General features: G+C 66.1%; 46 protein-coding genes, 1 tRNA gene and 1 other RNA gene (1 of these 48 running past the window's edge). 20 read left to right on the top strand and 28 right to left on the bottom strand.

Features of this window, described 5'->3' with window-relative positions; translation table 11 throughout:
• The 7 genes from LC092_RS21290 to LC092_RS15130 all read right to left on the bottom strand — a co-directional run.
• Positions 1 to 1,001, bottom strand: the 5' end (the start) of a protein-coding gene (locus tag LC092_RS21290; RefSeq protein WP_318245930.1) for a UDP-N-acetylmuramoylalanyl-D-glutamyl-2,6-diaminopimelate--D-alanyl-D-alanine ligase. 2,647 nt of this gene lie to the left of the window's left edge; the window shows 1,001 of its 3,648 coding nt (coding positions 1–1,001); it begins with the start codon at positions 999 to 1,001; its stop codon lies off the left edge, out of view.
• 82 nt (positions 1,002 to 1,083) lie between these two features.
• Entirely contained in the window at positions 1,084 to 2,799 is a 1,716-nt protein-coding gene (locus LC092_RS15155) for a peptidoglycan D,D-transpeptidase FtsI family protein (RefSeq protein WP_224807953.1), read from the bottom strand.
• 10 nt (positions 2,800 to 2,809) lie between these two features.
• Positions 2,810 to 3,166: a hypothetical protein gene (locus LC092_RS15150; protein ID WP_224807952.1), complete on the bottom strand. Its 357-nt coding sequence runs from the start codon at positions 3,164 to 3,166 to the stop codon at positions 2,810 to 2,812.
• 4 nt (positions 3,167 to 3,170) lie between these two features.
• Positions 3,171 to 4,211 carry a 16S rRNA (cytosine(1402)-N(4))-methyltransferase RsmH gene (rsmH, locus tag LC092_RS15145; RefSeq protein ID WP_224807951.1) on the bottom strand — a complete coding sequence of 347 codons (1,041 nt, stop codon included), beginning with the start codon at positions 4,209 to 4,211 and terminating at the stop codon, positions 3,171 to 3,173.
• Positions 4,208 to 4,669, bottom strand: a complete 462-nt coding sequence (locus LC092_RS15140; RefSeq protein ID WP_224807950.1) for a division/cell wall cluster transcriptional repressor MraZ — start codon at positions 4,667 to 4,669, stop codon at positions 4,208 to 4,210. The genes rsmH and LC092_RS15140 overlap by 4 nt, the downstream gene beginning before the upstream one ends.
• 545 nt (positions 4,670 to 5,214) lie before the next feature.
• An RNA gene (gene rnpB / locus LC092_RS15135) (RNase P RNA component class A) lies at positions 5,215 to 5,610 on the bottom strand.
• Between the two features lie 62 nt (positions 5,611 to 5,672).
• Entirely contained in the window at positions 5,673 to 7,127 is a 1,455-nt protein-coding gene (locus LC092_RS15130) for a PLP-dependent aminotransferase family protein (RefSeq protein ID WP_224807949.1), read from the bottom strand.
• 107 nt (positions 7,128 to 7,234) lie between these two features.
• On the opposite strand from LC092_RS15130, the gene LC092_RS15125 reads away from it, so the two are divergent.
• Together LC092_RS15125 and LC092_RS15120 are read left to right on the top strand one after the other, a co-directional pair.
• Positions 7,235 to 7,939, top strand: a complete 705-nt coding sequence (locus tag LC092_RS15125) for a pyridoxamine 5'-phosphate oxidase family protein (protein ID WP_224807947.1) — start codon at positions 7,235 to 7,237, stop codon at positions 7,937 to 7,939.
• Positions 7,939 to 8,577 carry an FMN-binding negative transcriptional regulator gene (locus tag LC092_RS15120; RefSeq protein ID WP_224807945.1) on the top strand — a complete coding sequence of 213 codons (639 nt, stop codon included), beginning with the start codon at positions 7,939 to 7,941 and terminating at the stop codon, positions 8,575 to 8,577. The genes LC092_RS15125 and LC092_RS15120 overlap by 1 nt, the downstream gene beginning before the upstream one ends.
• Before the next feature lie 5 nt (positions 8,578 to 8,582).
• Here the strand turns inward: LC092_RS15120 and LC092_RS15115 are convergent, their stop codons facing one another.
• The 4 genes from LC092_RS15115 to LC092_RS15100 all read right to left on the bottom strand — a co-directional run bounded on the left by LC092_RS15115 (position 8,583) and on the right by LC092_RS15100 (position 12,452).
• Entirely contained in the window at positions 8,583 to 9,080 is a 498-nt protein-coding gene (locus LC092_RS15115) for a lytic transglycosylase domain-containing protein (protein ID WP_224807943.1), read from the bottom strand.
• Between the two features lie 214 nt (positions 9,081 to 9,294).
• Positions 9,295 to 10,056, bottom strand: coding sequence for an N-acetylmuramoyl-L-alanine amidase (locus LC092_RS15110; RefSeq protein ID WP_224807941.1), 762 nt, complete (start codon positions 10,054 to 10,056; stop codon positions 9,295 to 9,297).
• A 76-nt stretch (positions 10,057 to 10,132) separates the two neighbouring features.
• Positions 10,133 to 10,831 (bottom strand): TerB family tellurite resistance protein, encoded by a 699-nt coding sequence (locus LC092_RS15105; RefSeq protein WP_224807939.1) that lies wholly within the window; start codon positions 10,829 to 10,831, stop codon positions 10,133 to 10,135.
• A gap of 205 nt (positions 10,832 to 11,036) precedes the next feature.
• Positions 11,037 to 12,452, bottom strand: coding sequence for a class II fumarate hydratase (locus LC092_RS15100; protein WP_224807937.1), 1,416 nt, complete (start codon positions 12,450 to 12,452; stop codon positions 11,037 to 11,039).
• A gap of 153 nt (positions 12,453 to 12,605) precedes the next feature.
• Between LC092_RS15100 and LC092_RS15095 the strand changes: the two genes are divergently transcribed.
• A complete protein-coding gene (locus tag LC092_RS15095) occupies positions 12,606 to 14,774 on the top strand; it encodes a putative bifunctional diguanylate cyclase/phosphodiesterase (protein ID WP_224807935.1) in 2,169 nt (722 codons plus the stop codon).
• 50 nt (positions 14,775 to 14,824) lie between these two features.
• On the opposite strand, the gene LC092_RS15090 is transcribed toward LC092_RS15095, so the two are convergent.
• Together LC092_RS15090 and LC092_RS15085 are read right to left on the bottom strand one after the other, a co-directional pair.
• Complete coding sequence (locus tag LC092_RS15090; protein ID WP_224807933.1) at positions 14,825 to 15,367, bottom strand: winged helix DNA-binding protein; 543 nt, start codon at positions 15,365 to 15,367, stop codon at positions 14,825 to 14,827.
• 70 nt (positions 15,368 to 15,437) lie between these two features.
• Positions 15,438 to 16,160, bottom strand: coding sequence for an aspartate/glutamate racemase family protein (locus tag LC092_RS15085; protein ID WP_224807931.1), 723 nt, complete (start codon positions 16,158 to 16,160; stop codon positions 15,438 to 15,440).
• 251 nt (positions 16,161 to 16,411) lie between these two features.
• On the opposite strand from LC092_RS15085, the gene LC092_RS15080 reads away from it, so the two are divergent.
• The 6 genes from LC092_RS15080 to LC092_RS15055 all read left to right on the top strand — a co-directional run bounded on the left by LC092_RS15080 (position 16,412) and on the right by LC092_RS15055 (position 26,700).
• On the top strand, positions 16,412 to 17,665 hold the full coding sequence (locus LC092_RS15080) for an NAD(P)/FAD-dependent oxidoreductase (protein WP_224807929.1): 1,254 nt from the start codon (positions 16,412 to 16,414) through the stop codon (positions 17,663 to 17,665).
• Positions 17,666 to 17,788: 123 nt separating this feature from the next.
• Complete coding sequence (locus LC092_RS15075) at positions 17,789 to 18,775, top strand: TRAP transporter substrate-binding protein (protein WP_224807926.1); 987 nt, start codon at positions 17,789 to 17,791, stop codon at positions 18,773 to 18,775.
• Positions 18,776 to 18,883: 108 nt separating this feature from the next.
• Positions 18,884 to 19,417, top strand: a complete 534-nt coding sequence (locus tag LC092_RS15070; protein ID WP_224807924.1) for a TRAP transporter small permease — start codon at positions 18,884 to 18,886, stop codon at positions 19,415 to 19,417.
• Between the two features lie 5 nt (positions 19,418 to 19,422).
• Complete coding sequence (locus LC092_RS15065; protein WP_224807923.1) at positions 19,423 to 20,730, top strand: TRAP transporter large permease; 1,308 nt, start codon at positions 19,423 to 19,425, stop codon at positions 20,728 to 20,730.
• A 227-nt stretch (positions 20,731 to 20,957) separates the two neighbouring features.
• The gene (locus LC092_RS15060) at positions 20,958 to 24,560 is read left to right on the top strand and encodes a hydantoinase B/oxoprolinase family protein (RefSeq protein WP_224807922.1); all 3,603 of its coding nucleotides are present in this window, start codon (positions 20,958 to 20,960) and stop codon (positions 24,558 to 24,560) included.
• Between the two features lie 376 nt (positions 24,561 to 24,936).
• Positions 24,937 to 26,700: a methyl-accepting chemotaxis protein gene (locus LC092_RS15055; RefSeq protein ID WP_224807921.1), complete on the top strand. Its 1,764-nt coding sequence runs from the start codon at positions 24,937 to 24,939 to the stop codon at positions 26,698 to 26,700.
• A gap of 4 nt (positions 26,701 to 26,704) precedes the next feature.
• Here LC092_RS15055 and LC092_RS15050 read toward each other — a convergent pair whose 3' ends face one another.
• From LC092_RS15050 to LC092_RS15040, 3 genes are all read right to left on the bottom strand, one after another.
• Entirely contained in the window at positions 26,705 to 27,832 is a 1,128-nt protein-coding gene (locus tag LC092_RS15050; protein WP_224807920.1) for an endonuclease/exonuclease/phosphatase family protein, read from the bottom strand.
• Between the two features lie 110 nt (positions 27,833 to 27,942).
• Positions 27,943 to 28,875, bottom strand: a complete 933-nt coding sequence (locus tag LC092_RS15045) for an alpha/beta hydrolase (RefSeq protein WP_224807919.1) — start codon at positions 28,873 to 28,875, stop codon at positions 27,943 to 27,945.
• 53 nt (positions 28,876 to 28,928) lie between these two features.
• The gene (locus LC092_RS15040) at positions 28,929 to 29,723 is read right to left on the bottom strand and encodes a HugZ family protein (RefSeq protein WP_224807918.1); all 795 of its coding nucleotides are present in this window, start codon (positions 29,721 to 29,723) and stop codon (positions 28,929 to 28,931) included.
• A 198-nt stretch (positions 29,724 to 29,921) separates the two neighbouring features.
• Between LC092_RS15040 and LC092_RS15035 the strand changes: the two genes are divergently transcribed.
• The 4 genes from LC092_RS15035 (at position 29,922) to LC092_RS15020 (ending at position 33,800) form a co-directional block, all read left to right on the top strand.
• Positions 29,922 to 30,500 (top strand): BA14K family protein, encoded by a 579-nt coding sequence (locus tag LC092_RS15035; RefSeq protein ID WP_224807917.1) that lies wholly within the window; start codon positions 29,922 to 29,924, stop codon positions 30,498 to 30,500.
• Between the two features lie 112 nt (positions 30,501 to 30,612).
• Positions 30,613 to 31,167 (top strand): BA14K family protein, encoded by a 555-nt coding sequence (locus LC092_RS15030; protein WP_224807916.1) that lies wholly within the window; start codon positions 30,613 to 30,615, stop codon positions 31,165 to 31,167.
• A gap of 194 nt (positions 31,168 to 31,361) precedes the next feature.
• Entirely contained in the window at positions 31,362 to 32,459 is a 1,098-nt protein-coding gene (ppk2, locus tag LC092_RS15025; RefSeq protein ID WP_224807915.1) for a polyphosphate kinase 2, read from the top strand.
• 66 nt (positions 32,460 to 32,525) lie between these two features.
• Complete coding sequence (locus LC092_RS15020) at positions 32,526 to 33,800, top strand: amidase (protein ID WP_224807913.1); 1,275 nt, start codon at positions 32,526 to 32,528, stop codon at positions 33,798 to 33,800.
• A 40-nt stretch (positions 33,801 to 33,840) separates the two neighbouring features.
• Here the strand turns inward: LC092_RS15020 and LC092_RS15015 are convergent, their stop codons facing one another.
• Positions 33,841 to 34,917 (bottom strand): DUF2336 domain-containing protein, encoded by a 1,077-nt coding sequence (locus tag LC092_RS15015; RefSeq protein ID WP_224807912.1) that lies wholly within the window; start codon positions 34,915 to 34,917, stop codon positions 33,841 to 33,843.
• 80 nt (positions 34,918 to 34,997) lie between these two features.
• Here LC092_RS15015 and LC092_RS15010 point away from each other — a divergent pair, with 80 nt between their 5' ends.
• Positions 34,998 to 35,213, top strand: coding sequence for a hypothetical protein (locus LC092_RS15010; RefSeq protein ID WP_224807911.1), 216 nt, complete (start codon positions 34,998 to 35,000; stop codon positions 35,211 to 35,213).
• Between the two features lie 337 nt (positions 35,214 to 35,550).
• On the opposite strand, the gene LC092_RS15005 is transcribed toward LC092_RS15010, so the two are convergent.
• The 6 genes from LC092_RS15005 to LC092_RS14980 all read right to left on the bottom strand — a co-directional run bounded on the left by LC092_RS15005 (position 35,551) and on the right by LC092_RS14980 (position 46,008).
• Positions 35,551 to 36,165, bottom strand: coding sequence for an FMN-dependent NADH-azoreductase (locus tag LC092_RS15005; protein WP_224807910.1), 615 nt, complete (start codon positions 36,163 to 36,165; stop codon positions 35,551 to 35,553).
• A 196-nt stretch (positions 36,166 to 36,361) separates the two neighbouring features.
• Positions 36,362 to 40,093, bottom strand: coding sequence for a methionine synthase (gene metH, locus LC092_RS15000; protein ID WP_224807909.1), 3,732 nt, complete (start codon positions 40,091 to 40,093; stop codon positions 36,362 to 36,364).
• Between the two features lie 8 nt (positions 40,094 to 40,101).
• Positions 40,102 to 41,016, bottom strand: coding sequence for a methylenetetrahydrofolate reductase [NAD(P)H] (gene metF, locus LC092_RS14995; protein WP_224807908.1), 915 nt, complete (start codon positions 41,014 to 41,016; stop codon positions 40,102 to 40,104).
• A 1-nt stretch (position 41,017) separates the two neighbouring features.
• Positions 41,018 to 42,043, bottom strand: coding sequence for an ArsR/SmtB family transcription factor (locus LC092_RS14990; RefSeq protein ID WP_224807907.1), 1,026 nt, complete (start codon positions 42,041 to 42,043; stop codon positions 41,018 to 41,020).
• A gap of 416 nt (positions 42,044 to 42,459) precedes the next feature.
• Positions 42,460 to 44,724 (bottom strand): mechanosensitive ion channel domain-containing protein, encoded by a 2,265-nt coding sequence (locus LC092_RS21285; RefSeq protein WP_224807906.1) that lies wholly within the window; start codon positions 44,722 to 44,724, stop codon positions 42,460 to 42,462.
• Positions 44,725 to 44,934: 210 nt separating this feature from the next.
• Positions 44,935 to 46,008: a DUF2336 domain-containing protein gene (locus tag LC092_RS14980; protein WP_224807904.1), complete on the bottom strand. Its 1,074-nt coding sequence runs from the start codon at positions 46,006 to 46,008 to the stop codon at positions 44,935 to 44,937.
• A gap of 240 nt (positions 46,009 to 46,248) precedes the next feature.
• Here LC092_RS14980 and tsaA point away from each other — a divergent pair, with 240 nt between their 5' ends.
• A complete protein-coding gene (gene tsaA / locus LC092_RS14975; RefSeq protein WP_224807902.1) occupies positions 46,249 to 46,761 on the top strand; it encodes a tRNA (N6-threonylcarbamoyladenosine(37)-N6)-methyltransferase TrmO in 513 nt (170 codons plus the stop codon).
• Here the strand turns inward: tsaA and LC092_RS14970 are convergent.
• Positions 46,758 to 47,825, bottom strand: coding sequence for an acyltransferase family protein (locus LC092_RS14970; protein WP_224807899.1), 1,068 nt, complete (start codon positions 47,823 to 47,825; stop codon positions 46,758 to 46,760). The genes tsaA and LC092_RS14970 overlap by 4 nt on opposite strands.
• A 153-nt stretch (positions 47,826 to 47,978) precedes the next feature.
• On the opposite strand from LC092_RS14970, the gene LC092_RS14965 reads away from it, so the two are divergent.
• The 3 genes from LC092_RS14965 to LC092_RS14955 are packed head-to-tail and all read left to right on the top strand — an operon-like array spanning position 47,979 to position 49,910.
• A complete protein-coding gene (locus LC092_RS14965; protein WP_224807898.1) occupies positions 47,979 to 48,923 on the top strand; it encodes a hydrogen peroxide-inducible genes activator in 945 nt (314 codons plus the stop codon).
• A gap of 24 nt (positions 48,924 to 48,947) precedes the next feature.
• The gene (locus LC092_RS14960; RefSeq protein ID WP_224807897.1) at positions 48,948 to 49,577 is read left to right on the top strand and encodes a helix-turn-helix transcriptional regulator; all 630 of its coding nucleotides are present in this window, start codon (positions 48,948 to 48,950) and stop codon (positions 49,575 to 49,577) included.
• A 45-nt stretch (positions 49,578 to 49,622) separates the two neighbouring features.
• Positions 49,623 to 49,910 (top strand): DUF2293 domain-containing protein, encoded by a 288-nt coding sequence (locus LC092_RS14955; RefSeq protein WP_224807896.1) that lies wholly within the window; start codon positions 49,623 to 49,625, stop codon positions 49,908 to 49,910.
• A gap of 4 nt (positions 49,911 to 49,914) precedes the next feature.
• Here the strand turns inward: LC092_RS14955 and LC092_RS14950 are convergent, their stop codons facing one another.
• Together LC092_RS14950 and ettA are read right to left on the bottom strand one after the other, a co-directional pair.
• Positions 49,915 to 50,532: an MOSC domain-containing protein gene (locus tag LC092_RS14950; RefSeq protein ID WP_224807895.1), complete on the bottom strand. Its 618-nt coding sequence runs from the start codon at positions 50,530 to 50,532 to the stop codon at positions 49,915 to 49,917.
• A gap of 169 nt (positions 50,533 to 50,701) precedes the next feature.
• Complete coding sequence (gene ettA / locus LC092_RS14945) at positions 50,702 to 52,357, bottom strand: energy-dependent translational throttle protein EttA (protein WP_224807894.1); 1,656 nt, start codon at positions 52,355 to 52,357, stop codon at positions 50,702 to 50,704.
• A gap of 205 nt (positions 52,358 to 52,562) precedes the next feature.
• Here ettA and LC092_RS14940 point away from each other — a divergent pair, with 205 nt between their 5' ends.
• Positions 52,563 to 52,820 (top strand): hypothetical protein, encoded by a 258-nt coding sequence (locus LC092_RS14940; RefSeq protein ID WP_224807893.1) that lies wholly within the window; start codon positions 52,563 to 52,565, stop codon positions 52,818 to 52,820.
• Positions 52,821 to 53,276: 456 nt separating this feature from the next.
• Here the strand turns inward: LC092_RS14940 and LC092_RS14935 are convergent.
• Positions 53,277 to 53,353, bottom strand: a tRNA-Arg gene (locus LC092_RS14935).
• Between the two features lie 354 nt (positions 53,354 to 53,707).
• Between LC092_RS14935 and LC092_RS14930 the strand changes: the two genes are divergently transcribed.
• Positions 53,708 to 56,932, top strand: coding sequence for an EAL domain-containing protein (locus LC092_RS14930; RefSeq protein ID WP_224807892.1), 3,225 nt, complete (start codon positions 53,708 to 53,710; stop codon positions 56,930 to 56,932).
• A gap of 39 nt (positions 56,933 to 56,971) precedes the next feature.
• On the opposite strand, the gene LC092_RS14925 is transcribed toward LC092_RS14930, so the two are convergent.
• A partial coding sequence (locus LC092_RS14925; RefSeq protein WP_224807891.1) for an IS3 family transposase occupies positions 56,972 to 57,671 on the bottom strand: 700 nt, incomplete at its 5' end.

Raw genomic sequence — 57,671 nt, 5'->3', positions numbered from 1 at the left:
GGCGCGCCTTCAAGGCTTTCCAGCGCCTCAAGCGCCACGTCGGTGGTCACACCGCCAGCAATCGCAAGTCCCGCCGCGATCAGCGCATTGGAGACCTGGAAACGGCCGGCGAGCGGCAGACGGATCTCGCGGGGGCCGTCCTCGGTCTGAAGGCTGAGCACCTGCATGAAACCGTCGTGGCGAATGGCCTTGAGGGCGAGATCTTCGCCCCCGTCTCCGACGGTAAAAAGCGGAAGGCCACGCTCGCGTGCAACCGCCATCACCCGGTCGGCATAGGGGGCCTCCGGTTCCAGAACGACGGTCCTCCCGTCGGGAAGAAGCGTGTCGAACAGGCGCAGCTTGGCGGCGAGATAGTCCTCGACATCCGCATGATAGTCGAGATGGTCGCGGCCCAGATTGGTGAAGCCGGCGGCCGCGAGGCGCACGCCGTCGAGCCGGCGCTGGTCGAGCCCGTGGCTGGAGGCCTCCAGCGCGGCATGGGTGATGCCGTCATGGGCAAGCCGCGCCAGCGTCTGGTGAAGCGAGACCGGATCCGGCGTCGTCAGGCCGCCGTAATTCGCGCCCGCGCTCGTCACCGTTCCGATGGTGCCGAGACTGGCCGCCTTGTGGCCGGCGGCGGCGAAGATCTGCCGTGCGAAGACGGCAACCGACGTCTTGCCGCTGGTTCCGGTGACAGCGACCACGGTTTCGGGCTGGTCGGCATGGAAGCGCGCCGCCATCAGCGCCAGCGTGCGGCGCGCATCGTCGCTGACGATGACGGGAAATCCGTCGCCGAGGCTTTCCAGCGTCTGCGCGGAAACGTCCTGGCCGACGAGGACGGCGCTTGCGCCGGCAGCGCGCGCATCCTCGATGAAGCGGGTCCCGTCGCTGGTCGCGCCCTTGAGGGCTGCGAAAAGAAATCCGTCCGAGACCGTTCGGCTGTCGGCGGACAATCCGGCGATTTCGGTTTCGAACTCGGGTGCGGCGAGCACCTGTTCGCCGGCAAGGTCCTTGAGCAGCATGTTGTGCGCCAATATCTGGTGTGCGTCGTCGTTGGGAGCGGATGCGAACCTTTGGTGCGACCCCGGTTCGCGCCGGCTCCGGTCAGTAGGCGATTGAAACGGTCTCCGTCTTATCTCCGAATTTGGGCAAAACACCCAGCGTGGGGGCAATCCTGCGAATGATGGCCGATGTGGTGGGCGCGGTGTTCAGGCCGGCGGTGGCGCCGATGCCCTCGCGTTCGGGCTTGGGCTCGTCGAGCACGACCAGCACGACGTAGCGCGGATCGTCCATCGGGAAGGCCGAGAGGAAGGAGTTGCGGCGCTTGTCGGACACATAGCGGCCGTTCTCGATCTTCTCCGCCGTGCCGGTCTTGCCGCCGACCACATAGCCCGGAACCTCGGCGCGGCGCCCCGATCCGCTCAGCACGTTTAGCCGGAACAGATAGCGCATGATCTCGCTGGTCCTGGGATCGATCACCTGCTGGGCGAGCCCGTTCGCCTCAGCTTCGCTGCGCGGCGTGAACGTCGGGGGAATGAGACGGCCGCCGTTGACGAGCGCGGCCGTTGCCACCGCCGTCTGCATCGGCGTGACGGAAATGCCGTGACCGAAGGAGATCGTCATCGCGGCAAGCTCGTTCCACTTCGGCGGAAGCAGCGGCGTCGCCACCTCCGGAAGGTCCGTCTCGGTGCGCGTCGTCAGCCCGATGCGCTCCATGAAGGCCTTCTGGGTGTCGACCCCGGCCGCCAGCATCATCTTCGCCGTCCCGATGTTGGACGAATAGATGAAGGTCTCCGCGACCGAGAGAATGCGTCGCTTGCCGTGGAAGTCGTTGATCGTGCGCCGGCCGACGCGCAAGGGGCGGGTGGCGTCGAAACTGTCGTCCATCGTCACCTTGCCGCTGTCGAGCGCCATGGCAACGGTGAAAGCCTTGAACACCGACCCCATCTCGAACACGCCGCCGGTGGCGCGGTTGAGCCGGTTCTTTTCCAGCGCCTGCGCCCGGTCGTTGGGATCGAAGTCGGGCAGCGACGACATGCCGATCACCTCGCCGGTCCGGACATCGAGCACGATGCCGACGCCGGCGATCGCCTTGTAGCGTTCCAGCGCCTTCGCCAGCTCGTCGCGCACCACATGCTGAACGCGCAGGTCGACGGACAGGCTGACGCCCTCCATCGGCCGGCGGTCGCTGGCGAACCCCAGGTCCTGGAGTTCCCCGAGCCAGGCCTTGTCGACGGCAAGCTCCATGCCGGAGATGCCCTTGTTGTCGACATTCACCGAGCCGACGATGTGGCTTGCGGTCGGACCGCCGGGATAGAAACGGCTGTTTTCCTCAAGGAAGCCGATGCCCGGAATGCCGAGGTCATGCAGCTTCGTGCGCTGGCGCGGCGTGAGCTCGCGCTTCAGCCAGATGAAACCCGCATTGCTGGCCAGCCGGCGGCGCACCGCGTCCGTGCCGAGTTCCGGCAAAACGCTGGCGATGCCTTCCAGCGCCTCGTCAACGTCGATGATCTTGCGCGGCTCGGCATAGAGCGAGGCGGTCTTGATGTCGGTCGCCAGGATCTGGCCGTTGCGGTCGAGGAGATCGGGCCGCGAGGCGGCAACGCTGTCCTGCGCGGAGATATAGGAGGCGGTCTCCGCTTCCTCGCTGAAGCCGAGCATGACCAGGCGGCCGCCGATGGCCAGATAGACAAGGGCAAACACCGCCATCGCCATATAGACGCGCGAACGCACCGCCCGCGTCGAGGGACCGCGCGGAACATGACGCTCCCCCACCGTGCGGCGCTGGAGAAAGGAGACGGGCTGATCGCTCTTCGACATCACGGCTCCCCTATCTCACGACCGGCTGCGTGCCGGCATAGCCGCCAAGGGCGTTGTCGCCGCCGATCGGCTCGAGCTTCATCGGCTTGATCGGCACATCCTCGATACGGGTGATCTGCTCGACCTCGAGCGGCTGGAGGTTGAGGTGGTCGTTGTAGCGCTCGACCAGCCGCTGCAGGCGGCCGGGATCGTTCAACAGGCTCCATTCGGCGCGCAGCAGCTTGAGCTGCTCGCGTTCCTCGTCGATGCGCTGCTGCAGGTTGGCGACACGCTCTGCCGCCCGCTCCGCATCGTGCTTCATGTCGTAGACGGTGGCGGCGGCCGCCAGGACCCCGATCACCAGGAAGATATTCAGATAGCGTGTCATCGCTCTATCCGTCCGCCTGTTCGAGGGTGGCCAGGCGCGGAACGCCGAGATTGTCCGGCATGTCGGTTCGTGCCGGCGCATCGGTGCGCAGGGCCGCGCGCAAGCGCGCCGAGCGCGCGCGCGGGTTGTCCCGGACCTCGTCCTCGCCCGCCTCCCGCGCGCCCTTGAAGGCAAGCTCGAAGGTCGGCGGCGGCACGTCGGTTTCCGGCAGATGGCGCGACCCGCCCGCACGTGTGCGGGTGCGATCGGCCAGGAAGCGCTTGACGATGCGGTCTTCCAGACTGTGGAAGGTCACCACCACGAGGCGTCCGCCCGGCGCCAGGATCCGCTCGGCCGCGGCCAGCGCGTCGACGATCTGCTCCAACTCGCGGTTCACATACATGCGCAGCGCCTGGAAGGTGCGCGTCGCCGGATGGATCTGTTTGCCCTTGAACGAGCGTCCGACCACCTTCTCGACCACCGCCGCCAGATCCGACGTGCGCGTGAACGGGGCTTCCGCCCGGCGGTCACAGATCGCCCGCGACACGGAGGACGCCCGCTTTTCCTCGCCCAGAATACCGATCACCCGCGTCAGGTCCCGCTGCGGCATGAGGTTTGCGACATCCGCGGCGGACAGGCCCTTTTGCTCCATGCGCATGTCGAGCGGCCCGTCGTGGCGGAACGAAAACCCGCGCTCCGCCTGATCGAGCTGCATCGAGGAAACGCCAAGATCGAGCACTACGCCCTGCACACTCGACAGGCCGAGGTCGCGCACATGGACGTCGAGATCGGAAAACCGCCCCTCGACCAGATCGAGACGACCGGCGGACTGCGCGACAAGCGGCGTGCCGCCGGCAATCGCGTCGGGATCGCGGTCGATGGCGATCACCCGCGCCCCGGTCTCCAGGATGGCGCGGGAATAGCCGCCAGCGCCGAAGGTGCCGTCGACGATCGCGTCGCCGGGCTTCGCGGCCAGCGCCTCGAGCACCTCCGCCAGAAGAACCGGCACATGCGGTCGCTTCGATACATCTTGCGAACCGTCGGATCGGGGTGCCGCCGCCATCATGCCGCACCCGCCGCTTTTGCCGACTGCTGTGCCAGCACGTCCATGGCGCGTTTGATCGCATCCGCACGATGCGCCTTGAAGCGCTCCGGCTCCCAGATCTGAAACTTGTAGCCCTGGCCGACGAAGGTGACCTGATTGTCGAGACAGGCATGGTGGCGCTGCTCCTCGCTGAGCATCACCCGGCCGTCGCCGTCGATCTTCAGGGTTTCGCTGGCGCCGTAGAAGGCCGTCGACAGGGCATCGTGATCCTCCGTCAGCGTGGCGACGCCAAGCAGGCGCTTCTCGATCTGGGCAACGAGCTGATTGCCACCGGCATCGATGGCCGGATGGTGCGGAGAGGGAAAGCAGTAGAGACCTTCGAAACCGTCGCGCACAAGCGCCTGACGAAAAGGCGCGGGAACGGAAACGCGCCCCTTGGCGTCGAGCCGATTTGTGTAATGCGACACGAAGCCGGCCATTCGATCTCTCGCCCCACGGCCGGACAGCTACTGCCCGGCTCCAGCCAAACCCCCACTCACCGGACAAACGGATGCCGTACACCGCAGCGCAACCCGCTGCGGTCGGGACACTTCCCCGATCCGTTGTTTGCCTTGGACCCGTCGCCTCACGTCGAAACGGGATGATTTGGGATAGCATGGGACCTCATGGGCGTCAATGGAATCCGATGGTTTGACCCCCTCCCCCAAGGCGTGTCACGCGCCACGAAACAGTTATCCACGGTTAAGCTTAAGAATGAGTTGCGAAAAACAAAATGCCGCCCGCGGCGCACAAATCCGCGATTCCGGACGCGAATTGCCGATGCTGCAGCGCACATCGCTCCACAGCTTCGCGCCTCATGGTAAACGGATCCTTGCTGTCCCCGCGCCGCCAACACGCCGCCGACACGCCGCCGACACGTCAAAGCCTTCCATCAGGCATGGACCGGCATGGGATGGTCTGGACCGGGGCGGCATGGGACGGGGCCGCGGGACGCGCGCGCCGGACCATTCGCAAAAAGGGGACAAGTGTCAGTCGGCCTCTAAGCCGGGTTCTGTATGGCACGGCGCAAGCGCCGCACGCGACGACCATTCATCTGGGACGTTCGTTGCCGAACGCCTCACGCAACCTACCCGGGCGACTGGCCTGGAAACGGGCCGGAACCTTGCGGTTCCGCGTCGCCCCTATTCGGTTTTGCTCCCGGTGGGGTTTACCGTGCCGCTTCCGTTACCGGTCGCGCGGTGGGCTCTTACCCCACCCTTTCACCCTTACCGGAGCCTGAGCCCCGGCGGTTTGCTTTCTGTGGCACTTTCCCTGGGGTCGCCCCCGCCGGGCGTTACCCGGCACCGTTTTTCCGTGGAGCCCGGACTTTCCTCCCCCGCGACGTTTCCGTGCTTGCGGGAGCGGCCGTCCAGCCGACTGACCCGCGACACCTAGGCGCCGCCCGCGCCCCGGTCAAGCAACCCTTTCGCCGGGCAGTGATTTTCAACCGGACCGTTGCGCGTCAAGCGCCGCCGCCACCGCCGCGACGCAGGCGGCGGCATCGGCTTGCGTCGCCGATGCAAAGCCGATCACAAGGCCGCGCGCGTCCGCCTCAAGCGCATAGGCGGACAGGGCGGCGACACCGAAACCATCCGCGTTCACCGCATCGGCAAGCCTGCGGTCGTCGACCGATTGCGCGAAGCGGGCCGCCAGCTGCACGCCGCCGACCGGATCCGCCACCTGGACCCGGTTGCCCAGCGCGGCGCGCAAGGTCCCTGCCAGATAGCGCCCCCGTGTCTGGTAAAGCGCCCTGATCCGTTTGAGATGGGCGCGGTAATGGCCGCCATCGATGAAATCGGCAAGCGCCGCCTGCGGGATAGCCCCGGCATAGAGGCCGGCGGCGCGCTGCGCCGCGCTCAAGGGAGCCGCCAGAGGCTGCGGCACCACCATATAGGCAAGCCGCAAACCCGGGATCATGCTCTTGGCGAAGGTGCCGAGATAGATCGCCTCCGCTCCTTCGGCGAGACCCTGCAGGGCGGCGACAGGGCGGCCTTCGAACAGGAACTCGCTGTCATAGTCGTCCTCAAGCACGACCGCGCCCGCGCGCCTTGCGGTTTCCAGCAGCGCGAGCCGGCGCGGCAAGGGCATGCGCGCGCCCATCGGATACTGATGCGACGGCGTCACATAGATCAGGCGCGGCGGCATCGCCCGTGCGGCCATCGCCGACACATCCGCGCCGTGATCGTCGACCGGCATCGCCGCGATGCGCAGGCCGGCCGTATCGAAGGCCGCCCTGGCGCCGAGATAGCCGGGGTCCTCCAGCCACACGGTGTCTCCCGGATCGGCGAGACAGGTGGCCAGCAGCGACAGGCTGGCCTGGGTCGACGGCGTGATCAGGATGGTGTCGGCCCGCGCCCGCACGCCGCGTTCCGCCGCAAGATAGCGCGCCAGCACCTCTTTCAGGACAAGGAGACCCGAGGGTTGATCATAGAAGAGGCCGGCAGAGGGGATTGTGCGCGCGGCGCGCCGCAGACAGCGGCCCCAGGCATCGCGCGGAAAGCAGTCGAGCGCCGGCGTGCCGGGTTCAAGTCGGCCACCGGCGATCCTGCGGGTCGCCGCCCAGGGATTGGCGGCCGAACGTTGCCCGCGCTGCGAGAGCGCGGATCTCGCCGGCTGCGGCGTCTCCGGCACCGCGGCCGGCGGTTGCGGAAGCGTCTCGGCGATCCGCGGCGCTGTGCCGGAACGCACCGTGACGACCCCTTCCGCGACAAGCAGCTCATAGGCCGCCGTCACCGTGTTGCGGGACACGTCGAGCGCTGCGGCGAGCCTGCGGCTGGACGGCAGCTTTCCGCCCGCCGGCAAGCGCCCGTCGCCAATGGCCGCCCTCAGGCCCCGGTAGATCTGCTCCGACAGGGGAACGGCGCTGTCGCGCGACAGGGAAAGACCCGCGGTTTCCATAACTGGTACTTTCAAAATTTGAAAAGCGGCACTTTTCAGGAGCCAGTTTCATGGCACATTTCGCCCGCCGGGGCAAAGCCTCACGTCACGCGAACAGGACAGGCATCATGACCGAGACACCGACCGCATCCTCAGACCGGCTTCCGCCACACGCCCGCATCCGGGCGCGCAAACGCGCCGTGACGCAGGAGGCCGACGCCTGGGCCGTGCTGGACCGGGTGGCTCTCTCCCATGTCGGGTTCATCGACGACGGGCGACCGATGGTGATCCCGATGATCCACGCACGGATTGGAGAGACAATCTATCTCCATGGCGCCAAGGCGACGCGCATCGTCAAGCGGCTGGGCGCAAGCGTTCCGGTCTGCCTCACGGCGACCCTGCTCGACGGGCTGGTCCTGGCGCGGTCGGCCTTTCACCATTCCATGAACTATCGCTGCGTCATGATCCATGGCACCGCACGGCAGGTTTCGGACGCAGAGGAAAAGCATCAAGCGCTGGTTGCCCTGACCGATCACCTTCTGCCGGGTCGCTGGGACGAGGTCCGCCCGATGAGCGACAAGGAAGAGCGCGCCACCGGGGTAATCGCCGTCGATGTGGAGCACATCACCATGAAGCGGCGGGAGGGGCCGCCGGTCGACGACGCGGAGGATTACGCGTTGCCAATCTGGGCGGGCGTGATCGATATTGCCAAACGGGCCGTGGCGGTGCACCCCGATCCGGCGCTCGACGCAACCGTGCCAAGGCCCGCGTCGCTCGACGCCTTCCTGGAGGCGCGCGGCGAGGCCTCGGCGTCCAAGGGAGACAAGACCTGATGTATGCGATCGAGGCGAGCCGTGTCTCGGACCGCACCGCGCTGATCGAGGCGATGCGCGAGATCCGGCTTGCGGCCGTGTTCACCGGCGAAGGCGGTCTCGCCTGCACCCAGGTGCCGATGGTGGTCGACGAGACGGCCGATGGCGCTCTGCGGCTGCGCGGCCACCTCGCCCGCGCCAACCCGCACTGGCGGGCGATCGGCGCGGGCATCCCGGCGCTTGCGCTGTTTCAGGGACCGCATGCCTATGTCTCGCCCGGCTGGTACGAGACCAAGCGGACGACCGGCAAGGCGGTTCCCACCTGGGCCTATATCGCGGTGGAGGCGCGCGGCCGGCTCACCACCATCGACGATCCGGTCGCGCTTCGCGCCATGCTCGACGCCCTGACCGACCAGAACGAGGCCGATCAGCCGGCCCCCTGGACCATGGCCGAGGCGCCGGCGGACTACATCGAGGTCATGCTGCGCGGGATCGTCGGCATCGAGCTCCATGTGGAGGCGCTCGACGGCGTCTGGAAGCTCAACCAGGCGAAGTCGGCCGGCGACAGGGCCGGCACCGCCCGCGGGCTTGCCGGGGCACCGCGGGAGGAAGCGCGCGCCTTGGCACCGCTCGTCCCGACGGATCCACCCGGAAGCTGAGCGATTTAGCTGTCGAGCAGGCGCTTCACCTTGGAGCAATAGCGGCGGCTGACCGGGTTCATTCGCTTGGCGTAGTGGCCGGCGTTGTAGCGCAGGATCGTGCCGCACAGATCGCCGCCGGCCCGCTTGTGGGCGCCCGCCAGATAGCTCATGCCGTATTTGATGTTGGTCTTGGGATCGTAGAGGGCGCTCGCACCGCCGCGAAAGCCTTCGCCGCGTGCCGTCTGCGGCTTGATCTGCATCAGCCCGATTTCGCCGGCCCGGCCGCGCGCCTTAGGATTGTAGTTGCTTTCGACCCGGACAATCGCATGGGCAAGGTCTGCCGGAATTCCGTGTTTTCGTGCCTCGGCACGGATCATCGCATCGTATTTCTGCGCCTTGGCGCCGGCTTCCAGGAGCGCCGGATTGACCGTCGTGGTCGACACCGCTGTGGATTGGCAGGCGCCAACCGCCAACGCCAAGACAAGCGCAGCGATGAGGTTCGTGCGTTTCGCAATCGTCATGTACCCGACCTTCAAGAGGGTTCGTCGTTGTTGTGAGGGCGGGGGTATGACGCTGGGGTAAGACCAAAATCCGGCGCGAAAAATCACGAAATGTTACGTAGAAATTGACGAAATTGCGCAAAATTGCGCTGATTCCGGACACTATGGCCAGAGTTTGGCACGAATTGCACGACAACGCGGCGGCGACTTGTCCCCTCTTTGACCCGGCTGCCGGTCACCCTGGCGCGGGTCGGTTCTGTAACAATCGGTGAAGGGTCGTGATCGTCGACATGTCCGCGACGCCATCCACCCGTTCGGGGCGGAAATGACGCTGGAACGCGGTCACCGCCAGCCGCGTTTGCGTGTCATAGACGCCGTCGATTTCGACCTCATAGCCGAAGAGCGCCAGCATCGACTGCAACGCCTCCACCGGCTGGCCGCTGTCGCCCTCCTGGAAGAAGCGGCCGCCGGAAATCGGCTCGGGCTCCAGCCACAAGCCGACGCCGGCCCGCGCGAGTGCATCCCAGGGAAAAAGCTCGCCCGGATCCTCCTTGCGCGCCGGTGCGACATCGGAATGCGCCAGCACCCGCTCGGCCCGGATCCCGTGGCGCCGGCAGATATCGAGGCACAGCTGGACGACCACCTCGATCTGCGCGCCCGGAAACGCCCGATAGCCGAATTCATGACCGGGATTGACGATCTCGATGCCGATGGAACGGTCGTTGATGTCGCGCGCGCCCTGCCAGAAGGAAACGCCCGCATGCCAGGCGCGGCGCGCTTCCGGCACCAGCTGGTGCAGCGCGCCGTCCTCCTCGACCAGATAATGCGCCGACACCTCGGCGCGCGGGTCGCACAGCCGCCGGATCGCCGCCTCGGCACTGGTCATGCCGGTGTAATGCAGGATCAGCGTGTCGATCCGGCAGCCCTCGGGGCGCTCGTTGTGGTTCGGCGAGGGGCGCAGCCGCGTCGGCAGGCTGGTGTCCGTCTTCTGGCTCATGCGGGTTCCGTTCGGGGTAAAGCGTTGGGGCGGCGATAGCGCCGCCGCCGCGCGCTGTCCAGCGTGTCGTACAGTCTCACAGTCCGCGTTCGGCGGCGATCTTGGCATAGGCGCCGTTCAGCGCCGCCAGGCGGTCGCTGGCGATGCGCACGAATTCCTCCGGCACGCCGCGCGCCACCAGCCGGTCGGGATGGGTCTCGGTGACGAGCTTGCGGTAATGGCGCTTGATCTCCGCATCCGAGGCGTCTGGTGCGATGCCGAGCATGACGTAGGGGTCGGCGCCGTCGCGCGTGTGCCGGGCAAGGATCTGGTCGAAGGCCCGCGCGTCCAGCCCGAAAATCTCCGCGACCCGCCGCAGATAGGCGATCTCGTGCTCATGCACCACGCCGTCCGCCTTGGCGATGTGAAACAGCACGTCGAGAATGTCGATGCGGATGTCGGAGTCTTCGGGAAACAGCGCCGCCAGCCGCTCCGCATAGGTCTCGAACCCGGCGACATCCTGCTTGGCGAGATTGAACAGCCGCGCCACGTTGCGCTCCTCGCCGTCGGGGATGTCGAAGACATCGAGAAAGGCGATTTCCTCCTCGCCGGTGACGACGCCGTCCGCCTTGGCCATCTTGGCGGACAGCGCGATCATCGCCACGGTGAAGGCGACCGAGCGGTCCTCGCGCCCGTCCCCCGCCGTGACGATGAACTGCACGATGCGGTCGACCACATGGATGCCGCCGGCGCCGATCTGGGCGGCGATCGTGCTGATGCGGGACCAGATGCTCACGGCGGCCCGCCCCTATTCGCTCGAACCGGCGGCGCAGGCACACCGGCGGGCGGCTCGCCCGGCCACGGTGCGCGCCGCATCCACCGGCATGTGGCCGGCCACGATGTCACATCCCGTCATGATGATTGCCCCGACTCACGAAAGACCTTCATCCCGCCTGATAGCACAGCTTCGCCCGACGGTTGAGACCCGCCGGCCCGGTAGTTCAGGACGGGCCCGGCGCGGGCATTGCCCCCGTCATCGCACCCGCGTCGACGATCCGGTCGAAGGTCGCCGCGTCGACATGACCGAGCGCCAGCGCCGCCTCGCGCAGCGTCGTGCCCTCGTGATGCGCGTGGTGGGCGATCTCCGCCGCCTTGTCGTAGCCGATCTCCGGCGTCAGCGCCGTGACCAGCATCAAGGAGCGCGACACGGTGTCCGCCAGCCGGGCCTCGTTGGCCTGCGTTCCCTCGATGGCGTGGCGGGTGAAATGCTCCATGCCGTCGGCGAGCAGCCGGCAACCGGTCACGACATTGTAGCCAATCAGCGGCTTGTAGACGTTCATCTCCAGCAGGCCGCCGGCCCCGGCCATGCCCGTTGCCGCATCCAGCCCGCAGACCTCCAGCGTCAGCATCGCCAGCGCCTCGCACTGGGTCGGATTGACCTTGCCCGGCATGATCGAGGAGCCGGGCTCGTTTTCCGGCAGCAGCAGTTCGGCGAAACCGGCGCGCGGACCGCAGGACAGGAGGCGGATATCATTGGCAATCTTGTGCAGCGAGACGGCCAGCGTGCGCAGGACGCCCGACGCCATCACCATGGCGTCATGGGCGCCCATGACCGCGAATTTGTTGGTCGCGGGCCGAAACGGCAGGCCGGTCTGGCGGGCAAGGTCGTCCGCCACGAGTTTGTCGAAGCCGTCCGGCGCGTTCAGGCCCGTGCCGACCGCCGTTCCGCCGATGGCAAGCGGCATCAGCCCGTCGCGGGCGAAGGCGAGCCGCCCGAGATTGTCGTCGAGCATGCCGGCATAACCGGCGAATTCCTGCCCGAGTGTCATCGGCACCGCATCCTGCATATGGGTGCGGCCGATCTTGACCAGACCCGACCAGACCTCCGCCTTGGCGCGCAGCGCGTCGCGCAGGAGACCCACCGCCGGGATCACCCGCGTCTCGATCATGACCGCCGCCGCAATATTGAGCGCGGTCGGCACCACGTCGTTGGAGGATTGAGAGCGGTTGACGTGATCGTTGGGATGGACGGGATCCTTGGAACCGAGCGTGCCGCCGGTCATCTCGATCGCCCGGTTGGCGATCACCTCGTTGACGTTCATGTTGGCCTGGGTGCCGGAGCCGGTCATCCACACGCTCAAGGGAAACTCGCCGTCGTGACGCGCGGCGACGATTTCCTTCGCCGCATCGACGATCAACCGCGCCCGCTCGTCGTCCAGCGTTCCAAGCCTTTCATTCGCCCGCGCGGCGGCTGCCTTGATGCGGGCCAGCGCATGAACGATCTCGATGGGAAACCCCTCGCGCCCGATCGCGAAATTGTGGCGGGCCCGTTCCGTCTGCGCGCCCCAGTAGCGCTCTGCGGGAACCTCCACGGCTCCCATGGAGTCCGTCTCCCTGCGCGTCGATCCATTGGTCATCGCAGTCTCCTTCTTGCGTTGCCCGCCCATTCGGCAGGCCGAAAAGCACATGCGCCGCGGCAAAGCTCGCAGCCGGCCCGATTCAGTGTCTGGAAACTTCCCCTTGTCATAATGCCTTAGGTCCCAGACGGGCTTCCAAGCGGGGAAGACACGGTGAACGGTTTGCGTAGATTCAAGAAACTGGCGGGCGCCGCCGGCGGATTTTTGATTGTGGTCGCCTTTGCAGGCGCGATCCACAGCGCGAATCTCTGGTTCTCCCATTCACTCTACAGCCGCGATGCGATGGATGACGCCAATCGGTTCGAACGCGAACTGAAGGAGTATGTCAGCACCGCCGGCAGCAGTCTGACCGCATCCTCCGCAACAGGCTCCGGCCTGCGCTCCTCCATCGACACCTGGAAAATGACCGGGGCGGTCGAGGATAGTCCCCTTGTTTCACCGGCCAAGCTGAAATTCCTGGTCGATGGTTTCATCCGGCACCTCGAAACGCATGACGACGTCCACACACTGGCCGTTGTCTGGTTTTCCAAAGACGGCGATCAGGATGCAACCCTCAAGAGCGAGACAAAGACCGCGCCGAGCGACGCCGACGCCCTCCTGACCATGCCCGGAACGCGCGAACTGCTGGAGGAAGCGCGCCGCACCCGCAAACCGGCAATCAAGGTGCCTGAAACCTTCACCGGCGGAGCGCGGGGACCAAGCACAATCGCGCTGCCGATCCTCAACGGATCCCGTGTCGCCGGCGTCCTGGTGGTGTTCAACGACCAGAAGACGACCGGGCTGTTCCTAACGGATTTCCTGCGGTTCGGCCTTGCGATCATGATCGCGCTCTGCGCCACCGCGATGCTGCTTGCCGGCTTCTTCGTCTGGGTGCGCTTCCGCGACCGGCTGAAGGACAGCCAGACGATCCAGTTCCTGGCCCATCACGATGCGCTGACCGGCCTGCCCAACCGCACCGTCTTTGCGACCAAGCTCAACGAGGCACTGCGCCTGGCCCACGCCAAGGCGACCAACATCGCCGTGATGCTGATCGACGTCGACAAGTTCAAGCAGATCAACGACACGCATGGCCATGCGGTGGGCGACCTGTTTCTCCAGGTGATCGCGGACCGGCTGCGGTCCGTCTTCGGCAATCACACCGTGGCGCGGCTGTCGGGCGACGAGTTCGCGGTCCTGATCGCGATCGACACCGACCGCAAGGCGCTGACGCGCCTCGCCGCGACGATGATCGAGGCGACCCGCACCCCGACGCGGATCAGCGGCAAGGACCTGCAGATCTCCCTGTCGATCGGCGTGGCGCAGGCGCGCGAGGCGACCTGGCGCGCTTCGCGTCTGCTCCATTGCGCCGACCTCGCCCTTTACCGGGCGAAACACTCCGGGCGCTCGACCTTCAAGTGGTATTCGCCGGACATGGATGCGGAGGCGCAACAGCGCAAGGAGCTGGAGGCGGACCTGCGCAAGGCGCTGGAGCAGGACGAATTCCGCCTGCTCTACCAGCCGCAGTTCGCCCTCGCCGACCTCAGGCTGTCCGGCTACGAGACGCTGCTGCGCTGGGAGCATCCCGACAAGGGGACCATCTCGCCCACCATCTTCATCCCGATCGCCGAGGAAGCCGGCCTGATCGAGGAAATCGGGTCCTGGGTGCTGAACCGGGCCTGCGTGGAGGCCGCGGCCTGGACGGACAGCAGCCTGACAATCGCGGTCAATGTCTCGCCGGCCCAGTTCCGGCCCGGCAAGACGGAAGAGCGGGTCGCGCATGCGCTCAAGACCAGCGGCCTCGCTCCCGGCCGCCTGGAAATCGAGATCACCGAAAGCCTGCTGATTTCCGACACCGATGCGGTCGTGAAGACACTGACCCATGTGCGCGAAATGGGCGTTTCGGTTGCCATGGACGATTTCGGCACCGGCTATTCCAGCCTGAGCTATCTGTCGCGCTTTCCCTTCGACACGATCAAGATCGACCGCTCCTTCGTCGCGACGCTCGGCAAGAACCGCACGACCGACGCCGTCGTGGCCTCCATCGTCGGGCTCGGCCGCTCGCTCGGCGTCACCATCACCGCCGAGGGCGTGGAGAACGAAACCCAGGTGACGCTGCTGCGCGCCGCCGGCTGCGACAAGGTGCAGGGCTTCCTGTTCGGCCGGCCTATGGATCTGACGGAAAACGATCCGGCCACCGCCCAGGCGCGAATCCCGGTGCTCGATCTCGACGCAGAGCCTGACGCCGAGACAGAGACAGAGGCGGACGCAGACGCAAACGCGGAAGACGACAAGACCGAAGTCGCCGCCCAGGAGACGGAACTCGCCAGGACGCAGGTCGCCTGATCCTTCAAGAGCCTGACATAGCCGGACCCGTCGCCGGCGTGTCCGGCTGCCTACATCGCAGCGGCCGCGCGCGCGGCCTGGTCGTAGTGACCCGACACCGAGCGCAACATTGCCGCAAGCCGCGACAGTTCCGTTTCATCCATGCCGAGATCCTTGACCGGCCCGACCAGCAGCGCCTCGCGCAGGCGGCGGTACTCCATGCAGGTCGCCTCTCCCGAAGCGGTGATCGCCACTGTCTTTTCCTTGCCCCTGCGGCCCGTTTCGACCAGCCCCGCCTTCTGCAGCTTCTTCAGCGCGTAGGTGACCGTGTGCGTGTCCTCGATGTTGAGCACGAGGCAGATGTCGGCCAGCGATTTCGGTCGTCCGCGGTGATTGACCGAATGCAGCACCAGCGTGTCGAGCGGGCTCATGCCGGGCGCGCCGGCGGCCGCCATGCAGCGCACCATCCAGCGGTGATAGGCGTTGACCATCATGGTCATCGCGAACTCGACCTCGGAAAGCGCAGGCATCGCACCGGACGCGAGATGGGCGGCGGACACCACCGGTCCAACGGTGCCACGCGGGCCCTCGGCGGGTGGGAGCGGATCTGACATCAAGCTTTTCTGCCTCGATAGCAACGGGCCGTCAGGCTACGGCAGGAGGCGCTGCAAGGGCAACCGGCGATCAGGTCGCCGGGGCGGGAAACCGTTCGGGCGCCAGTCCGGCCTGGAACCAATTGACGAAACTGACAATGGAATAGACCGGCAGTCCCGTGGCCGCCGCGACATCGGCCGCATAGGGGGCCATGTTGGTGCATTCCAGCACGATCGCGCCGACCTCCGGATGCCGGCCCACCAGGTCGCGTGCGGCCTGTATGTTGTCGGCGCGCGCTGCCGCGACGTCGAAATGGGCCGCATTGTCGAGAATGGCGCGGGTGAAGACCCGCCCGCCTTCCGTCCCGCCGACCGGCGTGTCGCGCGCGCACCCCGCGGCATCGAGATGCGCATGCGTCAGCGCGGGCGCGGAAATGGTGAGAATGCCGCACCGCCGGCCCGGCGGCAGCAGCCGGTCGACGAAGGGCACCTGCATCAGCGACGACGCGGCAACCGGCACGCCGAGCGCCGCCTTCAGCTCGTCCTGAAACAGCGACAGCAGTCCGCAGGAGGTGGTGATGCCGCTCACCCCCTCCTCCACCAGCATCCGCCCGGCGGTCACGAAGGCCTCAAGCAGCCCCTCCGCCCGGTCCTCCACCACCCGCACCGGCGAGGCTTGCGGCACGACGGCATAGCGCACGGGAAAATCGAAGCTCTGCGAATTTCCAATGTCGCCGGGGATCCGGGGGAAGCGGGTGTCGAGCATCAGGACGCCGACGGCGGCGCGCGGGGGCTCTTGAACGCTTGCGGTCATGTCAAACTCCGGTGGCGGCAGCGGGAGAGACGGCTCGCCCTTGCGGCTTTGGGCAAGATTGTCTGAGAAGACGGCGCAAGACGCGCGCGGTCAAGCACCGCACCGTCCGGCCGGGGAACACGAACCGGCCCCGGATTGCAAAAAACCAAAGCCCACAACCTCTGAAATATACTGACAAGTTATCGACAAATTATTGACAGCCGCCCTGTCAGAAAGGACACTCTTTCGGGAGTGTGCAAGGGGGGAACTGCGTGAGCGACGAGCGCGCGACTGTGGCCGTCATCGGAGCCGGGATCGTCGGCGTCGCGACCGCGATCTGGCTGGCGCGCGACGGCCACGACGTGACTCTGGTCGACCGGATCGCCCCCGGCGAGGCGACCTCCCACGGCAACGGCGGGGTGCTTGCATCCTGTGCCGTGGTGCCCGTGACGGTGCCGGGACTGCCGGCCAAGGCGCCGCGCATGCTCCTCGACCGGCAAAGCCCGCTCTTCCTGCGCTGGTCCTATCTGCCGAGGCTCCTGCCCTGGCTGGCGAAATATCTGTCCCATTGCACGGAAGCCGAGACCCGCCGCATCGCGGCCGCCCTCCTGCCGGTGATCGGCGACAGCCTCGAACAGCATCAGGCGCTTGCCAGGGGCACCGGCGCGGAACGCTGGCTGCGCGAAAGCGACTATCTCTATGTCTACCGCGACCGGGCGGCCTTCGAGGCCGACGGCTTCGCCTGGTCGCTGCGCCGCGCGGCAGGCTTTCGCTGGGACCTGCTGGAAGACACCGAGCTTCACGACTACGAGCCGCTGATCGGCCCGGAAAACCGCTTCGCCGTCCGCCTGCCGCACCACGGCGTGATCGGCGACCCGGGTCGCTACGTCAAGGATCTGGCGGCCCATTTCGAGAGCCTTGGCGGGCGCATCCTGCGCGCCGATGTCCGCGGGTTCCGCTTCGAGGACGGTCGCCTGACGGCCCTTGAGAGCGATACCGGCGCGATCGGTTGCGACCGCGCCGTGCTCGCCGCCGGCGTCTGGTCGAAGGATCTCGGCCGCCAGCTCGGCATCGACGTGCCGATGGAGAGCGAGCGCGGCTATCACCTGGAGCTCGAGGCGCCGAGCGCCTATCCTTGCGCGCCGCTGATGATGACGGCCGGAAAATTCGTCGCAACACCGCTGGAGGGACGCATCCGGCTTGCCGGCATCGTCGAGTTCGGCGGGCTGACCGCCGGACCGAGCGCCGCCCCCTTCAAGGTGCTGGAAACCCAGGCCCGGCGCGCGATGCCGACGCTGCGCTGGGAAACCGTCACCCGCTGGATGGGCCACCGTCCGGCGCCGGCCGATTCCATTCCCGTCATCGGTCCCTCGCCGCGTCACGGCGACGTACTGATGGCCTTCGGACACCACCATGTCGGACTCACCGGCGGACCGCGAACGGCGAGGATCGTCGCCGATCTCGTCGCGGGCCGCACGCCGAACATCGACATGGCCCCCTATTCGCCCGGGCGGTTCGCCGTCTAGAGTGAATCCACGCGCGGCACGGGCCGCGACATCATAAGATCCGGCGGAAAGCCGGATACCCGGAGACAGATTTCGCGCACCGCGCCGATTGGCCGCTGCGCAAACCTGGAGGAGAAACAGAGAATGACGACACTCATCAAGACCACCACGGCACTTGCCTCGACCGCCCTTGTCGCGGTTGCCTTTGCCGCACCGGCGGCAGCGGAAAAATGGGACATGCCGCTGGCCTATTCGGCCTCCAACTTCCACTCCGAGAACGCCGCGGTCTTCGCCGCCTGCGTCACCGAGGGCACTGGCGGCGACATCGAGATCGTCACCCATCCGGGCGGTTCGCTGTTCGGCGGCGCCGACATCAAGCGCGCGATCCAGACCGGCCAGGTGCAGATCGGCGAGCGCCTGCTCTCCGCCCATGCCAATGAGGACCCGCTGTTTGGCATCGACAGCATTCCCTTCCTCGCCACCTCCTTCGACGATTCCGTCAAGCTGTGGTCGGCGGCCGAAGAGGCAGTCGGCTCCGCGCTGGAAGAGCAGAACCTGGTGATGCTCTACACCGTGCCGTGGCCGCCCCAGGGCATGTATTTCAACAAGCCGGTCGAGTCGGTTGCCGACATGGAAGGCCTGAAGTTCCGCGCCTACAATGCGGCAACCGCCAAGCTTGCCGAACTGACGGGCATGCTCCCGGTGCAGATCGAGGCGGCGGAAGTCTCGCAGGCCTTCGCCACCGGTGTGGCCGAATCCATGGTGTCCTCGGGTGCGACCGGCTACGACCGCAAGCTTTGGGAAAACGTCTCGCATTTCTATGCGGTCGACGCCTGGCTGCCGCGCAACGCCGTGATGGTCAACAAGGATGCCTGGGACGGCCTGTCGGACGCCAGCAAGGACGTGATCCGCGGCTGCGCTGCAACCGCCGAAACGGAAGGTCTGGAGAAGGCCAAGGCCTACACCACCTTCACGCTGGAAGGCCTCGCCTCCAACGGCATGACCGTTGCCGATCCGAGCGACCAGCTCAAGGCGGATCTCGCCAAGATCGGCGAGACGATGACGGCCGAATGGCTGGAGTCGGCCGGCGACAAGGGCAAGGCCATCGTCGACGCCTACAAGGCGATGTAACGAGGGCAAGATGCTCCGGCGGTCGCGAAGCGCGTCTTCGCGGCCGCCGTCCCTTGCGCCCGGCAGCGGCCCGAACGCCGGCCTGCCATCCAACCATCGGACGGACCCATGACAGCTCTCGGACGCGGATTGCGCCGGTTCCTGGACGGCCTGTATCTCGCCGGCGGCGCCTTGGCCGCCCTCAGCCTCGTGACGATTCTCGCAATCATCGTGGGCCAGATGGTCGCGCGCTGGACCGGGCTGACCTTTCCCGGCGCGACCAGCTACGCCGGCTACGCCATGGCGGCGGCCTCCTTTTTCGCCTTCGCCCATGCGCTCAACCACGGCTCGCACATCCGTGTCAGCATCCTGCTGAACGCCCTCGGGCCGAAGCGGCGATGGCTTGAGATCTGGTGTTTCGCCATCGGCACGGTGCTCACCTGGTTCCTCGCCCGCTATGCGGTCAAGGCGACCTACTGGTCGTGGAAGTTCAAGGACGTCAGCCAGGGCCAGGACGCCACGCCGCTCTGGATCCCGCAATTGGCGATGAGCGCCGGCGCCATCCTGCTTGCCATTGCGATGACGGACCACTTCCTTCGCGTCCTTTTTCGCGGCGATGCCGGCATCAAGTCCGACACCGCCGAACAGAGCCACGGGGAGTGACGCCGATGGAATCGCTTGCCCCCGTCGTCCTCTTCCTCTTCGTCCTGTTCCTGCTGCTCGGCACCGGTGTCTGGGTCGGCCTCGCCCTGATCGGCGTCGCCTTCGTCGGCGTCGAGCTCTTCACCTCGCGGCCCGCCGGCGATGCGATGATCACGGTGATCTGGGCCTCGTCGTCGTCCTGGACGCTGACCGCCCTGCCGCTCTTCATCTGGATGGGCGAAATCCTCTACCGAACGCGCCTGTCGGAGGACATGTTCCGCGGCCTCTCGCCCTTCATGGCGCGGCTTCCCGGCGGGCTCGTCCACACCAACATCGTCGGCTGCACGGTGTTTGCCGCCGTCTCCGGCTCCTCGGCCGCGACGCTGACGACCGTGGGAAAAATGTCGATCCCCGAACTCAGGCGGCGCAACTACCCCGAACACATGGTGATCGGCACGCTGGCGGGCGCGGCAACGCTTGGGCTGATGATCCCGCCCTCGCTGATCCTCATCGTCTATGGCGTGACCATCAATGAATCCATCACCAAGCTGTTCATGGCCGGCGTCCTGCCGGGGCTGGTGCTGGCCGCGATGTTCATGGGCTATGTGGCGATCTACGCGAAGCTGTCGAAGACCTACAAGCCGGATCCCGAACCGCCGATGAGCTTCGTCGAAAAAATCCGCAACGCCCGCTTCCTGATCCCGGTGATGATGCTGATCCTCGCCGTGATCGGCTCGATGTACGCGGGCTTTGCAACGGCGACGGAGGCCGCGGCGATCGGCGTGATCGGAGCGCTGGTGCTTGCCGCCTGGCAGGGCTCGCTCACCTGGTCGACCTTCCTCGACAGCCTGATGGGCGCGACCCGCACCTCCGCGATGATCGCCCTGATCCTCGCCGGCGCCGCCTTCCTGACGCTGTCGATGGGCTTTACCGGCCTGCCGAGGGCCATCGCGGAATATATCGCCTCGATGGAGCTGTCGCGGTTCGAGCTGCTGATGGCGCTCCTGGTGTTCTACATCGTCATCGGCTGTTTCCTCGACGGCATCTCCGCCGTCGTGCTGACCATGGCCGTGGTGGAACCGATGGTGCGCGCGGCCGGCATCGACATGATCTGGTTCGGCATCTTCGTGGTGATCGTCGTGGAAATGGCGCAGATCACGCCGCCGATCGGCTTCAACCTCTTCGTGCTCCAGGGCATCACCCGGCATGAGATGGGCTACATATCGAAGGCGGCCCTGCCGATGTTCGCGATCATGGTGGCCATGGTCTTCGTGCTCATCGCCGTTCCGGAACTCGCCACCTGGCTGCCGGACAACATGCGAAACCGCCCGTGACCGGGGCAAGCCGCCACGAGTAACCTCTGCGAAACGCCCCGCCTCGCCCGTCGAGCGGGGCGTTTTGCATAGGGCATGAAGCGACCGCCGAAATCCGGCAACCGTTTTTCATTGACATTTTATCGATAAATTATTGGAATGAGCGCGAGACATCTTCCGATACGCTGGGTGCGCGCGCTCGCGCCGCACAGTCGTGACGGGCTAGGACAAACTGGGAGAGACGCATCATGACGAACGCGAAGTGGGATTTCTGGATCGACCGCGGCGGCACCTTCACCGACATCGTGGCGCGCACCCCCGACGGCGAGATCAAGGCCCACAAGGTGCTCTCCGAGAACCCCGAAGCCTATCGCGACGCTGCCATCCAGGGCATTCGCGATCTCATGGGCATCGCCGCCGACGAGCGCATCCCGGCCGAGAAGATCTCCGCCGTCAAGATGGGCACCACGGTTGCCACCAACGCGCTGCTGGAGCGCAAGGGCGACCGCACGCTGCTGATCACCACCAGGGGGTTCCGCGACGCGCTGGAGATCGGCTATCAGGCGCGCCCCGACATTTTCGCCAAGGAAATCATCAAGCCGGAGCTGCTCTACGAGCGCGTCGTCGAGGTCGATGAGCGCGTGCGCGCCGACGGCACGGTCGAGGGCGAACCGGATCTCGCCGCCGTCGAGACGGAGCTGACCGCCGCCTTTGACAGCGGCATCCGCTCCGCGGCCATCGTCTTCATGCATGCCTATGCCTTCCCCGAGCACGAGCGCCGGGTGGCGGAGGTCGCCCGCAAGGTCGGCTTCACACAGGTCTCCGTCAGCCATGAGGTCTCGCCGCTGATGAAGCTGGTCGGGCGCGGCGACACCACCGTGGTCGACGCCTATCTGTCGCCGATCCTGCGCCGCTACGTGGAGCAGGTCGCAAGCGAGCTGCAGATCGAGGGCACCGACTGCCGCCTGATGTTCATGCAGTCCTCCGGCGGCCTGACGGCGGCCGACCTCTTCCAGGGCAAGGACGCCATTCTCTCCGGCCCCGCCGGCGGCGTCGTCGGCGCGGTGGAAACCTCGAAGATGGCCGGCTTCGATGCCGTGATCGGCTTCGACATGGGCGGCACCTCGACGGACGTCTCGCATTTCAACGGCGAATACGAGCGCGCCTTCGAGACGGAAGTCGCCGGCGTGCGCATGCGCGCGCCGATGATGATGATCCACACGGTCGCGGCCGGCGGCGGCTCGATCCTTCACTACAAGGACGGCCGTTTCCAGGTCGGTCCCGACAGCGCAGGCGCCAACCCCGGCCCGGCCTGCTACCGGCGCGGCGGCCAGCTCGCGGTTACCGACGCCAACGTCATGGTCGGCAAGCTGCGCCCGGATTTCTTCCCGAAGATCTTCGGACCGGGCCGCGACGAGCCGCTCGACCGCGACGCGGTGGTGGCGAAATTCGAGGCGATGGCCGCCGAGATCGGCGACGGGCGCACGGGCGAGGAGGTCGCGGAAGGCTTTCTCAAGATCGCCGTCGAGAACATGGCCAACGCCATCAAGAAGATCTCCGTGCAGCGCGGCTATGACGTCACCGACTATGCGCTGACCTGCTTCGGCGGCGCCGGCGGCCAGCATGCCTGCTCGGTCGCCGACAGCCTCGGCATGACCACGGTGATCGTCCATCCGCTGTCGGGCATTCTCTCCGCCTACGGCATGGGGCTTGCCGACATTCGCGCCACCCGCCAGCAGGCGGTCGTGCGGCGTCTGGAAGACGGCGCGCTGGCCGATCTTGCAACACTCGCCGGCAAGCTGCGCGACGAGACCCGCAAGGAGGTCTCCTCCCAGGGCGTTCCGGCAGCCGAGATCCGCGACCTGCCGCGCGCGCTGCTGCGCTACGAGGGCACCGACACGCCGATCGCCGTTCCTTACGTCGAAGGCGACATCGCCGCGATGGTCGAGGCTTTCGCCGATGCGCATCGTGCCCAGTTCGGCTTCGTCTACGAGAACAAGCCCATCGTCGTGGAAGCGCTCGAGGTGGAATCCGTCGGAGGCGGCTCCGGCATCGCCGAAAGCGATGCGCCGCTCCATGAGGGCAGCCCGTCTCCGGCCGAAACCGGCCAGGTCTTCGCCGAAGGCGAATGGCATGACGCCGGCTTCTTCGCCCGCGCCGACCTGAAGCCCGGCAACAGGGTCAAGGGTCCCGCCCTCATCATCGAGCCGCATCAAACCATCGTCGTCGAGCCGGGCTGGGAAGCGGAGATCACCGCCAAGGACCACGTCGTCCTGAAGCGGGTGGAGGCCTTGGCACGCGTCGAGGCCATCGGCACCAAGGCCGATCCGGTCATGCTGGAGGTCTTCAACAACCTCTTCATGTCGATCGCCGAGCAAATGGGCGTGACGCTGCAGAACACCGCCTATTCGGTCAACGTCAAGGAGCGGCTCGACTTCTCCTGCGCAGTGTTCGACGCCTCCGGCGCGCTGGTCGCCAACGCCCCGCACATGCCGGTGCACCTGGGCTCGATGGACCGCTCGGTCGAGACCGTCATCAAGCTCAACGAGGGCAAGATCAAGCCCGGCGACGTCTTCGCGCTCAACGCGCCCTACAACGGCGGCACCCACCTGCCCGACATCACCGTGGTCTCGCCGGTCTTCGACGACGACGGCAAGGAGATCCTGTTCTGGGCCGCCTCGCGCGGTCACCACGCCGACGTCGGCGGTTCCGCTCCGGGCTCCATGACCCCGCTTGCCACCACGGTGGACGAGGAAGGCGTGCTCATCGACAACTTCAAGCTCGTCGACCAGGGCCGGTTCCGCGAGGAGGCGCTCGTCGAACTTCTCACCGACCATCCCTGGCCGGTCAGGAACGTCACCCAGAACGTCGCCGACCTGAAGGCGCAGATCGCCGCCAACGAGAAGGGCGTGAAGGAACTGCGCAAGATGGTCGCCCACTTCGGCCTTGACGTGGTGCAGGCCTACATGGGCCACGTGCAGGACAACGCCGAGGAAAGTGTCAGGCGGGTGATCGAGGCGCTGGCCGACAGCTCCTTCGAATACCCCACCGACCAGGGCGCGGTGATCAAGGTCAAGATCACCGTCGACAAGGACAAGCGCGAGGCGACCGTCGACTTCACCGGCACCAGCGAGGTGAAGGCGAACAACTTCAACGCGCCCGAACCGGTGACGCGTGCGGCGGTGCTCTACTGCTTCCGCGTGATGGTGGAAGGCCACATCCCGATGAACGCGGGCTGCCTGCGGCCGATCAACATCGTCATCCCGGAGGGCTGCATGCTCAAGCCGACCTATCCGGCGGCGGTGGTTGCCGGCAACGTGGAGACGAGCCAGCATGTCACCAACGCGCTCTTCGGCGCGCTGAAGGCGATGGCGAACAGCCAGGGCACGATGAACAACCTGACCTTCGGCAACGACACCCACCAGTACTACGAGACGCTGTGCTCCGGTTCTCCCGCAGGCCCCGGCTTCAACGGCACCGACGGCGTGCATGTGCATATGACCAACTCGCGTCTCACCGACCCGGAGGTGCTGGAGTTCCGCTATCCGGTGCTGCTTGAGGATTTCCATATCCGCGAGGGATCGGGCGGCACGGGCAAATGGTCCGCCGGTAACGGCACCAAGCGCACGATCCGCTTCCTGGAGGAAATGGAACTGGCGATCCTGTCGTCGCACCGCACCCTGCCGCCGAAAGGCATGGAAGGCGGCAACGATGGCGAGCTGGGTCGCACGCTGGTGCGCCGCGCTGACGGAACGACGGAAGAACTGAAGGGCTGCGACCAGACCGTGCTGAAGGCCGGCGAGGCCGTGACCGTCATCACCCCGACCGCCGGCGGCTGGGGCAAGGCCTGACCGGGGCGCGCGGCCGCGCGCCCTCCCCGCCAAGAACCGAAGCCTTGATCAGACCGGCCTCCGCAACCGTGGGGGCCGGTTCTTTTTCGGCCCGAACCATCCGGAATAGGCACCCCTTGATACCGACAGGGCGCCTTGGACCGTCCCGGAATGCCGACATCCGCGAAGATATACGGCATCGGAAAGGCATTCGGTTTGAACAACCATCCGCTCTTATGACAATAAGAATCGTATTTTTACTGATCAGTGGCACGACTTTTTGAAAACTACTTCCATGAGCCACGAAGAGTATCGAAAATTAACGATTTCCGCTGTGTAATTGAGAAAGCGACTCAACCTCAAGTGGCTTAGCGTTTCTCGAGACAAGGACACTGTCATGCCCGACATGCACAAGCGTTCAAGCCGACTGGCGGGCGTTTCCGCCAAAATCCTCGCACTCGTTGGATTTCTCGGCATCATGATGCTGTCGATTGCAGGCATCGGTCTGATGCAGATGCAACAGATCGGGGTCGAGCTGGAAGAGATTGCAACCGAGACCGTTCCCCTGACGACCAATGTCTCAAAGGTCAGCCTTCATCAACTCGAGCAGGCAATTCTTCTTGAGCGCCTGTTGCGGGTCGGGAATGTCGGATCGGCCGGGCAGACGGACTCGTTTGACAGCCTGACGGACACCCTGTTCAGGCTTGCCGCACTCGTCGACGAAGAAATCCTCGCGGCGGAGAAGATTGCCGAAAAAGGCATCGCCATCGCCCAAACGGAAGAACAACGCGCCAAATACGAAAACGTTCTTGACCAGTTGAAGACTATCGAACAGGAACACAAGATTTACGACGATCACATCCACACCGTTGTCGATCATATCAAGGCAGGTGACCTGACCAGCGCCACACGGCTTGCTGCGGAGGTTGAAGCCGAACAGGCTCGTCTGAACGGCGAACTGGAAAGACTGACAACGGAGTTGAACCGCTTTGTTACCACGTCCGTTGAAACTGCGAAGGCTCACGAAGAGACCGCCTTCCTTCTGATGGCCGTCATCTCCGGCTCCGCCATTGTCACAGGTGTCGTGTTTTCGCTGCTTCTCGCCATCCTGGGCATCAGCCGCCCCTTGCGAGCCGTCGTCAATGCCCTCAATCGGCTCGCCCAGAATGATACGTCGATCGAACTCGACACGCGCGCCGGCGGAGAGATCGGCGAACTTGCCACAGCCTTCACCGAATTCCGCCAAAAGACCATCGAGATCCAGCGCCTTCAGGCCCAGGCCAAGGAAGAGGAAGAGCGGATCGAACTGGAGAAACGCGAAGCCACGATGCGCCTCGCCGACAATCTCGAGGCCACGGTGAAACGGGTCTCCGACGGCATTGCCTCCGCCGTCAGCGAGCTGGAGGCGACCGCGATCCAGATGGCGGAAAACGCCCGCAAGACCTCCGACAACGCCAATACGGTGGCCGCTGCCGCGGAACAATCCTCCACCGGCGTCCAGACCGTGGCGAGCGCGGCGGAAGAGCTCTCCGCCTCCATCAGCGAAATCAGCCGCCAGGTCAGCGCCGCCCTCGGCGCGACCGGGGAAACGACGCGCAACGCCAGGCGCTCGAGCGAAACGGTCGACGGACTGGCGCAGGCGGCAACCCGGATCGACGATGTCGTCAAGCTGATCAACGACATTTCCGCCCAGACCAACCTGCTGGCGCTGAATGCCACCATCGAGGCGGCCCGCGCCGGGGAAGCCGGCAAGGGCTTTGCGGTCGTCGCCGGCGAGGTGAAGCTGCTCGCCGGGCAGACCGGCCAGGCAACCGAAGACATCAGCACCCAGGTCAAGGACATGCAGTCCGGCGCGGCGGACACCGCACAGGCGATTGCCGCGGTGGTCGAGGCCATCGGACTGATCAACGACCAGATCTCCTCGATCGCTTCGGCCGTCGAGGAGCAGACCGCCGTGACCGCCGAGATCGCCCGCAACGTGAGCGAAGTGGCGGAAGGAAGCGGCGATATCACCTGCTCGATCAACTCCGTCAGCGCCGGAGCGGTCGATTCCAGCGCCAGCGCCCGACAGGTGCTGTCGACGGTCGAGAACCTCTCGGAGCAATCGAGCCTGCTTCAGCGGGAGCTGGACACCTTCCTGGCGAACATCCGCGCGGCGTGATCCTTCACGCAGCCGGTCGCTTGTCGAACACCATCGACACCGGCGTGTGATCGCTTGTCAGCGCGTGCTGCGGACGCGGCCCCGTCACCGCGTGATGGACATCGTGCTCAACGCATCCACCGCCTGCCCGCGCCCGATAGGCGAAGGGCGTCACCTGGCGGTTGCCGGTGAAGCTTTGCGAAAACAGGATATGATCGAGCAGGATGTTCGGATCGCGGCCGGGATCGAGCTTGTCTCGAAAATGGACGCTCCAGCGCGTATCCTCCGGCGCATCGAACAGCGCGTGATTGAGAAACCGCCTGGCGAAGAACACCTCGCCCTGCAGCGCGCCGATCAGATCGTGATAGAGAAACCGGCGTTCGATCCGCTCCTTGCCGGGTCCGTCGTTGAGGTCGCCGGCGACAATAATTGCAGCCCCCGGATCCGCCTCGAAACGCGCATCCACATAGTGGCGGATGTCGGCGCATTCGGTGGTGATCTTCGTGCGGGCCTTGATCAGCTCGGCCACGAGTTTCGGATTGTTGGCGAAAAAATCCGCGTCCAGCGGTTCTCCACGCCCGCGCACGCGCGTGAACTTGCTCTTGCAATGCGCCCCGATCACCTCGAACCGCGCCCCGTCAATCTCGGCAAGCAGCACCTGCGGGTGACGCCAGTGTCCGTGGTTGCGGTCGATGTCGAAAGACAGCGTTTCGTCGCCGAACTTGGGAAAGGACACGTCCCAGCGCCCGTTCGCATGCGCGCCGCCGGAACTGGCTTCCGCGAGCGCTTGCCAGCGGTCGAGATGAACCAGCGACGTCGTGATCGGCGCCCTCTCGCGAACCAGAAACCAGATCCACTGCCGCCCGGTCGTCGCGTCCGTACCGCGCATGCCATAGTCCCTGCGGTCGGCGCTTCCCCGCACGGCCAGACGGTATCCCGGCGCCACCGCATCGAAAAAAGCGGCCGCCCGCGCCTCGCCGTTCGGTCCCTCGGTGACCAGCAGGATATCGGCATCAAGCGCGGCGATCTCTTCCGCGATCGCATCCCGGCGGGCCTCCGCCCTGGCGCGGGCATCCGGATCGGTCGCGTCTAGTTCATCCAGAAGCTTGTCGGAATGCTCGATATTCCAGGCCGTCAGCTTGAAGCTTTGCATGTCGCCCTCCAGGATCCCGGCACGCCTTGCCTCGCAGACGCGCAATCCTGGGTAGGCTACACCCGAAAACACACTGTTTCACGTCGTTTCGCCGGACTGCCCCGCATCGTTCACCGGCCGGTGGCGGCGAACATCCAGTTGAGCACCAGCCGCCAGTCCGTCATGCGGATCGGCGTTCCGTGGGTGCCCGTCTCGAACAGGGCGAAGCGCGCGGGATAGCGCGGATTGCGTGCCTTGAGCCGCTCGAAGAACCCGGCCTGCTTCTTCCAGTCGTAGACCTCGTCCCAACTGCCGTGCCCGAAATAGATCGGCAGCCGGGCGGTGCGGAAGGTGGCGCTCGACAGGAAACCTTCGTCCCACGTCGACCCCATCAGCAGGATCCCGCCCATCATTGCGGAAGCCGCGTTGTCCTTGGCCAGACGCCAGCACAAGGCCCCGCCCATCGACCCGCAGGCGACATAGACGCGCGCGCCCGGCGCCTGGCGCGTGTAGTGCTGCATCAGCGCCTTGACGTCCGCCTCGCCCTGGCCCTTGAAATTCTTGACGTCGAGCGTGATGTAGACGCCGGAATTGCGGACCATCAGGTTCTTGATGCGGTTGAAGTTGCCGCCAAAGCTGACGTCATTCATTCCCTGAAATCTGTTACCGCCTTGACCGTGAATGTAAATCACGATCGACTTGGCGCCCCGCGGCGTTCCCACCCGCATGTAGGTGATCGTGCGGCCATTGGCGGTGAGCGTCAGGTCTTCCTGCGTGCTGCGCGGCTTCATCGAGACATATTCGCCGTGCACCTGCCGCTCCCACACCTTGTCGCGACGGTGGATGTCGCGGCGCTTGTCGTAGTCGACGATGACGAAGGCGTCCTGCGGCTTGCCGGCGAGCATGCCTGGATAGTCGAACAGGCGGTCCTTGAAAGGCGCCAGCCGGTATTGCGCCTGAGCCGGGGCGGACACGGCCGCGCACAGGGCAAGCGCAAGGGCTGCCAGCAGCACGCCCGGCCGGTTGCCCGGCATACCCGGCAGACGAAGGAAACGGGATTTCACGCGTCGGTTCTCCCTCAAGATCGCGTCATCGGTGGCAGTCGCTCGTGCGGCCATCATTCGCTGTCTCTCGCCTGTTTCGCAAGGGCAACGAGGCGCGGGCGCAGGTCCTGCGGCCCGGCGAGCGGCGGATCGAAGGCGAGCCGGGCAACCCGGTCGCCATCGACGAAATCAAGCCCTTGCGGATCGAGCGAGGAAAGCTGCCACGCCCCCTGGCCCGCCCGCGCCAGCCGCTCGGCGTAAAGCCGCACCGCATCGGGATGGTCGGCATGCAGATGCGCGATAGCGCCTTCCTCCATGTCCAAGAACCCGCCGAGCGACGCGCGCTCCAGCAGGAAATCGGAGGGCAGCAGCTCATAGGCCTTGCCGAAGCCGCCGTTCAGGCTCGCCCGCGCCACCTCCATGCGGACAAAGGCGAAATCGGAAAAATCCGCATAGAGCTTCGCCTTGGGATGACGCATCAGGTAGCGGCGGCGCGCATGCGGCAGCGCCGGATCGTCGGCGGCAAAGGGATGCGCCGTGCCCATGAGCGTGAGGCGTGGATGGGCGAGCGGATCGCCCTTGCCGGGTTCGCCGACAAGCAGCGAACAACGCGGATCCGCAAGAAGCGCCTTCGTGTGGGTCGACAGCGCGGAGACCAGCATCACCGGCGATCCGTCCATCTCGGTCGCCAGCGCAACGCGCGATACGAAAGGCGCGCCGGACCCCGGATCAATAACGCCAAGCGCCCCGAAGCGCGCCAGCCGCACGAGCTTGCGCGCAAGCGCGATCGCCTCGTCGTCCGTGGGCCGGATCGGGTCGGTCTTTTGCGGGCGCTCGGCGATGGCAGGCTCTCCAGGCATCTGGTCCATGGCGCCGGACGCGCATGGATCGCTCCTGTTTTGCCCGCGCCAAGGCTCCAATGCAAATCCCGATGACGCCATGGCGCGACGCGCGCGCCCGCGCGCCGGGCCACGCTCTCGCCACATTGAAGGCCGTCCATGATGGAAATGGCAGGATCGGCGGGACTGGCTTGCGCCGGCCGATCCGTTCGTGAAAGGAGACCCGCCATGTCCCTGGTCCAGCGTTTCTTCCGTTTCGCCGGCACCGGCACGCCCCCGCACAGCCTGCGCCTCGGGCTCGCCGGCGTTCTCGCCCTCGCCCTGTCGCTGCCGCTGGCGCCACGACCGGCGTCCGCCCAGCCCGACACCGTCCGCGCGCCCTATTACCACGGCTATGAGGCGCCGCGTTATCGCAGCCAGCGCATCTACAGGCATGCCCCCCGCCAAGCCTATCGCCCCTATCGGCCTTATCGCGCCTACCGTCCGTATCGTCCCTATCGGGCCTACCGTCCGTATCGCCCCTATCCGGCGTATCGGCCCTACCCACGCTATGGAAGCGGGGTCTATTTCGGCTATGGCGGAAACGGCGCTGCCGCCGCGGGCATCATCGGTCTCGCCACCGGGCTGATCGCCCAGCAGGCAATCGCGCCCCGACGCTATTATGGCCCCGCCCCGAGACGCGTCTATCGCGGCGCCCCCGCCTGGTCGCCGGAATGGTATGCCTATTGCGCGCGCAAGTACCGCAGCTTCAACCCGCGCACCGGCTACTATCTCGCCTATTCGGGCCGCTATCGCTTCTGCCGCTGAGGCCTCGACTTTCCTGAACGGCGGATGAACGGCCGTCTCAGCACCGGTTCAAGTGGCGGGTGGCATCTTCGTGTCATCGTCGTTACCGCGACACACGCAAGGAGCCGCCCGCATGACCACGCCCGTCACCCTCAAGAGCCTGACTTCCCGAGTGCTCGTCGCAACGCTCGCCGGTGCGATGCTGCTGCCCTCCTTCTCCGTGGCGGAAGCCGGCGGCGGAAAACGCCACTGGCGCGACCATGGCGGTCAGCATCAGGCCTTTCGCCCCAATCGCGGCAATCGCCACCAGAACCGCCACCGCAACAAGAACGACGACATCGGCGCGGCTCTGGCCATCGGCGTGATCGGCCTTGCGGCCGGCGCCATGATCGGTTCGGCCTTGAGCGGCCCCCAGTACATCGACCCGGAGCCGATCTACGAGCCCCGTCACCCGCGCGGTTACGGCCCGGCCTACCCCGACCCGGTCTATGACAACCGCGGCTACCGCCCGGCCCCGGTCTATGACAATGGCGGTTACCGTCCGGCCCCGCCCGTCGTGGTCGGCTACGACCGGCCGGAGCCCTGGACCCGCGAATGGTATCGCTATTGCTCCACCAAGTATCGCAGCTTCAACCCGAACACCGGACGCTTCACCACCTATTCGGGCAAACAGAAGCTTTGCCGCTGATCGACAGTCGCAGCCGCACGGCACGACGACCGCAAGCCGCGCCGGCAAGGGACAACCTTGCCGGCAAAGCCGCATTCTGCCGCCACCGCGAAGGTTTGACCGGTATCAACGACGCGCCTTCCGTTGCGTGATAGGGGTCCTTCCTGTCATCAACAACCGGCGAACGCCGGACAATAGACCAGGCGGACCACTCAATGCCGGCAGACAAGACCGACAAGACCTTCCCCATCGATCCCACCACCGTCGACCCCGATACCATCGACACCACCGACCCGAGCACCACAGACACCGGCATCGCCCCGAACGCGGCGCCCGAACCGCTGCCGACGGCCGCACCGGTTGCGGCGGACGCCGGCGGGGAGACGCACGACACCGAGGCCCGCCGGCGAGCGGCGGCGAGCGGCGCCGCACGCCGGCACACGCTTGCCGAGATGCGCCACGATCCGCAGGCGGTGCGCGACATCTTCGAGACCGGCGCCTACCCCTATGCGGACAAGATGCGCCGCAAGACATACGAGAGCCAGAAGGCCGCGCTTCAAGTCGAACTGCTGAAGGCCCAGCGCTGGGTGGAGGAAACCGGCCAGAAGGTTGTCCTCCTCTTCGAGGGCCGTGACGCAGCCGGCAAGGGCGGCACCATCAAGCGTTTCATGGAGCACATGAACCCGCGCGCCGCGCGGGTGGTCGCCCTGACCAAGCCCTCCGACCGCGAACGGTCGCAATGGTATTTCCAGCGCTACATCCAGTGGCTGCCCTCCGGAGGCGAGATCGTCTTCTTCGACCGCTCCTGGTACAATCGCGCGGGCGTCGAGCGGGTGATGAACTTCTGCAGTCCCAACGACTATCTCGACTTCATGCGCCAGTGCCCGCAATTCGAACAGATGCTCGCGCAATCCGGCATCCGCCTGTTCAAATACTGGTTTTCCGTCTCGCGCGAGGAACAACGCCGGCGCTTCAAGTCTCGCGAGACGGACCCGCTGAAGCAGTGGAAACTCTCGCCCATCGACCGTGCGTCCATGGATCTGTGGGACGACTACACGGAAGCCAAGGAGGCGATGTTCTTTTACACCGACACCGCCGATGCGCCCTGGACCGTGGTCAAGTCCGACGACAAGAAGCGCGCCCGGCTCAATTGCATGCGCCACTTTCTGGCGAACCTGCCCTATCCGAACAAGGACCATTCGGTGGTACGCGCGCCCGACAACCTCATTGTCGGGACCAGCTCCCATGTGATCGGCCGCGACAGCCATATTCTCGGAAAGACCCTGCACCCGGACAAAAAACGCAACGCCTAGACGCCGCAAACGCTTGAAGTTCCTTCGATTGTCGGCAAGATCTGATTCCTGAAACGGGAGGAATCGATGCTGTCAGCCCTCGACATCGCGCGCAGACTGGATGCAGGCACCCTGTCGATCGACGCGCTTTACGACGAAATCGCAGCGACGATTGCCTCGCGGGAACCGGAAATCCGCGCCTTCGTGTCCGTCGACGTGGAAGCCGCGCGCGCCGCCGCGCGCAGCACCTACGGGCCGCTCGCCGGCATGCCGATGGGCGTGAAGGACAACATCGAGACCGGCGACCGGGCCACTGCCTACGGCTCGCCGATCCATGACGGCTACCGCCCGGCCGTGGATGCGGCCGTGGTCGCGCTGGCGCGCCGTGCCGGCGCCGCCATTCTCGGCAAGACGGTGACCACGGAGTTCGCCTTCTTCAGCCCCGGACCGACGCGCAATCCCCACGATCTCGAACACACGCCGGGCGGATCCTCTTCGGGGTCGGCTGCCGGCGTTGCGGCCGGCTTCTTTCCCCTGGCGCTCGGCACGCAGACCGGCGGCTCGGTTGTCCGGCCGGCGGCCTTTTGCGGCATCGCCGGCTTCAAGCCGAGCTTCGGACGCCTTCCCGCGGTCGGCGTGAAGATCTTCTCCTGGTCGCTGGATACGGTCGGCGTCTTCGCCAAGGGCATTGCCGATGTCGCTTTCGGCGCCGGGGCGCTGGCCGACCGCGACTGGCGGGTGGATGGCGAGGTTCCAACCCCGCCGAGACTCGGGTTCGTCGAACCGCAGCCCTGGGCGCAGGCGGACGAGGAAATGACCATCGCGCTCGAGCGTGTCCGCATCGCGGCCGAACGCGCCGGCGCGGCGGTCACATCGATCTCGCTGCCACCGGTCTTTCGCGAAGCTTTTGCCGCGCACAAGACGATCCAGGATTATGAGGCAGCGCGCGCCCTGGCAGCCGAGGTCGACCTCGCGCCGGAAAAGCTGAGCCCGGTCCTGCGCGAGACGCTGGAGGAAGGCGCTGCCCTGTCGTCAGGCGCCTATGACGACGCGCAACGCACCGCGGACCAGGCGCGCCGTGCCTTTGCCGATATCCAGTCGAAGGTGGATGTGCTGGTCACGCCGTCGGCACCCGGCATGGCGCCCATCGGCCTGGCCTCGACCGGGTCGTCGGTGTTCAACCGCGTGTGGACATTGATGGGCGCGCCGGCGGCGAATGTGCCGGGTCTGCGGAGTGCGGCGGGCCTTCCGCTCGGGGTCCAGACCATCGGTGCCTATGGCGACGACCGCAAGACACTGAAGGCCGCCCACTGGCTTGAGGGCTGTCTTGCGACAGCGACGTCCGGGGTGGCGGCCCAATGACAGGTCACCGGCGGCCCGCCTGAGGCGCATAGCTCGTGTCTCAGATCTTGGCGGGCAGCTTCATTTTCTGCGCCATCGCCTTGAAGGCGCTGCGGGCCGCTTCCTCGCTCAGCTCTGCGTATTTGCGCATCGCCTCGCTCGAGGCGGTCGATGACAGCCGCATCCGCTTCGCGCGCATGCGCACGATCTTCATGTAGGCCGCATCCGTGACCCCGCTGAGGCGGCAGAGGAACAGGATCGGCATGTCGTCCTCCCGAAACACCAGCGGGACGACGACATTGTCGGGCCAGCCGACCGTACGCGCCAGCAACTGCCCCAGCTCGAAGGCGCGATCCTTGTCCGCAAAGGCGCCCACTGCCGTGTCGATGGGGACCGATCCAGCAACGGCGGCATCGATCAGCTGTTCGGTCTTCGACTTGGCGCCGTTGAACTCGCGCAACTGGATCTCGACCTCGCGCGCGGCGCGTTCGGCGATCGCCTTGACGAGCACCTCGTTGACGTTGAGATCCTTGATCCGCTGCGCCATCTCGCGCGACAGGAAGGGAACGAGCCGCTCCGCGGCGCTTTCGGGAATGTCGGGCCGTTCGCTGAGCGCTTCCTGAAGCTCGACATCCTTGCGCGCCCGCGCCACCAGAAGATCGAAGGAATCGACGCCGATGACAGCGGACTGATTGCGGGTCAGCGCGTGCAGCACCTGCGGTTCGCCGCGCTGTGCCAGAACCCGCGTCAACACGGGCTTGATTGCCTTGCGCCGGGACAAAACCAGCAAGTGGCTCGCGGGAACTTCCTCCGCGACCTCCGCGAAATCCTGATCGGACAGGCCGCGGCACTGCTCCAGAACGGGCGCGGCAACCTCAAGGTCCTGATCCGCAGCAAGCGCCTTCAACAGGTCCTTCGGCGCCTCGTCGTCTTCCGCGATCCGCTGCGACAGCGCAGACCGCGCGGCACATTCAAGCCGATCCAGCACGCGCAGGACAATATCGCCGAACACAAGGCTGACACGCTCGCGCTCATCGTCCGGCGCCCGACAGAACAGATCGGTGAGCGCCGAGACAAGTTCGCCCGTGCTTTCTGCCGATCCATTGCGCGCCAACTCGGCAAGTTGCGTCGCATTCATTGCGTTTTCCTTCACGACCTTTTCCGGAAAAAACTAGAATGCGGGGGTTTCATTCTCGTTAATCGTTGCAAATACAACCTATGCTCAATATTCGCGACACGACGCTACGTAATCTTCGGCCCGCAACCGGAAGCCCGGTGACCGCGCGCGGAGACGCCCGCCACCGCGACGCGCTGTCGCATCGCGAACGACATGAAATCAATACGTTGGGTTGCATCAAGCGCGGCGGTGGAAAAATTTGTCCCTTCCGCATTGCAGCGCAGCATCTTTTTCGCTTTGCGCGCCGGGCCGGGTAACATACCATTAACGCATAGAAAGAATGCGGGAGGCCGAACCATGACACTTGTCCGCAATCTCAATGTAATCGCCGTTTTCGCCGCCTTTGTCTTCGTGGCAGCGATCGTGGTCGGATTGATCTAGAGCATCCAGACCCCTCAACAAAGAGAGACCGCGCACCTTTCGTGCGCGGTGCATTTTGCAGGGCGCCTTGACCCACAAGGCGCCCGGCCAGCAACTTTCGCGTGCGGCGCGCGACCCCGGTGCCCCGCCTCGGGCGGGTATGATGACGCCCGGCGCCACCCTCCCCACCCGGCATGGACCGACAGCACGGACCGGAAGCACGGACCGGCAGTGTCAGGCGGCCCGCAGACGGATTGCCGCGTCGCTGACACCGCGCTCGGCCCCTGCGAGGCTTTCCTCCGCATCGAACATCAGCCGATCGGCGGCAATCACGGTCACATCGGTGATCCCGATGAACGACATGATGTGTTTCAGGTATCCGGTGGCGAAGTCGATCTCCGAACCGACGGTGGTACCGCCGGAGGCCAGCAGCAGGATTGCCCGCTTGTCCGTCAGCAGCCCTTCCGGTCCGTTCTCCGTGTAGCGGAAGGTCTCGCGGGCCCGCGCGATCAGATCCACCCACGCCTTGAGGGCTGCGGGAATGCCGAAATTGTAGATCGGCACGCCGATGAGAAGCACGTCGGCCGCCTTGACCTCGGCAACCAGCGTGTCGGACAGCGCAAGCCGCGCCTTCTGGTCTGCGTTGCGCTCGGCCGGGTCCGTGAAATTCGCCGCCACCCAGGCCTCGTCGACGACGGGCAGGCCGGCGGCGACGTCGCGAATGATCGTGGTGACCTCGGTGCCGCCCTCACCCAGTTCGGTAATTGCGCGATCCGCGAGGCGGCGGGTGACGGAGCCTTCGCGGCGGGCCGACGAATCGACCTTCAGGACAGTCAGGGATTTGCTCATATCAATCTCCGGAATTGGTGGTGCCAGGCGGCACCGTTTTCTGTTTCCGAAGATATGCCGCTACGCGAACGGTGATTAGGGCTGTTTTTGTAAACGATCTATTCAGCGGCACAGAGGCGACGCAAACGGCCCGCGCGGACATGGTCTGTGCGGGCCGATGAAGGGGGGCGGACAGGTTCCGAAGGTCGGGCGGTGTCTACTCCGCCGCCTCCCGCTGTACCGGATCATAATTGAGGATCGGCGCGAGCCAGCGCTCCGCCGTTGCCAGGTCCCAGCCCTTGCGCACGGCGTAATCCTCGATCTGGTCGCGCTCGATGCGGCCGACGCCGAAGTAGTGGCTGTCGGGATGGGCGAAATAGAGTCCCGACACCGACGACCCCGGCCACATGGCATAGCTCTCGGTGAGCGTGATGCCGGCCGTGTTGGGCGCGTCCATCAGATCGAACAGCGTGGCCTTTTCCGTGTGGTCGGGCTGCGCGGGATATCCGGGCGCCGGGCGAATGCCCTGGTAGCGCTCGGCGATCAGATCCTCGACCGACAGGTCCTCCTTCGGCGCATAGCCCCAAAGCGTCTTGCGCACCCGTTCGTGCAGCCGCTCGGCAAAGGCTTCCGCCAGCCGGTCGCTGAGCGCCTGGGCCAGGATCTTGTTGTAGTCGTCGCCGGCCTCGACGTGGCGCGAGACAAGCTCGTCCTCGCCGTGGCCGGCGGTGACCGCGAAGCCGCCGAGATAGTCGGCAATGCCGCTGTCTTCCCCGGCAACGAAATCCGCCAGCGCCAGGTTGGCACGCCCGCCCTGCCCGCGCTGCATCTGCTGGCGCAGCGTGTGCAGCACGGTGCGCTCGCGGGCGCGGTCCTCGTCCTCATAGAGCACGATGTCGTCGCCGCGGCGCGCCGCCGGCCAGAAGCCGACCACGCCTTTGGGGGTCAGCAGCCGGTCGCGCACGATCTCGTCGAGCATGCGCCTTGCGTCGTCGAACAGGGCCGATGCCGCTGGACCGTAGCGGTTGTCGGTCAGGACCGCCGGATAGGTGCCCTTGATCTCCCAGGTGGAGAAGAACGGCGTCCAATCGATGGCGCTGGCGAGATCCTCAAGCGACACGTCGTCGATGACCTTCGTCCCCAGGAAGGACGGGGCGACCGGAGCATAGGCGTCGAAGGATGGCTTGAAGCTGTTGCTCCGCGCCTGGGCGATCGAGGTGCGCTTGCCGCCCGAGCGCGAGCGCGCATGGGTTTCCGCCGCCTTGACGTAATCCGCGCGCACGCCCTCGATGTAGCTGTCGCGATGTTCCTCGCTCAAGAGCTTGGAGACGACGCCGACCGCCCGGCTGGCGTCGGTGACATAGACCGCCTGGGAGCGCTTGTAGTTCGGGTGGATCTTCACCGCCGTGTGGATCAGGCTGGTGGTCGCGCCGCCGATCAGAAGCGGCACGTCGAAGCCCTCGCGCTCCATTTCCGCCGCCACGTTGCACATCTCGTCGAGCGACGGCGTGATCAGGCCGGAGAGCCCGATGATGTCGACCTTCTCCTTCTTCGCCGTCTCCAGGATCTTCGCGGCCGGCACCATGACGCCGAGATCGACCACTTCGAAATTGTTACACTGGAGCACGACGCCGACGATGTTCTTGCCGATGTCATGGACGTCGCCCTTGACGGTGGCCATCAGGATCTTGCCGGCGCTCGGCATGTTCTCGATGCCCTGCTCGCGCTTCTCCGCTTCCATGTAGGGCATCAGATAGGCGACCGCCTGCTTCATCACGCGCGCGGATTTCACCACCTGCGGCAGGAACATCTTGCCCGCGCCGAAGAGATCGCCGACGACATTCATGCCGTCCATCAGCGGTCCCTCGATCACATGCAGCGGCCGGTCCGCGCGCGCGCGCGCCTCTTCCACATCGGTGTCGATATAGTCGGTGATGCCGTTGATCAGCGCATGCTCGAGGCGCTTTTCCACCGGCCACTCGCGCCAGGCGAGGTCCTGCACCCGCTGCTTGCCGCCCTTGCCCTTGAAGCGCTCGGCCGCGTCCAGCAGCCGGTCGGTCGCATCCGAGCGGCGGTTGAGGACGATGTCCTCGGACAGGTCGCGCAACTCGGGATCGAGATCGTCATAGACCGCAAGCTGGCCGGCGTTGACGATGCCCATGTCCATGCCCGCCTGAATGGCGTGATAGAGGAACACGGAGTGCATCGCCTCGCGCACCGGCTCGTTGCCGCGGAAGGAGAACGACAGGTTCGACACGCCGCCCGACACATGCGCATGCGGCAGGTTCTCGCGGATGAACCGCGTCGCCTCGATGAAATCGACGCCGTAGTTGTCATGCTCGGGAATGCCGGTCGCGACCGCGAAGACATTGGGATCGAAAATGATGTCTTCCGGCGGAAAGCCGACCTCGTTGACGAGCAGCTCATAGGAGCGCTTGCAGATCTCGGTCTTGCGGGCCTGCGTGTCGGCCTGGCCGTCCTCGTCGAAGGCCATGACGACGACCGCCGCGCCATAGCGGCGCACGAGTTTCGCCTGGGCGATGAAGGCCTCGACCCCCTCCTTCATGGAGATGGAGTTGACCACGGCCTTGCCCTGGACGCACTTCAGGCCGGCCTCGATCACCTCCCACTTGGAACTGTCGATCATCACCGGGACGCGGGCGATGTCCGGCTCGGCCGCCACCAGGTTCAGGAAGGTGACCATCGCGTCCTTGGAATCGAGCAGGCCCTCGTCCATGTTCACGTCGATGATCTGCGCGCCGTTTTCCACCTGGCTGCGGGCAACCTCCAGCGCGGTGTCATAGTCGCCGGTCTTGATCAGCTTGCGGAAGCGGGCGGAGCCGGTGACATTGGTGCGCTCGCCGACGTTGACGAAATTCGTCTCCGGCGTGATCACGAAGGGCTCCAGACCCGACAGGCGCATGCGCCGGGGCGGCTCGACCACGACGCGCGGCGCATGCGGGGCCACCGCCTCGGCGATGGCGCGAATGTGCTCCGGCGTCGTGCCGCAGCAGCCGCCGACGATATTGACCAGCCCACTCTTGGCGAACTCGCCGACCAGCTCGGCCATCGCCTCGGGGCTTTCGTCGTATTCGCCGAATTCGTTGGGCAGGCCCGCGTTCGGATAGGCGCTGACCAGCGTGTCGCAAATGCGCGACAGCTCGGCGACATGAGCACGCATTTCCTTGGCGCCCAGCGCGCAGTTCAGCCCGAAGGAGAACGGGCTGGAATGGCGCAGCGAGTTCCAGAAGGCTTCCGGCGTCTGGCCCGACAGCGTGCGCCCGGAGAGATCGGTGATCGTGCCGGAAATCATCACCGGCAGCTTGCGGCCGATTTCCTCAAACACCTCGTCGATGGCGAAGAGCGCCGCCTTGGCGTTCAGCGTGTCGAAGATGGTCTCGACCAGAAGCAGATCGGCGCCGCCCTCGATGAGGCCGCGCGCGGCTTGCGCATAGGCAATCTTCATCTCGTCGAAGGACACGGCCCGGAAGCCCGGGTTGTTGACGTCCGGCGAGATCGACAGCGTGCGGTTGGTCGGCCCGAGCGCGCCGGCGACGAAGCGCGGGCGATGCGGCTCGCGCTCCGTGACGATGTCGCAGGCGGCCCGCGCCACGCGTGCGCCTTCCAGGTTGAGCTCATAGGCGAGCTCCTCCATGCCGTAGTCGGCCTGGGCGATGGTGGTGGAGGAGAAGGTGTTGGTCTCGACGATGTCCGCGCCGGCCTCCAGATAGGCCACGTGGATGTCGCGGATCGCCTCGCCCTGCGTCAGGTTCAACAGGTCGTTGTTGCCCTGCAGGTCGCTTTTCCAGTCCTTGAAGCGCTCGCCGCGAAAGCCGGCCTCGTCCAGCTTCAGGTCCTGGATCATCGTCCCCATGCCGCCATCGAGAACGAGAATGCGCTCGCGGGCGGCGGCATTGAGGATCGCCGCTGCGTTCTTTGAATTGGTCATATCTGCTCTCAGGCCGCCTGCTTTTCTTCCGGCGCCGGGCGCAGGCCCAGCGTGTGACAGATCGCATAGGTCAGTTCGGCGCGGTTCATCGTGTAGAAATGGAAGTCGCTGACGCCCCGGTCGACGAGGTCGAGCACCTGCTCGCAGGCCACCGCCGAGGCGACCAGCTTGCGCGTCTCCACATCCTGGTCGAGGCCCGCGAAGCGGCGCACCAGCCAGTCCGGGATCGACGTGCCGCATTTGGCGGAAAACACCATCGTCGTCTCGAAGTTGACGATCGGCAGGATGCCCGGAACGATCGGAATATCAATCCCGGCGGCGCGGACCTTTTCCAGGAAGGTCTCGAACAGGTCGTTGTCGAAGAAATACTGGGTGATCGCCCGCGTCGCGCCGGCATCCACCTTGCGCTTCAGGTTGTCGATCTCGGTCGCCCAGTCCGGGCTTTCGGGATGGCGCTCGGGATAGGCGGAGACCGAAACCTCGAAATCGCCGATGCGGCGGATGCCCTCGACCAGGTCGCAGGAATAGGCATAGCCGTCGGGCTGCGGCTTGTAGATCGCGCCGATGCCCTCCATCGGATCGCCGCGCAACGCGACGATGTGCTTGACGCCGAGCGCCTGATAATCGCGCACGATCGCATCGACCTCCGCGCGCGAGGAGCCGACGCAGGTCAGATGCGCGGCCGGCGAAAGATCGGTCTCGCGCAGGATGCGCTCCACCGTGCGGTGGGTGCGCTCGCGCGTCGAGCCGCCCGCGCCATAGGTCACCGATACGAAGTTCGGTGACAGCGGCTGCAGGCGCTCCACGGCCCGCCACAGCGAGGCTTCCATCTTTTCCGACTTGGGCGGAAAGAACTCGAAGGACACGGAAACATCGGCGCCGGAGCCAAGCTCGAAGCGGCGGAACTTGTCAGTGGACGGCATGTCAGGCGACCTCCTGGGTCATGTTGAGCTCCGGCAGATCCGACACAATGCGCGGATCGCGGGCCAGCCAGATGGTGACGGTAAGGCGATCGGCATCCCCGGCATCGGGCGCCAGATCGCGGGTGAGAACGACATCGAGGCCGGCATCGGCGAGCCATCGGTTCATTTGATCATGCGCGAAACCGAGACGACGGTGAGCGTGGGTATCGCGCAGGAATTCGAGACTGTGCGGCGCGAAATCGACGATCAGCAGCCGTCCGCCGGGACGCAGCGCGCGCGCCGCCTCCTCGATGGCGCGACCGGGGTCGTCGAGATAATGCAGCACCTGATGGATCGAGATCAGGTCGAAACTGTCGGTGGGCACATTGAGCGCATGAATGTCGCCCTGACGCACCTGCGCGCTCTTCACGCCCTGACGCGCCAGATTGGCGCGGGCGACGGTCAGCATGTCATGGCTCGCATCGATGCCGAGCGCCTGGGAATACTGATCGCGCAACAGCGACAGCAGGCTGCCGGTGCCCGTTCCCAGATCCAGCATCGCGCCGAAGGGCTTGTCGCCGATGGCCGCGCGGATCGCCTCCTCCACCGCGGCCTCGGGCACATGAAGCGAGCGCTCCTGGTCCCAGGTCTTGGCCTTGGAGGCGAAGAAGGCGGCCGCGGCTTCCGCCTTGGCGCGACGGGTTGCGGCAAGGCGCACCCGGTCCCCGGCCAGCACCGCATCCTGCGGATCGAGCCGCGACAGCAGCAGGCGCACCAGATCGCCCATCGCCCCGTCGCCGAGGCGATAGAACACCCAGGCCCCTTCCGGAAAACGCTGCACCAGCCCCGCCTCGGTCAGAAGCTTCAGGTGACGCGAGATCCGCGGCTGGCTCTGGCCCAGAATGACGGTGGCATCCTTGACCGTCAATTCGCCATCCGCCAGAAGCGCCAGCAGCCTGAGACGCGTCGCCTCGCCGGCATTTCGCAGACCGGCAAGCAGGCTCTCGAGACTGAGCTGATCGAGGCTGAACTGTGTGTTGTCGGACATGCCGAACCCTCGCGACTAAGATATAAACATATCTTTATACCTATATCGCACGCCGTTCAAGCCTTGCGTTTCCGGCGGCGACGGGTCCCTTGCGATCCCGCAATGCGGAAACGGGGTGCCGGACATGCCGGCACCCCGCGAGAGTGATGACAAGCCCTGAAGAATCGTCATCCCGGCCGAATGCAATGAGAGCCGGGATCGGGGAGGCACTGCCTGTCGGCTTCTTTTGGCTTGAAAATTATAGGCCTTTGGCTCTCCGATACCGGGTCGCGCTGACGCTTGCCCGGTATGACGCCTGGAGCAGCTCCACCTTTGTCAGCAGCCTGACGGGGTGCCGGACATGCCGGCACCCCATTTTGTCGGGTCCATTGCGCGCGCCCCGACCGCGCCCCGGTCGCACGCCTTGTTGCAAACAGCTAGCGGCCGTCGGCGGCGGTCGCGGCGCCTGCGCCTTGCCCCTCTTCCAGGGTGGGGAGCACGGCGCCGCCGATTGCCTTCTTCTCCGCCTCGGAGAACTCGCGCGGATCGTTGGGATCCTGCGACACGCGCACCGTGACCTCGCGGTGGGCGAAATGAATGCCCTCGCGTTCGCACAGGTCGCGGATGCCGGCGTAGACCACCTTGCGCAATTCGAACTGGTCGCCCGGCCGCGTCATGAACTTGACGCGCACGATCATCGCCGAATCCTCCAGTGCCGTGACGCCCTGCGACTTCACCGGCTGCAGGAACTTCGGCCCGTAATCGGGGTGCTCGAGCAGCTCCTGGCCGAACTTCTTGATCAGCTTGCGCATCTTTTCCACGTCGGTGTCATAGGTGACGCGGAAGGCGAGCTTCATCACCGCCCAGTCGCGCGAGAAGTTCTTCACGAAGCGGATCTCGCCGAAGGGCACAGTGTTCAGCGGGCCGTTGTGATGGCGTAGCTGCATGGAGCGGATCGAGATCTTTTCCACCGTGCCCTTCACGTCGCCGATGTCGATGTATTCGCCCTTGCGAAAGGCATCGTCGACCAGAAAAAACGCACCCGAGAAAATGTCGCGAATGAGCGTTTGCGCGCCAAAGCCGACCGCCAGACCGACGACGCCGGCACCGGCGAAGAGCGGCGCGATGTTTACCCCGACCTGCGACAGGGCGATCATGCCGGCGATCACCACGATGGAGATCAGCAGGAAATTGCGGAAGATCGGCAGAAGGGTCGCAAGGCGGCTCTCGCCCGCTCCGCCGATCTCGTGATCGTCGTCCTTCTTGTCCGCGCCGCCGCCCTCCAGAACGATCTGGCGGTCGATGGCGATGGCAACGGCCTCATAGGCCATATACCCCAGAAACAGGATCAGCCCGATCTCGAACAGGTTGGCGAGAAAGAAACTGTCGTCGGTGAGCGGGATGCCCCAGGTCCTGAACAGAAAGGCGGCGGCCGCCACCAGCGAGAGGATCGCCGCGCCGTGCTCCAGCAGCCGGCGGTAGGGCGTGCGCGCGCCTTCCGCATCCATCGCCTCGGCGCGCGCCTGGGCAAGGCTTGCATCCTCGTCGACGCTTTCGCCCTGGGTCACCGCGGCACGGGCGATATCTTCCGCCGCCTGCGCCTGGGCGCTGTCGCTGTCGAGCCGGGGCAACAGCCACTTGTCGATCACCAGCACGAGCACGCCATAACCGACGGCCCAGATCAGCAGCGCCATGATCGGCGCGCCGACGAGCCCGAGCGCCGCCGGCAGATCGAGCAGCACCCGCACGGAGGAGACCAGGAAGGCGCCTGCGAAATACAGCAACGTCAGCGGAAGCCAGACCAACGTGACGACGCGGTGCCCGGCGCCGAGGACGGTCCCGCCCTCCTGCGGGGCGGCGATCAGGCCGGTCAGCGCCTTCCGGTAAAACACCACCACCGCCGAGAGAAGCAGGCAGGCGACGCCGGTCGCGACGATCAGCGCGAGCTTGTGGGCATTCGGGTCGAGCCCCATCGCCGCCATCCAGCCGCACAGGGCAAACAGCGCGTGCGAAAGCGCCGCAAGCCCGATCAGAGACCGGTACAGGCCGTGTGCATCGCGATCCTCAAGACGCAGCATCCGCTGGGCGGAAACGCCGGGCGCCAGCACATTGAGCAAGACGATGCGCAGCAACAGGAAGGTGGCAACCGCCTCCAGCCCGACCAGCGCGGTGACGCGCGACGGCGGATGCCCGGAAACGAAGGCGAGCGCGATCACCACCGCCACCACCGCGAATCCGGCAAGGGCGACCGCCATGATCGCGGCCCGCGACAGGAGATAGGCGATCCTGTCGGCCCGTTCGGGCGTTGCCGCATCGTAAAAGCGCAGGAAGCGCAACCGGCCCCAGCGCTCGACGAGGCGCAGGACCGCCGTTCCCGCCAGGATGGCCAGCACCAGCACGACGGCGGTCTTCCAGACCCAGTCCAGCGTGCCGTCCGGCGAACGTTCCAGCAGCGCGCGCGTTGTCAGCTGCGGCAGAGCATCGAGTGACTGCAGCGCCTGCCCGAGGGCATCGCGCACCTTGAAGACCAGAACCCGGTGATCGCCGCCCGCGGACAGGCCGTCCGAAGGCGACGACGGCGCGCTCGCCTCCGCCGCAGCGGGGGGGCCGGCCGCCGGGGCGTCGGTCTGGGCATGACCTTTCTGGGTGAAACCGGAAAGAGATGCGAGCGCCAGAAACGCAAGCAAAAAAAGACGCCTCACCGCGCGTCCGGACGGACATCCCGATCCACAGTCGCGTGCCATTTGAAAAACCCCGCCTGTAAACCCGTCAAAACAACGGGTTATAATCAGCGGACAATAGACGCCGGCGCCCATGAAAGCCAAGCAGGAACGCGGCCGCCGAAGAGATTGCCTTGAAACGCCGGCACGCCTGCGCCGGGCCCGGCCGAGGGCGGCGTGCGCCCTCGCCCGTCAGCTCGCCAGACGGCCCTGCCACTGATTGAGCAGCTGCCGCGCCGACTGCGGAATGATGCTGGCGTAACGCTCGACCACCCTGGCACGCTCCGCCGCCGGTAGGCGGTACCGCCACGGCCCGATGGTGAGCAGCGTGTCGACGGTCGTGGCTTTCAGCCCGCAGGCCTTGGCCACGATCAGGAAGGGGTCGGTGTCGAGACGCACCATCCAGTGCTTGGCCTCTTCCAGTCCGATGTCGCCCAGCATGGCGAAGGTCGCCACCACTTCCGCGAAGCGGTCCTGCTCGGCAAACCGCAACAGCGTCTGCTCGTCGAGCCCCGGCCCCCGCGCCAATGCCAGAACCCGCCCCATGGCGGTTTCGAAGTCGTAGCGTTGCAGCCAGAAATCGTTGGACAGGCGTTGCGCGGCAGCCTTCGCCGCCGCCGGAAGCGCCTCGGCACCGGACCCGGCCGCCTCGAACAAGCGAATGCGCACGCGTTCGCCGGCGAGTTCCGCAAGGCGCGAGATCTCGGCCTCCTGCAGGTCGCCGCGCTCGGCAAGGGCCAGTTGCAGCTCCTCGTCGATTGACGCCGCATCCAGCAGGCGCGACACGCCAAAGGACGACAGGCTGGCACCGGCGTTTTCCGCGACCGCGCGCTTCACCGGATCGCCGCCCTCCTCGACCAGCACATCCGTCACCAGTTCCGACAGGATCTCGCGGGTCGCGATCGCCATACGGTGATCGTCGCCGCAGTCGCGGGCAATCTCGATGAGATCGACATCGCGCAGAACCGTGGAGCGTTCCAGCAGCGGACGGGCAACGACAATCTCGTCCTGGGCCAGCCGGCGCACCGTATTTTCCGGGGCGCGCCGCAGTTTCGCGAGCCGATCGGCGATGAACGCCCGCGCCTGCGCCTCCACCATGTCCGCCAGGCGCACCAGCACATGATCGTAGGTTTCGATCTGTTCGTCCGAACAGGTCTCCGAGGTGAACGAAAAGAGCGTCGCGACGTTTCGCGCCAGATCGTTGCGCCGGGACATATCGTCCTCCAGCGCCAAGGCCTCGAAGTTTACAAGCTCCGTGTTCGCCATGATCAACATCGCCTTGCTGTGGTCAAAGACTTCATGATTCGAGATTTACCACGCGCCGGATGAACAAAAATGAATCCACGCTCCTCAAGACTTAAGCTTGTTTGAATCGAACAAGAGCAGAGTTTTCGACGATTTCGACTAAAATTCGAGGCATTCGGCCCGCACCGGGTGACAGGCTGGCCGTTTCGGGGAAACACTGCGCGCGACACCGCGCATCGCGCACGCCACCAGGAGAGCTGAATGACCCACCCCTCGGCAAAATCGCCAAGGCCCGGAGAGCAGAAACTGGCGACCGACCCGGCACAAATGCCGCAAAATGCCGGCATCATTTTCATCGGCCACATCGAAACACCCTGGAAAACGACGCAGGATTGCCCCCGCAACGGGCGTGGCAGCGATGCCGTTTGCCGGGTCCACCTCCGGCCGGCGTTTCGCGAGGGACTGGCCTCGGTGGAGACCTGCAGCCATCTCTACCTGCTCTACTGGATGCATCAAGCCCGCCGCGACCTGGTCGTGCAAGCGCCGTCCTTCGCCGCCCGCCCGCACGGCTGTTTCGCCCTGCGCTCGCCGATCCGGCCGAACCCGGTGGCCCTGTCGGTGGTGGAGCTGGTTGCCATGCGCCCCGACGGCTTCGACGTGCGCGGCCTCGACTGTGTCGACGGCACGCCGCTTGTGGACATCAAGCCCTATTTCGCCGGAACCGACAGCGTGCCACAGGCGCGCGTCGGCTGGCGCGAGGAGGAGGAGTCCTAGGCGGCCCTGATCCGGGCAAGGGCAAAAGCCCGCACCCCGGCGCCGAACGCCCGGATCGCGCGCGCCGCCGGCGTTTCCAAGACGCTCGAGATCAGCAGCGCGACCGCGGTCAGGCCGGCGATCAGCGCCAGCGTGGTGCCGGCAAAACCGATGGCCGGCACCAGCAGGAAATAGGCGGCATAGCCGATGTGCTGGTGCAGCAGGTAGAAGGGGTAGGTCGCGCGTCCGGCAAGGGACACCGGGCCAACCGGCACGGCGCCGGCCGGCAGCCGCACGAGCAGGGCAAGCACCAGCAAGCCGGCAGAGACGCAAGCCAGGACGACCGGGATCGAGAAGACAGCCCCCGCATAGGCCTCCGGCAGTTTGGCCGCACCGGCGGCCGCGCCGGCAAGCGCCTGCACGAAGGCGGCGACGAGCACAACCCCGGCGGCCGTCTCCCCGCGCTCCAGCGCGCGCAGCATCATGCCGAAGGCGAAGAAGCCGGCGAACTCCGTCAGGAGCAGGCGGCGCAGCAGGTCGCTCTCCACGACAGCGAGGTCGAGCGCCGCGATCACCAGCCAGACGGCGGCGACCCAGACCTGCCAGTTACGCCAGACCCGGGCGACCATCAGCAGTCCAACCCAGCCGTAGAAGATGATTTCCGCGACGATCGACCAATAGGCGCCGTCCATCAAGGGCTGGCCGAGGAACGGGGCGAGCATGGTCAGGTTAGCGAGATATTGCGTCAGGCCGACGGGAAGGCCGAGCTCGGGCACCGCGAGCATGACCGCAGCCGTCAGGCTCATGCACACGACATAGGTCGGCCACAGCCGCGCGATCCGGGCGACCGCAAAGCCATAGGCATCGCGGCCCTCGGTCGAAATCGAGATCACATAGCCGGAAATGGCGAAAAAGACCGACACGCCGAGATAGCCGTAGCGCGCCAGCCCGCCCGGGTCGCCGGCCATCAGCGGGCCCGCCTCGCCGGTGACCTGCATGCGAAAGCCGAAGTGGAACCAGGCCACGGCCGCGACGGCCAGGACCCGCAACACATCCAGTCCGGGACGGCGGGCGGCCGCTGTCATGATGTCCGTCTCCCCATCGCGATCGCTCCACCATTCCAGAAGCGGGTTAAAGGGAGTTGAAAGCACCCGCGGACGGGCCTGTGGCCGATCCCGTCCCAGGGCATAAGGCACAGCCACATTGATTTGCGCCACCGATAAGAATACTTGTCAGGCATGCTCACCCTCAGACAGCTCCGCTATTTCGACGCCCTCGCCCATCATCTGCACTTCGGCCGCGCCGCCGATGCGGTCTCGGTGTCGCAACCGGCACTCTCGATGCAGATCCGCGAGCTTGAGGCAACGCTCGGCATCGCGCTGGTTGAGCGCCAGCCCAATGCGGTGCGTCTGACGGAACAGGGCCGCGAGATCGCCCGACGGGCCGCGCGCATCCTCGCGGAAAGCCGCGACCTGCTCGACTATGGACGCCACGCCGGCGAGGTCCTCACCGGGTCGCTGCGGCTCGGCATCATTCCCTCGATCGCGCCCTATCTGCTGCCGCGTGTGCTGCCGGCGCTGACCGAGGCCTATCCGAATGTCGACCTGCAGGTGCGCGAAACGCTGACACAGGGGCTGTTGAGCGAGCTCGGCCAGGGCAACCTCGACGTGATCCTCGCGGCGCTGCCGCTGGAGGGAACCGACATCGAGAGCCGCGCCCTGTTCGACGACCGCTTCCTGCTTGCGGTGCGCAACCGCCCCGATCTCGACGAGCGCACGCGCATTGCGCCGTCAAGCATCGACGGATCGACGCTGCTCCTGCTCGAGGAAGGCCATTGCCTGCGCGACCAGGCGCTGAACTACTGCGAGGGCGTGCGTCCCGAGGGGCGCTCGACCTTCGGCGCGACGAGCCTGTCCACCGTGATGCAGATGGTGGCGGCAGGCTACGGCGTGACGCTGCTGCCGGAGCTTTGCGCCTCGGTGGAGGTCCGCGACGACCGGGTCAGTCTCCTGCGCTTCACCGACCCGCAGCCGCAACGCAGCGTCGGCCTCGCGTGGCGCCGCTCCTCGCCGCGCAAACGCGATTTCGACGCGCTCGGCGATTGCATCCTCGACGCGCTCGAGCGGCCGCTCGCCTCCCCGCGCCAACCGGGGATTGCCGACGACAACATCTTGACATTGTAGTCCAGGCACGTCGCAATCGCGGCCATGATCGAAGGCACCGACGTTTCCTCCATCAGCAGCATGGCCGTTCTGTTTCGGATCCTCGACACCCAGGCGCGGGCCGCCTTCGTGCTGGACCGGTTGGCCAAGGTCGCCGCGCAGAACGAATTCGCCCTGCACCTCCGGCAAACGGAAAAGCTGTTCACGCCCTGCGAGCGCAGTGGCGATCGGCTGGAATTCGTCAATCCTCTGGCCCAGCGCGGCTTTTCCGGGGCGCTCGCCGCGGTTTTCGATCCGACGGGCAGCGCGAAACGGCCCCGCGATCTGACGCTGGCCAACAGCCCGCGTCCGCTGTTTGCCGAACTCCACCCCGTCACCCTGCCGCCGGCCGGCGCCCGCGCGACGCCGGGCAGGCAAACCGGCGCCGTCCTGATCCTGACGCTTCTCGACACGGTCCCGGCCGCATTGGAACCCCGGCTCAGGATGGTGTTCTCTCTCACCGAACGCGAAACCGCCGTTGCCGCCTCGCTCGCCTCGCCCAGGACCGAGGCCGAGATCGCCGACGGGCTCAACATCAGCGCGAACACGCTCAGAACCCATCGCAAGACGATCTACGCCAAGCTCGGCGTTGCCAGCCGCGCGGAATTCGCGACGCTGATGGCACGGCTGGTGTGAGGGCGGAAAATGCAGCGCGGCGGCGGCACCAAACGGCAAAAGGACATGCGCAAACAGCTAAGGCTGATGGCGCCGCGCATTCCCTTTTCCGATTCAGAGCCGGTGATCGAGGCCGCGCTCGCCGGCCACTTGCGCCATCTGCCGCCGTCGATCGCCCTGTGGCAGGCGCTCGCCGCGCGCGTGCGCCATGAACACACCGACTATGACGCGCTGCTTGAGGACGGCTACGAGCGGGATGCGGCGCGCTTTTTCGTCATCGACGACATGAACGCCGTTCTGGAACACTGGGGATCGGCGCGCCGCGTCACCTGCGACGAGGACGACGGCGTCTGATGGCTCAGCGATAGAGCCAGTGCTCGGGCACATGGGCGACGACCTCTTCGCCCGGCCGGATCACGCCGGGGCGCTCGACATAGGCGACAAGACCGCGCTGGCGCCGGGCAAGCCGCGCGAAACTGAGGTCCAGCCCCTCCCGCTCCGGGTAATGCGCGGCAATGGCGCCACCGGCGATCCGGCAAGGGCTGTTGTCGCCGTCGACGCGCAGCACCACCCCGCCGGCGAAGACCATCCGCGTGCGCGGCGGAAGCAGCGTCAGCCGCGGCAGGCCTTCCGTCAGCACATTGGCGCCGATCCAGCCGGCGTCGACACGTTGGATGTCCATGGCTTTGGCGATCGCCGCCAGCTCTTCCAGCGAGACAATGGAGATCTGGCGCTCGTTGCACATTTCCGTGCCACGCGGGTACCAGGGTTCGCGCCCGCCCGACTTGCGGGTGAAGCCGGCATGGCGGTCGCCGGCAATCCCCTCGAAGCCGAGCTTGAGCGCGGCCGTCCAGCGGGTCTGGAAATCATCGGCATCGGGGGTCGCATAGACCTTGGAGACCAGCCCCGTCACCTTGCGCGCCGGCACGATCTCGAGGTCGTCGGCCGTCTCCCGTCCAAACAGATCCGCAGTCATCGCGCGCCGTCCTCGCCTTTGCCGGTGGCCTCCGCCGCCACAAGTTCTCCTGCGACCCTTTAAAGACCAAACCGCCGGGAATGAAAACCCGGTTGCCGATGGCGAAAACAGGAACGGCGGGCCCGGTCAGGCCCGCCGTCGGTAGTCTTCAGGTCGTCCCCGGGAAGGATCAGCGCGTCAGCGGCTTGTACTTGATGCGCCGGGGATTGGCGGCATCGGCGCCGAGACGGCGGATCTTATCCTTCTCGTAGTCCTCGAAGTTGCCTTCGAACCACTCGACATGGCTGTTGCCCTCGAAGGCCAGCATATGCGTCGCCAGACGGTCCATGAACATGCGATCGTGGCTGATCACGACGGCGCAGCCGGCGAAATCCTCAAGCGCGTCTTCCAGCGCCGCCAGCGTCTCGGTGTCGAGATCGTTGGTCGGTTCGTCGAGCAGCAGGACGTTGGCGCCCGACTTCAGGATCTTGGCCAGATGCACGCGGTTGCGCTGGCCGCCGGAGAGCGAGCCGACCTTCTGCTGCTGGTCGCCGCCCTTGAAGTTGAACGACGAGCAATAGGCGCGCGAGTTGATCTCCTTCTTGCCGAGGTAGATCACCTCCTGGCCGCCGGAGATTTCCTCCCACACCGTCTTGTTGGGATCGAGCGTGTCGCGCGACTGGTCGACATAGCCGAGCTTGACGGTCTCGCCGATGGTCAGCGTGCCGGAATCCGGCTGTTCCTGACCGGTCAGCATGCGGAACAGCGTCGACTTGCCGGCGCCGTTGGGACCGATCACGCCAACGATGCCGCCCGGCGGAAGCTGGAACGACAGGTCGTCGATCAGCAGCTTGTCGCCATAGGCTTTGGAGATGTTCTCCACGTCGATGACGTTCTGGCCGAGCCGCGGCCCGGCCGGGATGAGGATCTGCGCGGCCGGGTTGTTGAGCCGGTCCTCGTTGGCCTTCAACAGCTCGTCATAGGCCTTGATACGGGCCTTCGACTTGGTCTGGCGCGCCTTCGGGCTCATGCCCATCCACTCGCGCTCGCGCGACAGGGCGCGCTGGCGGGCGACATCCTCGCGCGATTCCTGCTCCAGCCGCTTCGCCTTCTTTTCCAGATAGGCGGTGTAATTGCCCTCGTAGGGAATGCCGTGGCCGCGGTCGAGCTCCAGGATCCAGCCCGTGACATTGTCGAGGAAGTAGCGGTCGTGGGTGATGATCAGCACGGAACCGGGATATTCCCGCAGGTGCTTTTCAAGCCAGTTGACCGTTTCCGCGTCCAGGTGGTTGGTCGGCTCGTCGAGGAGCAGCAGGTCGGGCTGGTCGAGCAGCAGCTTGCACAGCGCGACGCGGCGACGCTCGCCGCCCGACAGATTGTCGACCGGCCAGTCGGCGGGCGGGCAGCGCAGCGCTTCCATCGCCATCTCGACCTGCGATTCCAGATCCCACAGGTTCTGGCTGTCGATGATGTCCTGGAGCTTGGCGCCCTCTTCCGCCGTCTCGTCGGAATAGTTCATCATCAGTTCGTTGTAGCGGTCGAGGATCGCCTGCTTGTCCGCAACGCCGAGCATGACGTTTTCCAGAACCGTCTTGCTCTCGTCGAGCTGCGGCTCCTGCGGCAGATATCCGACCTTGGCACCGTCCGCCGCCCAGGCCTCGCCGGTGAACTCCTTGTCGAGACCGGCCATGATCCTGAGCAGCGTCGACTTGCCGGCGCCGTTGGGGCCGAGGATGCCGATTTTCGCGTCCGGGTAGAACGACAGATGGATCCCGTCGAGAACCTTCTTGCCACCCGTGTAGGTCTTGGTGAGACCGTGCATGTGATAGATGAACTGGCGCGCCATAGGTGCCTGCCACTCCGCTGATACAGGTGAGGGGAAACTGGGGTGTTGTCTTAGTCGAAGCGCCGCCCGGGAGCAAGGCCCGCGCGGCAGCCGCACCCGCCTGTCCATGCCGCCGGTCGTGCGATTGCCCGCCTTGCGTTTACCCGCCGTTCACCAAGCGGCGTCAGGATCGCGGCGGGCTGGGCAAACCCCAAGGATGTGTGTCATGCGTCTTCCTCGATCCGCCGGCATCGCCGGCATTCTCGCTCTCGCGCTGATGGTGAGCGCCTGCGGCTCGAACCGGTTCGAGCGCGGCGTGACGGGCGGCGCCATCGGGACCGCCGCCGGCGCAGGTGTCATGGCGGTTGCGGGCGGCCCCGTGCTGGTCGGCGCGGCCGCCGGTGCGGTTGGCGGCGCTGCGATCGGCGCGCTCACCAACGAATGCCAGATCGACCTCGGACCGCAGCGACCCAACGGCTGCTGACCGGCGTCGCTTCCTATACGCGCGGGCGCAACGCCCGCGCGCCTTGCCTGCGACCGGTTTCACGCCTCTCCCCGCGCCCGGGCAGGACACGGTCCGGAACACCCGCACGGAAAGCCGCAAATCCGAGCGAAATCGTCAGATTGCATATGACAACGTATGCAACCGTTGCGGATGCCGCTTTAGCTTCCTACCATTGAGTGCTGCCTCGCGACGACCGGTCCTGCCACACGGCAAACGGTCCGGGAGCGCGAGAAGGGATTGGGCAATCGAGGGGGGAACGCATGAGCTGGTCATTGCTTTGGGTGGATCAATGGTCGGGATGCCCCGACCGTCCGGCGCAGGCGCGCGGGCTTTTCCTGACGGGAGGCGCCGCACAGCCGGACCGTCCCGATGCCAGCGCCATGGACGCGGCCCATCGGGCGTTGCAGGAGATCGCGGCTGTCGAGGACAAGGAAGTGGTGATCCCGGCAGGATTCGAACCTGCGACCCTCAGATTAGGAATCTGATGCTCTATCCTGCTGAGCTACGGGACCGGCGCGCAAGGCGTCTATGATGTCCTGATACCAAACCGGGATGAAAAATCAATTTTCATCGTGATTTGCCGGCCGATCAACGGCCCTTTTTGCGCAAGCGACGTTCCGGGAGGCGCCTGAGAGACGCGCCGCGCGGCGTTTGCCAGCCTGCGCCATGCCACAGATGATCGCCACATATCGCCCGAACGAGGTCTTGCGTCCTCCTTGTTGATTTAAACAGGATCCGCGCATCAGACTTGCAAGGTTTCTCTAACGACTCAGTCACTGCTGTGGTTATCTGCGAAGGTGTGACCAGCCGGTGGGGTCCGGCTAGCCGATGGCCGCATGCCCCCTGTTCCCAAAGCGGAGCGCGCGATGGACGGACTGCAATCCGGTTCGAGGCCGGACCACGATCTCCTCCAAAATTGCGACAGCCTGATCGCGGCGCTCGGTGCACTCGGTCAACCGGCCTGGATTTTCGATCGTTTCGGACGCTACGCCTTTCAGAATGCGCTGGACCGCGACACCTTCGGTGACATGACCGGCCTCGCGCCGACGGAAACCGGCCTCGGACCCGAGCTCGGACGCGAATGGCTCGAGATGCACCTGCGGGTGATCGCCGGGGAAGAGGTTCGCTACGAGCGCGAAATGGACACGGCCCGCGGCCGTGTGATCTCGGAGACGACGATCTCGCCCATCGTCGTTGCGGGACACATCGTCGGCGGCGTCGGCGTGTCCGTCGACCAGACCCTGCGGGCCCGCGCGGAGCAGCGCCTGCAAAGCGCGCACAAGCGCCTGCGCGACTATCTCGACGTTTCCTCCGACTGGGTCTGGGACACCGATGCGGCCCATCGCGTCACCGAGGTGCTCGGCGACGGCGAGCGGCTCGGCCTCGACCTGTCGGGCTGGATCGGCGCGCGGCTTTGGGATCTCGCCGACGACGATCCGCCGCCGGCAGGCGGATGCCAGACCCTCAGGGAGCGGATGGAGGCGCGCCAGCCCATCTCCGACGTCGTCTTCGCGCTGCGTCGCCGGGACGGCCGCATCCTCTGGGTCGAGCTCAGCGGCCGGGCGATGCAGGACGAGAGCGGCGCGTTCTGCGGCTACCGGGGCGTGGCCCGCGACGTCAGCGCCCGCGAGGACATGTCCCGGGCGCTCCGCCGCTCCGATATCGTGATCCGGGCCGTCGACAGCACGGTGATCCTCTGCGACCTCGACGGCCGCATCGAATGGGTCAACCCGGCGTTCGAGCGCCGAACCGAATTCAGTTTCGAAGAGGCGCGGGGCAGGATGGCGGACGAGTTGCTCAAATGTCCCGAGACAGATCCCTCGACCCTTGCCGAGATTGCCGAAGCCCTGGCGGCCCGGCGGGAAATCCGCCGCCAGTTGCTGACCCGGTCGAAATCCGGCCATCTCTACTGGGTCGACCTGACAATCCGGCCGATTGTCGGCGCCGGCGGCCGCGTCGAGGGGTTTGTCGGGGTGCACACCGATGTGACCGAGCTGGTCGAGGCCCGACAGCGCACCAGCGCCATCGTCGAAAACGTCGCGGCCGGGATCGTGCGCCACGACGCGTCCGGCGAGATCATCGGCTGCAATCCGGAGGCCTGCCGGCTTCTCGACCTGACCGAAGAGCAGATGACCGGTCGGGAGTTGGCGGATCCGCGCTGGGCCACCGTCTATCTGGACGGCCGGCCGCGCCCCGCCGAAGAAATGCCCTCCTCGATCGTGTTGCGCACCCGCAAGCCCATCCGCAACGACACGGTCGGGATCCGGCTGCCCGGCGGCACCATCCGCTGGCTGCAGGTCAACGCACGCATCGCCCCGTCCGAGCTGAACGACGACATCGAGGTGATCGCCAGTTTCATCGACATCACCCGGGACGAGGAGCAGCGGCGGGACCTTCAGGAGGCGCGCGCATTGCTCAAGGACGTGATCGACACCATTCCCGACGCGATCGAGGCCTACGACCGCGAGGACCGGCTGATCCTCCACAACCGCTCCGCGCTCGACCTGCACGGCCCGGCGGCCGCGGCCGTGCAGATCGGCGCCCGCTTCGAGGACATCCTGCAAAGCGGGCTCGCCGCGGACCATTACGCCCATTCCGGCATGACCCAACAGGAGCGCCGGCGCTGGCTGGAGGCAAGACTGGAACGGCACCGCAACCCGAAGGCCGACGGCGAGGTTCAAAAGCTTGCAGACGGTCGCTGGCTGCAGATCCGCGAAAGACGCTCGGTCTCCGGCGTGACCGTCGGCGTTCACACGGACATCACCGCCGTGAAACAGGCGGAACTGGCGATCCGGGCCATCGCAGAGACAGACGGACTGACCAAGCTCGCCGTGCGCGCAGTGGTGATGCGCGAGATCGAGGCGGCCCTGGCGCGGGCCGGCACCGACGGTGCGCAGGGTGCCGTGGCGGTCGTCGATCTCGACCATTTCAAGACCGTCAACGACACGCTGGGGCATGATGCGGGCGACAAGCTGCTGATCGCGGTCGCGGAACGGCTGCGCGCAATGGTCGAGGAGGACAGCCATGTCGCGCGGCTGGGCGGCGATGAATTCGCCCTCCTCCTCGCCGGACACGATACGGCCGAGGCGCTCGTCGAAACGATCGATACGATGCACGCCCTGCTGAGCCGCCCGGTGAGCTTTGAAGGCAAACGCATGTGGCCAGGCGTGTCCCTGGGTGTCGCCGTCTACCCGAGGGATGGCGCGAGCGCGCCGGACCTTTTGAAGAACGCCGATATCGCGCTCTACCAGACCAAGGCGCGCGGGCGGAACGGCTGGACCCTGTTCAACCCCGAACTGCGCCACGGAGTTGAACGGCGCCACGCCCTGGCCGAGGCCCTGCGCGCCGGCATTCCAGGCGGACAGATTGCCATCGCCCTGCAGCCGGTCGTGTCGATGACCGATTCCGGCGTCTATTCCTTCGAGGCGCTGGCGCGCTGGACCTACCAGGGGGCGCCGGTGCCGCCGCTGGAATTCGTTTCCGTCGCCGAGGAGAGCGGCCTCGGCGTCCAGCTCGGTCAATGCGTCATCGAGGGCGCCTGCAAGCATCTCCAGCGTCTGGAAGCCGCCGGCATCGTGCCGGGCCATGTCGCGATCAACATCGCCACGTCGCAACTGAAGGATCCGGGGTTTGCCGACTGGCTGGCGAAATGCCTGGTGCGCTTCGCCCTGACGCCGTGCCGCCTCGAATTGGAGGTGACCGAGACGGTGCTGCTCGACAAGGCGACGGACCAGGTTGCCAACACGCTTGAGCGGCTGCGCGCGATGGGCTTCGGGATCGCGATGGATGATTTCGGAACCGGCTACGCCTCCCTCGCCCACCTCAAACGCTTCCCGGTCTCCAGGCTCAAGATCGACAGGTCCTTCGTCGACAATGTCGGCGAGGGCGGCGGCGACGCGGTGATCGTGCGCTCCATCGTCGACCTGGCCCACAGTCTCGGCATGACGGTGATCGCCGAAGGCGTGGAAACCGCGGCGCAACTCGCGTTCCTGCGCGCCTGCGGCTGCGACTTCGTGCAAGGCTACCTGATCGGCCGCCCCACCACCGACATCGAAACCCTCTGCCAAACCCCTCCGCGCCTGCCGGGGTAAGCGGCCACATGGCCTGCTGCCGGTTTTTCGGACACGAGGTTAAGCTAGCATAGCTCGTTCCTCGAACTCCACGGGGCTCAAGTAGCCCAGTGTCGAGTGCCTGCGCCGCGGATTGTAGAAGCGCTCGATGTAATCGAACACATCCGCCCTGGCGTCGTCCCTCGTCCTGTAGACCTTGCGGGCTGTGCGCTCGGTCTTGAGCGAGGAGAAGAAGCTCTCCATCGCCGCATTGTCCCAGACATTGCCCGATCGGCTCATCGAGCAGGTGATGCCGTGGTCGGCCATCAGGCGCTGGAACTGCCCGCTCGTATATTGGCTCCCCTGATCCGAATGATGCATGAGGCTGTCGGGCCTGCCTCTCCTCCAGATCGCCATGATGAGGGCGTCGGTGACGAGCTGGGCCGTCATCTCGGCCTTCATCGCCCAGCCGACGACGCGGCGGGAGAACAGGTCGATGACGGCGGCGACATAAAGCCATCCCTCCGCGGTCCAGAGATAGGTGAAGTCGGCCACCCACTTGCGGTTTGGAGCCGCCGCCTCGAACGCGCGGTTGAGACGGCTTTGCGATACCGCTGCACGCTCGCCCGTGTCCTTCGGTAGCCCACGCCGGCGGGGTCGCGCCCGCAGGCCGTTCTCCCGCATCAGCCGCTCGACGCGGTGCAGACCGCAGGCGAAGCCATCGGCGAGGACATCGTGCCAGATGCAGCGTGCGCCATAGGTGCGGTCGCTGCTCTTGAAG

It is taken from the genome of Stappia stellulata, assembly GCF_020176715.1.
Classification (GTDB): Bacteria; Pseudomonadota; Alphaproteobacteria; order Rhizobiales; family Stappiaceae; genus Stappia.
Note: the sequence above shows the minus strand (reverse complement) of the source record. Positions and strands in the feature narration are given on the sequence as shown.

Bases quoted from the DNA above. Each gene is read 5' to 3' on its own strand.
- LC092_RS15155 (WP_224807953.1), bottom strand. From the start codon at position 2,799: ATGTCGAAGAGCGATCAGCCCGTCTCCTTTCTCCAGCGCCGCACGGTG.
- LC092_RS15150 (WP_224807952.1), bottom strand. From the start codon at position 3,166: ATGACACGCTATCTGAATATCTTCCTGGTGATCGGGGTCCTGGCGGCC.
- rsmH (WP_224807951.1), bottom strand. From the start codon at position 4,211: ATGATGGCGGCGGCACCCCGATCCGACGGTTCGCAAGATGTATCGAAG.
- LC092_RS15140 (WP_224807950.1), bottom strand. From the start codon at position 4,669: ATGGCCGGCTTCGTGTCGCATTACACAAATCGGCTCGACGCCAAGGGG.
- LC092_RS15130 (WP_224807949.1), bottom strand. From the start codon at position 7,127: ATGGAAACCGCGGGTCTTTCCCTGTCGCGCGACAGCGCCGTTCCCCTG.
- LC092_RS15125 (WP_224807947.1), top strand. From the start codon at position 7,235: ATGACCGAGACACCGACCGCATCCTCAGACCGGCTTCCGCCACACGCC.
- LC092_RS15120 (WP_224807945.1), top strand. From the start codon at position 7,939: ATGTATGCGATCGAGGCGAGCCGTGTCTCGGACCGCACCGCGCTGATC.
- LC092_RS15115 (WP_224807943.1), bottom strand. From the start codon at position 9,080: ATGACGATTGCGAAACGCACGAACCTCATCGCTGCGCTTGTCTTGGCG.
- LC092_RS15110 (WP_224807941.1), bottom strand. From the start codon at position 10,056: ATGAGCCAGAAGACGGACACCAGCCTGCCGACGCGGCTGCGCCCCTCG.
- LC092_RS15100 (WP_224807937.1), bottom strand. From the start codon at position 12,452: ATGACCAATGGATCGACGCGCAGGGAGACGGACTCCATGGGAGCCGTG.
- LC092_RS15090 (WP_224807933.1), bottom strand. From the start codon at position 15,367: ATGTCAGATCCGCTCCCACCCGCCGAGGGCCCGCGTGGCACCGTTGGA.
- LC092_RS15085 (WP_224807931.1), bottom strand. From the start codon at position 16,160: ATGACCGCAAGCGTTCAAGAGCCCCCGCGCGCCGCCGTCGGCGTCCTG.
- LC092_RS15075 (WP_224807926.1), top strand. From the start codon at position 17,789: ATGACGACACTCATCAAGACCACCACGGCACTTGCCTCGACCGCCCTT.
- LC092_RS15070 (WP_224807924.1), top strand. From the start codon at position 18,884: ATGACAGCTCTCGGACGCGGATTGCGCCGGTTCCTGGACGGCCTGTAT.
- LC092_RS15065 (WP_224807923.1), top strand. From the start codon at position 19,423: ATGGAATCGCTTGCCCCCGTCGTCCTCTTCCTCTTCGTCCTGTTCCTG.
- LC092_RS15060 (WP_224807922.1), top strand. From the start codon at position 20,958: ATGACGAACGCGAAGTGGGATTTCTGGATCGACCGCGGCGGCACCTTC.
- LC092_RS15055 (WP_224807921.1), top strand. From the start codon at position 24,937: ATGCCCGACATGCACAAGCGTTCAAGCCGACTGGCGGGCGTTTCCGCC.
- LC092_RS15050 (WP_224807920.1), bottom strand. From the start codon at position 27,832: ATGCAAAGCTTCAAGCTGACGGCCTGGAATATCGAGCATTCCGACAAG.
- LC092_RS15040 (WP_224807918.1), bottom strand. From the start codon at position 29,723: ATGGACCAGATGCCTGGAGAGCCTGCCATCGCCGAGCGCCCGCAAAAG.
- LC092_RS15035 (WP_224807917.1), top strand. From the start codon at position 29,922: ATGTCCCTGGTCCAGCGTTTCTTCCGTTTCGCCGGCACCGGCACGCCC.
- LC092_RS15030 (WP_224807916.1), top strand. From the start codon at position 30,613: ATGACCACGCCCGTCACCCTCAAGAGCCTGACTTCCCGAGTGCTCGTC.
- ppk2 (WP_224807915.1), top strand. From the start codon at position 31,362: ATGCCGGCAGACAAGACCGACAAGACCTTCCCCATCGATCCCACCACC.
- LC092_RS15020 (WP_224807913.1), top strand. From the start codon at position 32,526: ATGCTGTCAGCCCTCGACATCGCGCGCAGACTGGATGCAGGCACCCTG.
- LC092_RS15015 (WP_224807912.1), bottom strand. From the start codon at position 34,917: ATGAATGCGACGCAACTTGCCGAGTTGGCGCGCAATGGATCGGCAGAA.
- LC092_RS15010 (WP_224807911.1), top strand. From the start codon at position 34,998: ATGCTCAATATTCGCGACACGACGCTACGTAATCTTCGGCCCGCAACC.
- LC092_RS15005 (WP_224807910.1), bottom strand. From the start codon at position 36,165: ATGAGCAAATCCCTGACTGTCCTGAAGGTCGATTCGTCGGCCCGCCGC.
- metH (WP_224807909.1), bottom strand. From the start codon at position 40,093: ATGACCAATTCAAAGAACGCAGCGGCGATCCTCAATGCCGCCGCCCGC.
- metF (WP_224807908.1), bottom strand. From the start codon at position 41,016: ATGCCGTCCACTGACAAGTTCCGCCGCTTCGAGCTTGGCTCCGGCGCC.
- LC092_RS14990 (WP_224807907.1), bottom strand. From the start codon at position 42,043: ATGTCCGACAACACACAGTTCAGCCTCGATCAGCTCAGTCTCGAGAGC.
- LC092_RS14980 (WP_224807904.1), bottom strand. From the start codon at position 46,008: ATGGCGAACACGGAGCTTGTAAACTTCGAGGCCTTGGCGCTGGAGGAC.
- tsaA (WP_224807902.1), top strand. From the start codon at position 46,249: ATGACCCACCCCTCGGCAAAATCGCCAAGGCCCGGAGAGCAGAAACTG.
- LC092_RS14970 (WP_224807899.1), bottom strand. From the start codon at position 47,825: ATGACAGCGGCCGCCCGCCGTCCCGGACTGGATGTGTTGCGGGTCCTG.
- LC092_RS14965 (WP_224807898.1), top strand. From the start codon at position 47,979: ATGCTCACCCTCAGACAGCTCCGCTATTTCGACGCCCTCGCCCATCAT.
- LC092_RS14960 (WP_224807897.1), top strand. From the start codon at position 48,948: ATGATCGAAGGCACCGACGTTTCCTCCATCAGCAGCATGGCCGTTCTG.
- LC092_RS14955 (WP_224807896.1), top strand. From the start codon at position 49,623: ATGCGCAAACAGCTAAGGCTGATGGCGCCGCGCATTCCCTTTTCCGAT.
- LC092_RS14950 (WP_224807895.1), bottom strand. From the start codon at position 50,532: ATGACTGCGGATCTGTTTGGACGGGAGACGGCCGACGACCTCGAGATC.
- ettA (WP_224807894.1), bottom strand. From the start codon at position 52,357: ATGGCGCGCCAGTTCATCTATCACATGCACGGTCTCACCAAGACCTAC.
- LC092_RS14940 (WP_224807893.1), top strand. From the start codon at position 52,563: ATGCGTCTTCCTCGATCCGCCGGCATCGCCGGCATTCTCGCTCTCGCG.
- LC092_RS14930 (WP_224807892.1), top strand. From the start codon at position 53,708: ATGGACGGACTGCAATCCGGTTCGAGGCCGGACCACGATCTCCTCCAA.